This is a genomic window from Amycolatopsis sp. NPDC041971 (genome assembly GCF_055588925.1).
Genome location: NZ_JBVJCE010000013.1, coordinates 88,876 through 133,016, shown reverse-complemented (window position 1 = coordinate 133,016; position 44,141 = coordinate 88,876). Strand labels below are relative to the sequence as shown.

At 68.7% G+C, this 44,141-nt stretch carries 46 protein-coding genes and 2 pseudogenes; 26 read left to right on the top strand and 22 right to left on the bottom strand.

Annotated elements, in window-relative coordinates:
- Window positions 1-501 precede the first annotated feature (501 nt).
- Window positions 502-1,176, bottom strand: a complete 675-nt coding sequence (locus tag ACZ6DT_RS25005; protein ID WP_465599410.1) for a lysophospholipid acyltransferase family protein — start codon at window positions 1,174-1,176, stop codon at window positions 502-504.
- 51 nt (window positions 1,177-1,227) lie between these two features.
- Here ACZ6DT_RS25005 and ACZ6DT_RS25000 point away from each other — a divergent pair, with 51 nt between their 5' ends.
- Window positions 1,228-2,166 (top strand): glucosyl-3-phosphoglycerate synthase, encoded by a 939-nt coding sequence (locus ACZ6DT_RS25000; protein WP_465599408.1) that lies wholly within the window; start codon window positions 1,228-1,230, stop codon window positions 2,164-2,166.
- On the opposite strand, the gene cydC is transcribed toward ACZ6DT_RS25000, so the two are convergent.
- Genes cydC through ACZ6DT_RS24980 form a run of 4 tightly spaced genes read right to left on the bottom strand, consistent with a single transcriptional unit; the run spans window position 2,145 to window position 7,466 of the window.
- Complete coding sequence (gene cydC / locus ACZ6DT_RS24995) at window positions 2,145-3,725, bottom strand: thiol reductant ABC exporter subunit CydC (RefSeq protein ID WP_465599406.1); 1,581 nt, start codon at window positions 3,723-3,725, stop codon at window positions 2,145-2,147. The genes ACZ6DT_RS25000 and cydC overlap by 22 nt on opposite strands.
- Entirely contained in the window at window positions 3,722-5,281 is a 1,560-nt protein-coding gene (gene cydD / locus ACZ6DT_RS24990; RefSeq protein WP_465599404.1) for a thiol reductant ABC exporter subunit CydD, read from the bottom strand. The genes cydC and cydD overlap by 4 nt, the downstream gene beginning before the upstream one ends.
- Before the next feature lie 10 nt (window positions 5,282-5,291).
- Window positions 5,292-6,284, bottom strand: coding sequence for a cytochrome d ubiquinol oxidase subunit II (locus ACZ6DT_RS24985; RefSeq protein ID WP_465599402.1), 993 nt, complete (start codon window positions 6,282-6,284; stop codon window positions 5,292-5,294).
- A gap of 3 nt (window positions 6,285-6,287) precedes the next feature.
- Window positions 6,288-7,466 carry a cytochrome ubiquinol oxidase subunit I gene (locus ACZ6DT_RS24980; RefSeq protein ID WP_465599400.1) on the bottom strand — a complete coding sequence of 393 codons (1,179 nt, stop codon included), beginning with the start codon at window positions 7,464-7,466 and terminating at the stop codon, window positions 6,288-6,290.
- Window positions 7,467-7,606: 140 nt separating this feature from the next.
- Between ACZ6DT_RS24980 and ACZ6DT_RS24975 the strand changes: the two genes are divergently transcribed.
- From ACZ6DT_RS24975 to ACZ6DT_RS24950, 6 genes are read left to right on the top strand one after another with little or no spacing between them, the layout of a single operon-like run.
- Window positions 7,607-7,924: a helix-turn-helix transcriptional regulator gene (locus tag ACZ6DT_RS24975; protein WP_360095741.1), complete on the top strand. Its 318-nt coding sequence runs from the start codon at window positions 7,607-7,609 to the stop codon at window positions 7,922-7,924.
- Between the two features lie 43 nt (window positions 7,925-7,967).
- Entirely contained in the window at window positions 7,968-8,498 is a 531-nt protein-coding gene (locus tag ACZ6DT_RS24970; protein ID WP_465599398.1) for a permease prefix domain 1-containing protein, read from the top strand.
- A complete protein-coding gene (locus ACZ6DT_RS24965) occupies window positions 8,495-9,166 on the top strand; it encodes a permease prefix domain 1-containing protein (protein WP_465599396.1) in 672 nt (223 codons plus the stop codon). Before ACZ6DT_RS24970 ends, ACZ6DT_RS24965 begins: the two co-directional genes overlap by 4 nt.
- Window positions 9,163-9,465 (top strand): DivIVA domain-containing protein, encoded by a 303-nt coding sequence (locus ACZ6DT_RS24960; RefSeq protein WP_465599394.1) that lies wholly within the window; start codon window positions 9,163-9,165, stop codon window positions 9,463-9,465. Before ACZ6DT_RS24965 ends, ACZ6DT_RS24960 begins: the two co-directional genes overlap by 4 nt.
- Complete coding sequence (locus ACZ6DT_RS24955) at window positions 9,462-9,911, top strand: SRPBCC family protein (RefSeq protein WP_465599392.1); 450 nt, start codon at window positions 9,462-9,464, stop codon at window positions 9,909-9,911. Before ACZ6DT_RS24960 ends, ACZ6DT_RS24955 begins: the two co-directional genes overlap by 4 nt.
- Complete coding sequence (locus tag ACZ6DT_RS24950; RefSeq protein ID WP_465599390.1) at window positions 9,904-10,473, top strand: DNA-3-methyladenine glycosylase I; 570 nt, start codon at window positions 9,904-9,906, stop codon at window positions 10,471-10,473. The genes ACZ6DT_RS24955 and ACZ6DT_RS24950 overlap by 8 nt, the downstream gene beginning before the upstream one ends.
- 11 nt (window positions 10,474-10,484) lie before the next feature.
- Here the strand turns inward: ACZ6DT_RS24950 and ACZ6DT_RS24945 are convergent, their stop codons facing one another.
- Together ACZ6DT_RS24945 and ACZ6DT_RS24940 are read right to left on the bottom strand one after the other, a co-directional pair.
- A complete protein-coding gene (locus ACZ6DT_RS24945; RefSeq protein ID WP_465599388.1) occupies window positions 10,485-10,970 on the bottom strand; it encodes a hypothetical protein in 486 nt (161 codons plus the stop codon).
- 109 nt (window positions 10,971-11,079) lie between these two features.
- Window positions 11,080-11,874, bottom strand: a complete 795-nt coding sequence (locus tag ACZ6DT_RS24940) for an enoyl-CoA hydratase/isomerase family protein (protein ID WP_465599386.1) — start codon at window positions 11,872-11,874, stop codon at window positions 11,080-11,082.
- Window positions 11,875-12,069: 195 nt separating this feature from the next.
- Between ACZ6DT_RS24940 and ACZ6DT_RS24935 the strand changes: the two genes are divergently transcribed.
- Together ACZ6DT_RS24935 and ACZ6DT_RS24930 are read left to right on the top strand one after the other, a co-directional pair.
- Entirely contained in the window at window positions 12,070-12,237 is a 168-nt protein-coding gene (locus tag ACZ6DT_RS24935; protein WP_005155393.1) for a DUF3117 domain-containing protein, read from the top strand.
- A 90-nt stretch (window positions 12,238-12,327) separates the two neighbouring features.
- Window positions 12,328-13,803, top strand: a complete 1,476-nt coding sequence (locus ACZ6DT_RS24930; protein WP_465599384.1) for a leucyl aminopeptidase family protein — start codon at window positions 12,328-12,330, stop codon at window positions 13,801-13,803.
- Between the two features lie 7 nt (window positions 13,804-13,810).
- Here ACZ6DT_RS24930 and ACZ6DT_RS24925 read toward each other — a convergent pair whose 3' ends face one another.
- Window positions 13,811-14,422, bottom strand: a complete 612-nt coding sequence (locus ACZ6DT_RS24925) for a phosphatase PAP2 family protein (RefSeq protein WP_465599382.1) — start codon at window positions 14,420-14,422, stop codon at window positions 13,811-13,813.
- 69 nt (window positions 14,423-14,491) lie between these two features.
- On the bottom strand, window positions 14,492-15,376 hold the full coding sequence (locus tag ACZ6DT_RS24920; RefSeq protein ID WP_465599654.1) for a LysR family transcriptional regulator: 885 nt from the start codon (window positions 15,374-15,376) through the stop codon (window positions 14,492-14,494).
- 104 nt (window positions 15,377-15,480) lie between these two features.
- Here ACZ6DT_RS24920 and ACZ6DT_RS24915 point away from each other — a divergent pair, with 104 nt between their 5' ends.
- A complete protein-coding gene (locus ACZ6DT_RS24915; protein WP_465599652.1) occupies window positions 15,481-16,686 on the top strand; it encodes an MFS transporter in 1,206 nt (401 codons plus the stop codon).
- Window positions 16,687-16,699: 13 nt separating this feature from the next.
- On the opposite strand, the gene ACZ6DT_RS24910 is transcribed toward ACZ6DT_RS24915, so the two are convergent.
- On the bottom strand, window positions 16,700-17,350 hold the full coding sequence (locus tag ACZ6DT_RS24910; protein ID WP_465599380.1) for an O-methyltransferase: 651 nt from the start codon (window positions 17,348-17,350) through the stop codon (window positions 16,700-16,702).
- 200 nt (window positions 17,351-17,550) lie between these two features.
- On the opposite strand from ACZ6DT_RS24910, the gene sigE reads away from it, so the two are divergent.
- Both sigE and ACZ6DT_RS24900 read left to right on the top strand, forming a co-directional pair.
- Window positions 17,551-18,150, top strand: a complete 600-nt coding sequence (gene sigE, locus ACZ6DT_RS24905; RefSeq protein ID WP_465599378.1) for an RNA polymerase sigma factor SigE — start codon at window positions 17,551-17,553, stop codon at window positions 18,148-18,150.
- Entirely contained in the window at window positions 18,147-18,824 is a 678-nt protein-coding gene (locus tag ACZ6DT_RS24900) for an anti-sigma factor family protein (RefSeq protein WP_465599376.1), read from the top strand. Before sigE ends, ACZ6DT_RS24900 begins: the two co-directional genes overlap by 4 nt.
- 10 nt (window positions 18,825-18,834) lie before the next feature.
- On the opposite strand, the gene ACZ6DT_RS24895 is transcribed toward ACZ6DT_RS24900, so the two are convergent.
- Entirely contained in the window at window positions 18,835-19,488 is a 654-nt protein-coding gene (locus ACZ6DT_RS24895; RefSeq protein ID WP_465599374.1) for an LppU/SCO3897 family protein, read from the bottom strand.
- A 161-nt stretch (window positions 19,489-19,649) separates the two neighbouring features.
- Here ACZ6DT_RS24895 and ACZ6DT_RS24890 point away from each other — a divergent pair, with 161 nt between their 5' ends.
- Together ACZ6DT_RS24890 and tatB are read left to right on the top strand one after the other, a co-directional pair.
- Entirely contained in the window at window positions 19,650-21,191 is a 1,542-nt protein-coding gene (locus ACZ6DT_RS24890) for a S1C family serine protease (protein WP_465599372.1), read from the top strand.
- Window positions 21,192-21,247: 56 nt separating this feature from the next.
- On the top strand, window positions 21,248-21,667 hold the full coding sequence (gene tatB, locus ACZ6DT_RS24885; RefSeq protein WP_465599370.1) for a Sec-independent protein translocase protein TatB: 420 nt from the start codon (window positions 21,248-21,250) through the stop codon (window positions 21,665-21,667).
- Window positions 21,668-21,739: 72 nt separating this feature from the next.
- On the opposite strand, the gene ACZ6DT_RS24880 is transcribed toward tatB, so the two are convergent.
- The 4 genes and pseudogenes from ACZ6DT_RS24880 to ACZ6DT_RS24865 form a co-directional block, all read right to left on the bottom strand.
- The gene (locus ACZ6DT_RS24880; RefSeq protein WP_465599368.1) at window positions 21,740-22,885 is read right to left on the bottom strand and encodes an Mrp/NBP35 family ATP-binding protein; all 1,146 of its coding nucleotides are present in this window, start codon (window positions 22,883-22,885) and stop codon (window positions 21,740-21,742) included.
- Window positions 22,886-22,894: 9 nt separating this feature from the next.
- Window positions 22,895-23,404 carry a DUF1003 domain-containing protein gene (locus ACZ6DT_RS24875; protein WP_465599366.1) on the bottom strand — a complete coding sequence of 170 codons (510 nt, stop codon included), beginning with the start codon at window positions 23,402-23,404 and terminating at the stop codon, window positions 22,895-22,897.
- Window positions 23,397-24,704: a magnesium transporter MgtE N-terminal domain-containing protein gene (locus ACZ6DT_RS24870; protein WP_465599364.1), complete on the bottom strand. Its 1,308-nt coding sequence runs from the start codon at window positions 24,702-24,704 to the stop codon at window positions 23,397-23,399. The genes ACZ6DT_RS24875 and ACZ6DT_RS24870 overlap by 8 nt, the downstream gene beginning before the upstream one ends.
- Window positions 24,705-24,748: 44 nt before the next feature.
- Window positions 24,749-25,659 (bottom strand): annotated as a pseudogene (locus ACZ6DT_RS24865) (aminoglycoside phosphotransferase family protein).
- Window positions 25,660-25,747: 88 nt separating this feature from the next.
- On the opposite strand from ACZ6DT_RS24865, the gene ACZ6DT_RS24860 reads away from it, so the two are divergent.
- Entirely contained in the window at window positions 25,748-26,608 is an 861-nt protein-coding gene (locus ACZ6DT_RS24860) for a slipin family protein (protein ID WP_465599362.1), read from the top strand.
- 123 nt (window positions 26,609-26,731) lie between these two features.
- On the opposite strand, the gene ACZ6DT_RS24855 is transcribed toward ACZ6DT_RS24860, so the two are convergent.
- Both ACZ6DT_RS24855 and ACZ6DT_RS24850 read right to left on the bottom strand, forming a co-directional pair.
- Window positions 26,732-27,382, bottom strand: coding sequence for a DUF4190 domain-containing protein (locus ACZ6DT_RS24855; RefSeq protein ID WP_465599360.1), 651 nt, complete (start codon window positions 27,380-27,382; stop codon window positions 26,732-26,734).
- A gap of 49 nt (window positions 27,383-27,431) precedes the next feature.
- Window positions 27,432-27,557, bottom strand: a complete 126-nt coding sequence (locus ACZ6DT_RS24850; RefSeq protein WP_465599358.1) for a hypothetical protein — start codon at window positions 27,555-27,557, stop codon at window positions 27,432-27,434.
- A gap of 438 nt (window positions 27,558-27,995) precedes the next feature.
- On the opposite strand from ACZ6DT_RS24850, the gene ACZ6DT_RS24845 reads away from it, so the two are divergent.
- From ACZ6DT_RS24845 to ACZ6DT_RS24815, 7 genes and pseudogenes are all read left to right on the top strand, one after another.
- Window positions 27,996-29,192 (top strand): acyl-CoA dehydrogenase family protein, encoded by a 1,197-nt coding sequence (locus ACZ6DT_RS24845; protein ID WP_465599356.1) that lies wholly within the window; start codon window positions 27,996-27,998, stop codon window positions 29,190-29,192.
- A 60-nt stretch (window positions 29,193-29,252) separates the two neighbouring features.
- Window positions 29,253-29,768, top strand: coding sequence for a YflT domain-containing protein (locus ACZ6DT_RS24840; protein WP_465599354.1), 516 nt, complete (start codon window positions 29,253-29,255; stop codon window positions 29,766-29,768).
- Window positions 29,769-30,010: 242 nt separating this feature from the next.
- Window positions 30,011-31,333 carry an ABC transporter substrate-binding protein gene (locus ACZ6DT_RS24835; protein ID WP_465599352.1) on the top strand — a complete coding sequence of 441 codons (1,323 nt, stop codon included), beginning with the start codon at window positions 30,011-30,013 and terminating at the stop codon, window positions 31,331-31,333.
- Window positions 31,330-32,280 carry a carbohydrate ABC transporter permease gene (locus ACZ6DT_RS24830; RefSeq protein WP_465599350.1) on the top strand — a complete coding sequence of 317 codons (951 nt, stop codon included), beginning with the start codon at window positions 31,330-31,332 and terminating at the stop codon, window positions 32,278-32,280. The genes ACZ6DT_RS24835 and ACZ6DT_RS24830 overlap by 4 nt, the downstream gene beginning before the upstream one ends.
- Complete coding sequence (locus ACZ6DT_RS24825) at window positions 32,280-33,122, top strand: carbohydrate ABC transporter permease (RefSeq protein WP_465599348.1); 843 nt, start codon at window positions 32,280-32,282, stop codon at window positions 33,120-33,122. Before ACZ6DT_RS24830 ends, ACZ6DT_RS24825 begins: the two co-directional genes overlap by 1 nt.
- Before the next feature lie 3 nt (window positions 33,123-33,125).
- Entirely contained in the window at window positions 33,126-34,304 is a 1,179-nt protein-coding gene (locus ACZ6DT_RS24820; protein ID WP_465599346.1) for an ABC transporter ATP-binding protein, read from the top strand.
- A gap of 375 nt (window positions 34,305-34,679) precedes the next feature.
- Window positions 34,680-35,440: pseudogene (locus ACZ6DT_RS24815) on the top strand (NPP1 family protein).
- 7 nt (window positions 35,441-35,447) lie between these two features.
- On the opposite strand, the gene ACZ6DT_RS24810 reads toward ACZ6DT_RS24815, so the two are convergent.
- Complete coding sequence (locus ACZ6DT_RS24810) at window positions 35,448-35,687, bottom strand: PspC domain-containing protein (protein ID WP_465599344.1); 240 nt, start codon at window positions 35,685-35,687, stop codon at window positions 35,448-35,450.
- Window positions 35,688-35,847: 160 nt separating this feature from the next.
- Between ACZ6DT_RS24810 and ACZ6DT_RS24805 the strand changes: the two genes are divergently transcribed.
- On the top strand, window positions 35,848-36,771 hold the full coding sequence (locus tag ACZ6DT_RS24805) for a hypothetical protein (RefSeq protein ID WP_465599342.1): 924 nt from the start codon (window positions 35,848-35,850) through the stop codon (window positions 36,769-36,771).
- Window positions 36,772-36,837: 66 nt separating this feature from the next.
- Here ACZ6DT_RS24805 and ACZ6DT_RS24800 read toward each other — a convergent pair whose 3' ends face one another.
- On the bottom strand, window positions 36,838-37,515 hold the full coding sequence (locus ACZ6DT_RS24800) for a TetR/AcrR family transcriptional regulator (protein WP_465599340.1): 678 nt from the start codon (window positions 37,513-37,515) through the stop codon (window positions 36,838-36,840).
- A 121-nt stretch (window positions 37,516-37,636) separates the two neighbouring features.
- On the opposite strand from ACZ6DT_RS24800, the gene ACZ6DT_RS24795 reads away from it, so the two are divergent.
- Window positions 37,637-39,160, top strand: a complete 1,524-nt coding sequence (locus ACZ6DT_RS24795; RefSeq protein WP_465599338.1) for an MFS transporter — start codon at window positions 37,637-37,639, stop codon at window positions 39,158-39,160.
- 76 nt (window positions 39,161-39,236) lie between these two features.
- Here ACZ6DT_RS24795 and ACZ6DT_RS24790 read toward each other — a convergent pair whose 3' ends face one another.
- From ACZ6DT_RS24790 to corA, 3 genes are all read right to left on the bottom strand, one after another.
- A complete protein-coding gene (locus ACZ6DT_RS24790; protein ID WP_465599336.1) occupies window positions 39,237-40,076 on the bottom strand; it encodes a chromosome partitioning protein ParB in 840 nt (279 codons plus the stop codon).
- Complete coding sequence (locus ACZ6DT_RS24785; RefSeq protein WP_465599334.1) at window positions 40,073-40,735, bottom strand: metallophosphoesterase family protein; 663 nt, start codon at window positions 40,733-40,735, stop codon at window positions 40,073-40,075. Before ACZ6DT_RS24785 ends, ACZ6DT_RS24790 begins: the two co-directional genes overlap by 4 nt.
- Window positions 40,736-40,913: 178 nt before the next feature.
- Window positions 40,914-42,002: a magnesium/cobalt transporter CorA gene (gene corA / locus ACZ6DT_RS24780; protein WP_034313298.1), complete on the bottom strand. Its 1,089-nt coding sequence runs from the start codon at window positions 42,000-42,002 to the stop codon at window positions 40,914-40,916.
- A gap of 250 nt (window positions 42,003-42,252) precedes the next feature.
- On the opposite strand from corA, the gene ACZ6DT_RS24775 reads away from it, so the two are divergent.
- Window positions 42,253-42,831 (top strand): MaoC family dehydratase, encoded by a 579-nt coding sequence (locus ACZ6DT_RS24775; protein ID WP_465599332.1) that lies wholly within the window; start codon window positions 42,253-42,255, stop codon window positions 42,829-42,831.
- 33 nt (window positions 42,832-42,864) lie between these two features.
- Entirely contained in the window at window positions 42,865-43,968 is a 1,104-nt protein-coding gene (locus ACZ6DT_RS24770; protein WP_465599330.1) for a DUF2332 domain-containing protein, read from the top strand.
- Window positions 43,969-44,141 lie beyond the last annotated feature (173 nt).

The following is a 44,141-nucleotide window of genomic DNA, read 5'->3' as shown; positions in this document are numbered from 1 at the left end:
GGTGGTGTGGGGGTGGTGTGGGGGGTGGGTGTTTTTTCTCCCCCCCCCCCCCCCCCCCCCCCCCCCCCCCCCCCCCCCCCCCCCCCCCCCCCCCCGGGGGCTCCTGCTGGCGTTGCTTCGGTACATGAAGGCCCCCTTACACTGCGCCTAGTGCCGTGAAGGGGGCCTTCATGTACTTGGGCTGGCGCGAAGGGCGCGTTCCCGCGCGCTGCTTGTGACGGGTGGGGTCACTGGTGTGCCTGGGGTTTCTGGGGTGACCGGCAGGTCCGTGAAGGGCCCCCTGAGGGACCCAGAGTCCGTGAAGGCCTCCTTCACTACCTTGAGTGGTAGCGAAGGAGGTCTTCCCGGCACTTCACCGATTCAGCTACTGCCCGGAATGCGCTAGAAGGCCCGTTGGTCGCCAATGTCCAACTTGCAGCGGCGGGTCGGCGAGGCGGCAAGTCGGCGAGTCAGGGGGCGCGAGCAGCGGGAGAGCAAGGGACCTTTGCTATCGCCGAACCGTCAGGCAGCGCTCTGATCAGGGCGTTTGTGATACGAGTCGACGTACTCCTGCCCCGAAAGCTCCAGGATCGCGTACATGATCTCGTCGGTCACCGAGCGCCGGATCGCCGGCGACGAGTCCTGTCCCTCGTACCGCGAGAAGTCCAGAGGCGAGCCGTAGGTGACGGTGATCTTCGCCCGCCGCGGGATGCGTTTCCCGGTGGGCTGCAGGTCTTCGGTGCCGGAAAGGGCGACGGGCACGACCTTCGCGCCGGTCGCCAGCGCCAGTGCGGCGACACCGGTGTGGCCGCGGTGCAGCCGTCCGTCCAGCGAGCGGGTGCCCTCGGGGTAGATCGCGAACGCGCCGCCCGCGTCGAGCACCTTCCGCGCCGCTTCCAGCGCGGCGAGACCGGCCTGCGCGTTGCCGCGTTCGACCGGGACGTAGCCGAGGCCGCCCAGGAAACCTGCCATCAGTTTGCCCCTGAGCCCGCGGCCGGTGAAGTACTCCGCCTTGCCGAGGAACTTGACCTGCCGCATCGCCGTGAAAGTGATCACGCCGGTGTCCAAGGCCGCCCGGTGGTTGGGTGCCAGCAGCACCGGCCCGGTCGCGGGAATGTTCTCCACGCCGCGGATGTCGGGGCGATACAGCGCCCTGACCAGCGGGCCCAGCACGAATCGGACGAGTAGCGGTAGCAAGGTTCCTCCATCGACAGGGTGTCGGACTCCAGCATGGCACGATCACTACTCATGAGTTGGTTCGAGCGGCGCACGTGGCAGAACCCCGAGTGGACGCTCGACGACATCGTCGCCGCGAAGGGTGACCGGACGGTTTCGGTCGTGCTACCGGCGCTCGACGAAGAGGACACCGTCGCCGAAGTCGTCGGCACGGTCCGGCCGTTGCTGGGCACGGTCGTCGACGACCTGGTGGTGATGGACTCCGGGTCCACCGACGCCACGGCCGAGCTCGCCGCCCGCGCCGGCGCGCGGGTGGTGCACCGCGAGGACGTGCTCCCCGACCTGCCGCCGGTGCCGGGCAAGGGCGAGGTGCTGTGGCGGTCGCTCGCCGCGACGACCGGTGACGTCGTCGTGTTCCTCGACTCCGACCTCGTCGACCCGGATCCGGCGTTCGTGCCCACGCTGCTCGGGCCGCTGCTCTGCGAGGACGGCGTCCACCTGGTCAAGGGGTTCTACCGGCGGCCGCTGCGACTGGAGAGCAGCGGTGGCGGCCGGGTCACCGAACTGCTGGCGCGACCGGTCCTCTCGGCGCTGCGCCCTTCGCTCTCGGGGCTCATCCAGCCCTTGGGCGGCGAGTACGCCGCGACGCGCGACTTCCTCGAGTCCGTGCCCTTCGCCGCCGGGTACGGCGTCGAGATCGGGCTCATCCTCGACGCCGAAGCGCGTTACGGCCTTGAAGGGCTGGCGCAGGTCAACCTCGGCGTACGCAAGCATCGCAACCGCTCGCTGCTTCAGCTGGGTGTGATGGCGCGCCAGATCCTCGGGACGGCGCTCGCGCGCTGCGGCATCAAGTCCGACGACCCGGCCCACCTCACCCAGTTCGTGCCTTCAGCCGACGAATGGCTGCCGGAGGTCGCCGAGGTGTCGGTGAGTGACCGGCCGCCGATGCGGGACGTGCGCGGCTTGGCCCAGACCTCGCCCCACCGCCCTCAAGGGACAGGCTGCGCCTGACTGATCGCATTCAGGTGTAGGACCTCGTCGAACCCGGCCACCTGCGACTCACGATGGGTCACCAGGACGACGGTGCCGCGTGCGGCCGCGAGCACGTCCGCCAGGACGGCGTCGCCATGCTCCGGATCCAGCCCCTCGACAGGCTCGTCCAGCACGAGCACCGGGGGCGCGGCCAGCACCGCCCGCGCGAGCACGAGCCGCTGACGTTGCCCGCCTGACAGCGCGTCGCCGTCGGAGCCGACCTCGCGGTCCAGCGGCAGATCGAACCCCGCCGTCGCGCACGCCGAGAGCAGCTGCGAGTCAGGAGCGCCGGGCTTCGCGAGCAGCAGGTTCTCCCGGGCGGTCGTGTGGAAGACGTGCGCGTCCGCGAGCGCGCCGGAGATCACCGACGGCAGCAACGCCGGGTCGTACTCCTCAAGCGGCTTGCCGTTCAGCAGTGCGCGCCCGGAAGTCGGCGCCACGGAACCCAGCAGCACGTTCAGCAACGTCGTCTTCCCGGCCCCGCTCGGTCCGAGGATTGCGACCCGTTTGCCCGGCGGCAGATCGAGGTCGACGCCGTCCAGCGCCGGGGCCCTGCCGTCAAAGCGAACGCCGACCCCTTCGAGCCGCAGGTGTCCCGGCTCGGGCACCGCGGTTCCGCGCTCGGACGGCGGTTCGGTCAGCAGCGTGCGCACCCGCTCGGCCGACGCGCGGACCTCGACCCAGCGCTGGGCGGCCGCGGTCAGCGGGAGGACCAGCTCGAACACGGCCAGCGCGCCCAGGGCCAGTGCCGCCGTCTGCGGCCGGGAAACCCCGGCGGTCAACGCGATCGTGACGCAGGTCAGCAGCTGGACAAGGATCCCGGTCGCGGTCAGCAGGCTCGTGCGGTCGGCCGTCGCCCGATCCCTCGAAGCGAGGGCGTCGACAGCGGCGTGCGCGGCGTCCACAGTGGATTCGTGGACACCGTAGGCGATCAGCTCCCATCGCCCGGTGATCAGCTCGACCGACCGTTCGGCGAGGTCCGCGCGGGCCGGAGCGCTTTTCTCCGCCTCCGCGCGGGTGATCCGCACGCACAGCCACGGCAACCCGATCCCGGCGACGGCGAGCCCGAGCGCCAGGACGAGTCCGGCCGCCGGGCTGATGATCAGCGCGACCCCGGTCGACACCGAGCCCACGAACGCGGCCACCCCGGCGGGCAGCAGGCAGCGCAGGATCGCGTCCTGCACGGCGTCCACATCGGACACCAGACGCGTGACGAGGTCACCGCCGGAATGCCGGGAGACCCGGTGCGGCAGCAAAGACGTGTACACACGGGTCCGCAGGGCGCCGAGATAACGCAAGACGACCTCGTGCCCGGCGAGCCGTTCCGCGTAACGCAATCCGCCACGCACCAAGGCCAGCGTCCGGACGGCCACGATCGCCACCGTGAGCGATGCCAGCGGTGGCTGTTCGGCCGCCTTCAGCAGCAGCCACGCGGCGGTCGCCATCAACGCCGGCCCGGCCAGCTCCGCCCCGGCCCCGATCAGCCCGGCACGGACCAGTCGGACGACGTCCTTTGTGGACACACCCCAGACGTTCACACCAGTTCCCGTTCTGTTATGGCGCCATCGCGGACTTCGAGGACGCGGGTGGCCAGCGCGGCCATGGCGGGCCGATGGGCGACGAGTACCGCGGTCCGGCCGGTGAGCAGTTCGCGGGTCGCGCCGAGCACGGCCGCCTCGGTTTCCACGTCGAGCCTGGCGGTCGGTTCGTCGAGCAACGCGAGCCCTGCCTCCGTGCGGGCCAGCGCCCTGGCGAGGCCGAGCCGCTGCCGCTGCCCGGCCGAAAGCGGCGCGCCGAGCTCGCCGATCCGCGTCCGGTAATCATCGGGCAGGCCGCGCGCGACCTCGTCGAACGCCGCCGCGCGAGCCGCCGCCTGGACGTCCGGCACCCGGCCCATGGCGATGTTCTCCTCGACGGTGCCGGTGAACAGCGTCGGCCGTTGCGGCACCCACGCCGTCCCGGCCCGCCACCGCGCCGGATCCAGTTCGCGCAGGTCGACGCCGTCGACGAGGACCCTGCCGGACGTCGGCGTCACGAACCCCAGCAGGACCGCCAGCAACGTGCTCTTCCCGGAACCGCTGGGGCCGACGAGCGCGACGTGCTCACCCGGCTCGATCGTCATGTCCACTTCGGACAGCACGTTCTCTTCGCAGTACGCGACGCTCACCTTCTCCAGCACGATCCGCGGCGCACCGCGGCCGGCCACCCGCGAACCGTGGACGACCTCCTCCGTGGGGACTGCCAGCGCTTCCCGCAGCGTGGCGAGCCCTTCCGCGCTGGCGTGGAACTTCGCCCCGGCCGCCCGCAGCGGCAGGTAGGCCTCCGGTGCGAGCAGCAGCACCAGCACGGCGGTGTGCACGATCATGCCGCCTTCGAGCAGCCGGAAGCCGATCGGCACCGCGACCAGCGCCACCGAAAGTGTCGCCACCAGTTCCAGTACCAGCGCGGACAGGAACGCGACCCGCAAGGTGCGCATCGTCGCGTCCGTATGCGCGTCCGCCATCGCCCGCACCGTCTTCGCCTGCGCCTCGGCGCGGCCGAACACCTTGAGCGTGCCGAGTCCGCGCACGACGTCGAGGAAATGCCCGCCCAGCTTGGAAAGCAGAGACCACTGCTTGGCGGTCTTCGCCTTGGTGTGCTGCCCGACCAGGATCGCGAACACCGGGATCAGCGGCAGTGTCGCGAGGATGATCAGCGCCGACGACAGATCCGCGGCGAACAGCCGGACGAGCACCGCGACCGGCACGATCGCCGACAGCACCAGCGTCGGCAGATAGCCGGTCAGGTAGGCGTCGCCGGCGTCGATTCCCTTGGTCACCAGGGTCGCGACCTCGCCAGGATTCTCCGCCTCCGCACCGAGAAGCCGTTTGCGCGACCCGGCCTTGACCGTCGCCGCGAACCGGCCGCCGAGCGAACCTTGGACGCCCGCGAGCAACACCCGTACCGCGATGGCGGCCACGAGCGTCCAGGTCACCCCGCCGCCGGTGAGCAACGTCGCGAGGCCGTCCGCCTGGACGAGGATCGCCGCGGCGGTCAGCGTTCCGAGGACGGCCAGCACGCCGAAATGGCGTCGCAATCCGGGAAGGGGAGGCATCTCAAGGCTCCTAGAAGTGCAGCAGGGAACGCTGGTCGACGCGGTCGTCGTTCCGGCGCCAGGTCACCCATTGCACGGCGGCGATCGCGACCAGCGCGGGAGGCAGGACGACGGTGAGCAGGCCGAGCATCTCGGTGCTGCCGGCCGCTTCCGTGAGGCTCAGCGAGAATCCGCCGTCCACAGAGGACACCAGGGCGTCCGGCAGGCGCAGGGTTCCGACGGCCAGCACCGGCGACGCGGACAGGGTCATCGTGGCGACCAGCGCCGTCTTGTGCCGCCCCGCGCGCAAAGCCGTGTACGCGAGGCCCAAGGCGCCGAACGCCAGCACGATCGCGGGCAGCACGGTCCACGACGCGGTGGTCTCGAAGGCGCCCCAGCCGACCGCCACGACCAGGAACGCGAGCGCCGGCGCGAACAGCGCCCTGGCGATCCGGTTCGCGCGGACGGTGAACTCGGCGGGTGCCCGCACGGCGAGGAAAGCCGCTCCCTGCAAGGCGAACAGCGCGACGAACCCGGCACCCCAGAGCAGCGCGTACGGATCGAACGAAGCGAGGGTGCCGCCGGTCGGTTTCCCGGCCGCGTCGAGTGGCAGCCCGAGGACGAGATTGCCGAGGAACACACCCCACGACGCCGCCGTCACCCAGGCGCCGACGGTGATCGCCAGCGTCCAGGCGCCGCGGCCGGCGTCCGGCCGCCTGCCGCGCAACTGCACCGCCGCGGTGAACGTGACGAGTCCGAGCAGCAGGATGACGACCGGGAGGTAGGCGCCGGAGAAGACTTTTCCCTCCAGATGCGGGAAAGCGCCGAACAGGACGCCGACCGCGGCCACCAGCCAGACCTCGTTGGCCAGGAAGAACGGGCCGAAGGCGCCGAGCACGCGCCGCCGCCCGGCCTCGTCGCGGCCGATCCTGCCGAGCAGCATCCCGACGCCGTAGTCGTAGCCTGCCAGCGCGAAATAGCCCGCGGTCAGGAAACCGAGCACACACCACCAGAGGATCACCATCGGTCAGACTCCGCTCAGGACGGGAAGCTCGGTGCGCGGCGCGGCCGCCTCTTCGACGGGTTCCGGGCCGCGTTTCGCGACCCGTGACATCAGCACCCAGTCGGCGATCGCCAGCATCAGGAACAACAGCGTGAAAGCGATGAAGGAGAACAGGACCTGTCCCGCCGGAATGGACGCGACGGCGTCGGCGGTGGTCAGCTGCCCGCGGATCAGCCACGGCTGACGGCCGATCTCGCGCACCAGCCAGCCGAGGATCCCCGCGACGAACGGCAGCGGAATGGCCAGCACCATCACGTACAACAGCGGGCGCACCTTGGTGATCCAGTTCCGGAACAGCAGCAGGGTGCCGAGGATCGAGGCGAGGAAGGCGATGAACCCGATCTGGATCATGAAGCCCAGCGAGGCGCCGACGACGGGATCCGTTCCTTCCAGTTTGTCGGGGTGGTACTCCCCGAGCGGACCGAACTGGGCGAAGCCGAAGCCGATCACCAGCGTGCTGCCGACCAGTGAGGTGAGCACGCCGATCCGCAGGGAACGCCGGAAGAATTCGATCTCCGTGGTGCGCTTGATGAAGTGGTACGCGCTGACGCCGACCACGAAGAAGCCGCCGGTCATCAGCGCCGCGCTCAGCACGTGCGGCAGCGACATCGTCAGCGCCGGGTTGGTGAACAGCGCGCCGAAGTCGTCGAGTTTCAGCACGCCGTTCTCGGCGTGCGTGCCGACCGGGTTCTGCAGGAACGAGTTGGCCACCATGATGAACAGCGCCGAGGCGTACGCGGTCAGCGTGACCAGCCAGATCAGTGTCAGGTGGACCCATTTGTTCAGCCGCCCCCAGCCGAAGATCCACAGCCCCAGGAAGGTCGATTCGGCGAAGAACGCCACCAGCGTCTCGATGGCCAGCGGTGCGCCGAAGACGTCACCCGCGACCGCGGACAGGCCCGTCCAGGTGAGTCCGAACTGGAATTCCATCACGATTCCGGTGACGATTCCCAGCGCGTAATTGATCACGTAAAGCTTGCCCCAGAAACGGGTCATCCGCGCGAGTTCCGGCTTGCCACCGAACGCGGAGCGTGTCTGCATCACCGCGACGAGTGTCACGAGCCCCAGTGTGAGCAGCACGAACAGGAAGTGGAACGAGGTCGTCGTCGCGAACTGGAGTCTCGCGATCGGGAGTGCGTCCATGTCGGAGCACTGTATACGTAGGCTGGCTACATGTAGCCACTAAATCTATGAAATCGGGGTGATCTCCGGGACATTCCCTGAGGCCGGTCCGGGAAAGTCACGGCTACCCTGGTAGGCGGCGATGTGTAGACTGTCTATCTATGAAGGCCGACAGTCTGCGCGGGCACCTCGACGCGTTGCTCCTCGCCGTCCTCGACGGCCGGAAGCTCCACGGGTACGCCATCATCGAGGCGCTCCAGCTCCGCAGCGACGGTGCGCTCGACCTGCCGACGGGCACCGTCTACCCGGCGCTTCGCCGGTTGGAGCGCGCCGGATTCCTCGCCAGCGAATGGGACGTCGTCTCCGGTCGCAAACGTCGTACGTACAAGCTCACCCGCTCCGGGCAGAAGGCGCTGGCGGCGGAACGGGCGGAGTGGCAGGAGTTCACGAGTGTGATCGGCGGTGTACTGCTCCAATGAGCCCTCGGCGGGAAAGAGAACCTCGAGCTTGGGGGAGCACGGCATGAGCGCGATCGACTGCTACCTCGGCGATCTGGACAGCCGGTTGAACGGGTCGGCGAGGGCGAAGGCCGATCCGCTCACCGAGGCCAAGGACGGTCTGATCGACGCCGCGGCGGCGTATCGCGAGGGTGGCGCCGAGGAAGCTGAAGCCGAACACCGTGCCGTCGCCGACTTCGGCCCGGCCGACCTGATCGCGCGCGACTATCAGGCCGAACTGGCGTTGCGTGGCGTCATCGGCACCCTGTGGAAGGTCATCGTCGGTGTCCCGCCGCTGATCCTCGGCTGGGATCTCGTGCGGGTGCCGAGCTTCGGCGAATGGTCGAAACCCGGCGCCCCGCGGTCCTGGTATCACCGCGCGATCAGCACGGCCGACACGCTGGCGGCCCTGTCCCCGGCCGTCGCGGTCGCCAGGCTGCTGGAACCGGCCCGCCTGTTCGTCAGTGTGCCGTGCGCGGTCCTGTCCGGGGCGGGGATCCTGTTCAGCACGCGGCTCACGGTCGCCGCGCGGAGTTTCGGGGGAACCACGGCATGACGGTGATCGAGGCTTATCTCGGTGAGCTGCGCACCCGGCTGGACGGCCCGGCGTCGGCGAAGCGGGATTTGCTGCGCGAGGCGAGGGACGGTCTCAACGACGCCGCCGACGCGTACCGCGACGGTGGCTGGAGCGAGCACGAGGCACAACGGCGCGCGGTCGACGAGTTCGGGCCGGTGCATCTGATCGCCAGGGACTATCAGGCCGAACTGGGGATGCACAGTGGCACCCGCACCCTCTGGAAGCTGATCATCGGCGTGCCGATGATGCAGCTCGCCTGGGAGTTCGCCCGCAAATGGACCTTCGGGGACTGGTCGCAGCTCGCACCGACGCCGGCTTGGTACAAATACATCGCCCAGTTCACCCACGGTTCGGTGTTCATCGTGCCGGTGCTGGGGGTGATCGCCCTCGTCTGCATGCGCTGGCTCTCCCGGCGGATGGACGGTACCCGCCTGGTCAAGACCGTCGGGGTGCTGATCGGCGAGGCCGTCGGGTTGAACCTGCTTTCGGTGGCGCTGCTGGTGATCGCGACCGGCGTCATCGACGCGTCGAGGCTGTTCCTGTCCGTGCCGTGCGGGATCCTGATGGTGTTCTGGGTGGTGATCAGCGTGCGACTCGCGTTGCTGGCGCGACGATCTTGGCGTTCGTGTGCCACGATCGTGGCGTGACGACCGCCCTGATCTACCTCGTAGTCATGCTGCTGGTGGCCGCCGTGGTGTTCCTGCTGGCCGCCGCGGTGTTCGGCCGGGGTGAGGAGCTGGCCCCGCTGCCGCCCGGCAGCTCGCCGACCAGGCTGCCCGCCGAGGACATCACCGCCGAGGACGTCCACGCCGTCCGCTATCAGATGGTGCTGCGCGGCTACAAGATGTCCGAAGTGGACTGGGTGATGCGGCGGCTCGGCGTCGAGATCGAGGAGCTGCGGGCCAAGGTCGCGGAACTGCAGGCCGAGCGCGAGGGTGCCAGGTGACCGAGGTCGTCGTCTCCGTCGACGTCGCGGTACCGGCCGGGACGGCTTGGCTCGCGCTGACCGACTGGGAACGCCAGGGCGAATGGATGCTCGGCACCGAGGTCAAGGTCATCGAGGGCAACGGGCGCAGTGTGGGTTCGAAGCTGTCGGCCTTCACCGGCGTCGCCGGCATCGGGTTCACCGACACCATGGAGATCACCGGCTGGGAGCCGCCGCTGCGCTGCGTCGTGCGGCATCTCGGCAAGATCGTGCAGGGCACCGGGGTCTTCCAGGTGATCGAGAAGGGGCCGCATTCGTCGACGTTCGTCTGGGCGGAGCAGCTGCGACCGCCGTTCGGCGTCGTCGGACGGCTCGGCTGGCCGGTCGCGAAACCGGGTTTCGAACTGGGACTGCGGCTGTGCCTGCGGAAATTCGTGAAGTACGCGGAGGGGTACCGGGTTGGCTGAGGCGGGTCTACTGGGCGCGGACGGGATCAAGCGGTGCTCGTGGGGCAATTCGGCCCCGGATTACGCGACCTACCACGACACCGAATGGGGCGTCCCGCTCCATGGCGACGAGGAGCTGTACGAGCGCCTGTGCCTGGAGTCGTTCCAGTCCGGGCTCTCGTGGATCACGATCCTGCGGAAGCGGGAGTCGTTCCGGAAGGCGTTCGTCGGATTCGTGCCGGAGAAGGTCGCCGTCTTCACCGACGACGACGTCTCCCGTCTCATGGAGGACGCTTCGATCGTGCGGAACCGGGCCAAGATCCTGGCGGCGATCAACAACGCCAGGGCGATCGAGGAACTCGACGGTTCGCTGGACGACCTGCTGTGGTCGTTCGCGCCCGACGCGCGTGTCCGGCCCCGCACGATGGCCGACGTCCCGGCGATCACCGACGAGTCGAAGGCGATGGCGAAAGAACTCAAGAAGCGCGGCTTCGTGTTCCTGGGGCCGACGACGTGTTACGCGCTGATGCAGGCGACGGGGATGGTCGACGACCACGTGCAGGACTGCTTCCGGGCCGCCTAGCCGTGTCCGGCCTAGACGGCGCGGGCGTAGAGGTCTTCGGCCAGTCTTCGCAGCGTGCGGTAGCTGCCGTTGAGTTCGATCTGGTGGAAATTCCGCAGTTCGATCACGCAGTGCGTGGCGTACGCGACGGGAATCAGGCCCATCCAGAGGGAGTGGGTGTTGTAGGTGACCGAGCGGACTTCGGGCCAGGTGATCGCGTACCGGACCTTGCGCCCGTGGACGTCGGCGAAACCGCCGTCGAAGACGTAGAGGCCGCCGTCGAGGCGTCTTCGGGTGGAGAGGCACCACCAAAGGAACAGCGGCGTCCACACGAACACCGCTATGGCCAGCGCTCCGGTCGTGTCGCCTTCGCGGATCCCGATGGCCAGAGCGCCCGCTAGTGGAGCGAAGGCGAAGAAGGTGCCGGCGACGCCCGGCCTGCGGCGGTAGCGATGGAGGCAGTCGCCGAGGTCGTGCTCCGCGGCTGTCGCCTGGAGGTGGCGCGGGGTCGGGATCACTCCCGGACGCTAGTCGCGGCGGTCCGGTACCGGTCCCGGGCGCGCTATGAACGGTCCGTTCCTTGCAAATTTCGCAAGGAACGGACCGTTCCTCTCACGCCGCGAGGGGTTACTTGCCCTGAAAGTCCGGCTTCCGCTTGCCGACGAACGCCTCGACGGCCTCGGTGTGGTCGGCCGTCGCGCCGAGCGCGGTCTGGGCCGCGTCCTCGGCCGCCAGCGCGGTTTCGAGGGACGACTCGGCGGCGACGGACAGCACGTTCTTGATCTTCGCGTACGCGACCGTCGGACCGGCCGCGAGTTTCGCGGCGACCTTCTGCGCGCGGGCGGCCAGTTCCTCGTCCGGAACAACTTCGCTGACCAGGCCCAGCGTCAGCGCTTCGGCGGCGTCGACGGTGCGCGCCAGCAGCATCAGCTCGGCCGCGCGGCCGAGACCGATCAGCCGTTGTAGCGTCCACGACGCGCCCGAGTCCGGGCCGAGGCCGACGTTCGCGAACGCCATCAGGAAGTTCGCCGACGTCGCGGCGATCCGGAGGTCGCTCGCGTAGGCGAAGGCCGCGCCCGCGCCGGCGGCGGGGCCGTTCACCGCGGCGATGACCGGCTTCGGCATCCCGACGATGGTCTTGACGATCGGGTTGTAGTGCTCCTTGACCGTGTGTAGCGGCGCCGGGTCACCCGCCTGCAGCAGCCCGACGTGCTCCTTCAGGTCCTGCCCGGCGCAGAACGCCTTGCCCGAACCGGTCAGCACGACCGCACGGACACTGTCGTCGGCCGCGGCCTCGGTCAGGCCCGCCAGCAGCAGTTCCTTGAGTTCGACGGTCAGCGAGTTGTACGCCTGCGGCCGGTTCAGCGTGAAGGTGCGCACGCCATCGGCGTCGGCGGTCAGCAGAACGTCGGATGTGGTCACGGGATCTCCTAGTCGGCGAAACTGCGGTCTGAGAGGAGTCTTTCAGCCTCGCGAGCCGCATACCAGCACCGATACGGCGGCAAAAGATCGGTCCGCGTTCGCGCTCGGCCGCTGATGAGGGACAATGGACAGTAGACCCGGCTGGCTTTGACGAGCGCGACCCGGGCGCGCCGGTTGAGACGGAGGGAGCACGCTATGGCGGCCATGAAGCCCCGGACCGGAGATGGTCCCCTCGAAGTGACTAAGGAGGGGCGGGGCCTCGTGATGCGCGTACCACTCGAAGGTGGTGGGCGCCTCGTCGTCGAACTCTCCGCGGAAGAAGCGAAGGATCTCGGCGCGGCCTTGCAGGAGGTCACCGGCTGAGCCGGACCGCACCAACGTTCAACCACCCGCACCCCGGTCTCCCTTCGGAGGCCGGGGTCGCGGTTCATCTGCGCCCGGAGGTCGCTCACTGTGCGTAACCCGCTACCCCCCGTTCCGGGGAAGCTGCTCGAAATCGAGGTCTCGGACGATTTTCGGCGCGGTACGCCGCTGGCCACGCTGATCGCCGGTCCGTCCGAAGAGGACGGTGACGCCGGGCTCGCGGAGATCGGCGGCGTGCGGCCCACCGGCAAGGCCGGGGACGTGCAGACCGTGCCGACCGGCGGCGTCCGCTGGCTGGCGGGTGTCGGCGACGGTGAGCCGCGGCAGTACCGCAAGGCCGGTGCCGCGCTGGTCCGCGCCGTCACATCCGCGCTGGAGGACGACGTCAAGGCGGGCCAGAAGGCGTTCCGTGCCTTCGCCGTCGAACTGCCAGAGGACGCGGGCGCCGAGCACATCGAGGAACTCGCGTTCGGGCTGCTGCTCGGCGGCTACCGGTTCACCGTGACGGCCGACGAGCCGAAGCCGAGCCCGCGGACCGTGCGCTTGATCACCCGTCACGAGCGTGCCGTGCCCGCGTACGCGAAGGCACTGGAACGGATCCGCGAACTCGCCGCGGCCGCCGCGTTCGCGCGCGACCTGGCGAACACGCCCTCGAATATCAAGACCCCCGCCTGGCTCGCCGACACGGCGGCACGCGTTTCCGGTGGTATTCCCGACCTGACCGTGATGGCCAGGGACGAGAAGTGGCTGGCGGAGCAGGGCTTCGGCGGCGTCCTCGCCGTCGGCGGCGGATCGGCCGCGCCGCCGCGGCTGATCGAGCTGGAGTACCGGCCGCGCGGGGCGACGACGCATCTGCTGCTGGTCGGCAAGGGCATCACCTTCGACACCGGCGGTCTTTCGATCAAACCGGCCGACGGCATGCACCTCATGCGCACCGACATGGCGGGCGGCGCGGCCGTCATCGCCGCGGTCCGCGCGATCGCCGCGCTGCGGCTGCCGGTCAAGGTGACCGGGCTGGTGCCCGCTGCCGAGAACCACGTTTCCGGTTCGTCGTACCGGCCCGGCGACATCGTCCGGCACTACGGCGGCAAGACGACCGAGGTGGGCAACACCGACGCCGAGGGCCGCATGGTCCTGGCCGACGCGCTCGTCTACGGCATCAAGAAGCACAAGCCGGACGCGGTGATCGACGCGGCGACGCTGACCGGCGCCATGAAGGTCTCGCTCGGCGTCCGCACCGGTGGCGTCTTCGCCACCGACGACGCGCTCGCGGAGCGGCTCACGAAGGCGGGCGAGCGGGTCGGCGAGGCGTGGTGGCGGATGCCGCTGCTGGAGGACCTCGCCGAGTCCGTCCAGGGTTCGCTCGGTGACGTCCGGCAGGCGCCCGGCGGTCCCGGCGGCATCGTCGCGGCGCTGTTCCTGCGGGAGTTCGTCGGTGACGTGCCGTGGGCGCATCTCGACATCGCCGGACCCGCGCGGGCCGACAAGACCTACGCCGACGTCGTGCCCGGAGCCACCGGTTTCGCGGCGCGGACGCTGGTCGAACTGGTCGCGTCCTACGCCTGACCTGCGGTTACCTGCGGGGCGGTAGCAAGGGACCTTTGCTGTCGCCCCGTGGGCGCATCCGGGGCATGGGCTGGGTCGGCGCGTCTCCGGCATGGGCGGTGAGACGGCGAGCGATCCCGGTCGCCGGGCCTTTCAGGGACCGGAACACGAGCCACGCCGTGACGGAGCCGAGGACGAGTCCGGCGAGAACGTCGTGCGGATAATGCGCGCCGACGAAGACGCGCGAGAAGCCCATCAGCAGGGCGCCCGGGAGCACCCACGGCGCGAGTCGTCGCCAGGCGAGCGCCAGTCCGACGGCGGCCGCCGCGGCGATCGTGGCGTGGTTGCTCGGGAAGGACCAGTCGCCGGTCGGCGGGCATTCGACGAGGGTGACGAGGTGCCGGCACGGCCGGTCCTCGCGGACCACGCTCTTCGCCGCCTCGCTGACCAGGTACGCGATCGCGGTCGCCGCGGGCACCAGCAGCGACACCGCGAGCCGGGCGGGAGAGGTACGCGCCCGCCAGAAGACCCAGACCATCAAGGCGGCGAAGATCAGCAGTCCCGCGTCGGTGAACAGGACGCCTGATGCCTGAAGCCAGCTCGGGCTCTCACCCGCCAACTCCACGATGTCGTCGTACATTCAGCCGAAGTTAGTGAAAACGCACCCCTGCCGGAGTGGACTAACGGCAGGGATCGACCCTGACGATCGTCACCAGGGCTGCGCGCGAACCCGCTCCCGGAACCGCAGCACGGCGGGCGGCAGCACCACGTCGCGCCGCCAGGCCAGCCCGATGGTCCGCCCGACCGGCGGCACCAGCGGCACTTCGGCGACGCCCGCCGGGCTGCCGGGTTCGAACCGGGGGAGCAGCGCCACTCCGAGCCCGGCCGCGACCAGCCCGCGGACGGTGTCGGACTCCTGGCCCTCGAAGGCGATCTTCGGTGCGAAGCCGGCCGCTGCGCACAAGTCGTCGGTGATGGTGCGGAGGCCGTAACCGGTCTCGAGAAGGACGAATTCCTCGTCCTCGAGGTCTTCGATGGCGGCGCTGGGCCGGTCGGCGAGGCGGTGCGACGTCGGAACGGAGAGGAAGATCTCCTGCTCGGCGAGCACGGCGGTGTCGAGCAGCGGGTCGTCGACCGGCGCGGGCGCGAGCAGCGCGAGGTCGAGTTCGCCGCTGGTCAGCCTGTCGACCACGTCCTGACGTGAGCCCTGGACCAGCGTGAACCGGACTTCCGGATGGTCCGCGCGGTAGCCGCGGAGCAAGGTGGGCACCAGCGACCTGCCGAGCAGGTGCAGGAAGCCGAGGACGACGTGCCCGGATTCGGGGTCGACCTCTTCGCGGGCTTGGCGCACTCCGGCGTCGACGGCGGCGAGTGCCCGTTCGGCGGCTTCGGCCAGCAACTCGGCGGCGCGGGTGAGCCGGATGCCGCGGCCGTCGGGAACCGTCAGTGGCGCGCCGAGAGCCTCGCCGAGCGCCGAGATCCGGCGGCTTACCGTGGGCTGCGGGACACCGAGCAGTTCGGCCGCGCGTGTGACGTTCGTCGTGCGGCGCAGCGCGGTGAGCAACGCGAGCTGAGGGGCTAGCTGGGCGATCATCCTTTCATTCAGCACGGTATCGATTGTGGCAGATGATCGTATTGGACGTATCGTTTAGCCAGGCTTAGCTTCGGGCCGTGCCCGCCACCGGATCCACCCGCCGCGTGACGATCGCCGTCGCCGCGGCCGGGATCTCCTCCTTCGCGTTGCTCTATGCGCCGCAGCCGGTGCTCCCGCAGCTGGCCGAGCAGTACCACCTCGATCCCGGTGGCGCTTCGCTCGCGGTGAGCGTCGCGACCGGCGCCCTCGCGATCGCCGTACTGCCGATCGCGGCGCTCTCCGAGGTCGTGGGACGGCGTCCGGTGATCATCGCTTCGGTGGTCGCGTCGGTCGTGTTGGGATTCCTGCTGCCGCTGGCGCCCGGCTACCCGGTGCTGCTCGTGCTGCGGGCGCTGCAAGGGGTCGCCATCGCGGGCTTCCCCGGCGTGGCCGCGGCCTACCTCGCGGAACGGCTCGGCAAGGCCGGGCTCGCGGCCGCGGTGGGCGCGATGATCGCCGGGAACACCGTCGGCGGCATGATCGGCAGGCTCGCGGCCGGATTCACCGCCGGACCGTTCGGCTACCACGGCGCGCTGGTCGTCGTCGCGGGCATCGGCCTGGTCTGCGCAGTGGTCACGGTGCTGGCCCTGCCGCCAGGAGAGCAAGGGACCTTTGCTCTCACTTCGGCGGATCGTCGCAGGTCAGAGCGGCTCCGTGAGCAGGGACGGGCGGTGCTGGCCGGGCTCGGCGCCGCGGTCCGGAAGCCGGTCCTGCTGGTCCAGTACGCGGTCGCGCTGCTGGCGATGGGCTCGTTCGTCGCGCTGTACAACGCCGCCGGGTTCCGCCTGACCGGTGAGCCGCTGAACCTCTCGCCCGCGATCGCGTCGCTGGTCTTCCTCGCCTACGCCATGGGCGCGGTCTCGTCGGGGACCGCGGGCAAACTCGTCGGCCGGTTCGGCCGCCGCCGGGCACTCGCCGGTGCCCTGCTGCTCACGATCGCGGGCGCCGCGCTGACGCTGTCCGACTCGCTGCCGCTGGTCATCGCCGGTTTCGTGGTGCTGACCGGCGCGTTCTTCGCCGCGCACGCCGTCGCCAACGGCTGGGCCGCGGCGGAGGCGCCCGAGAACGCCCGGGGCCAGGTCGGCGGGCTCTACACGCTTTCGTACTACCTCGGGAGCAGCGTCGGAGGCAACGTCGGCGCGACCGTCTACGGCCATTCGGGCTGGACTTGGCTGATCGTGCTCACCGCCGCTTGGCTCGCCATCGCCGCGATGGCCGTGGTCGCGGTGGTCCCCAAGTCCGCCTTCACGGAACGAGTGCTGAGGCGATAGCAAAGGTCCCTTGCTACGCGATCGCGGCGACCAGCAGCCCGCCGCCCACCGGCAACAGCGCCGGGACCAGCCGTTCGTCCTCCCGGAAGGCCCGCGCGACCTCACGCAGCGCCAGGGTGTCCGGATCGCGCCGTGAGGGATCGGTCACCCTCGTGCCCGAGACGTTGTGGAACGCCAGTATCCCGCCGGGCCGCAGCAACGAGACGGCCCGCTCGTAGCAACTCGGGTACTCGATCGGCGCCGAATCGACGAACACCAGGTCGTAACCGCCCGGCGTGAGCCGGGGGAGGACCTCGAGCGCGCGCCCCAGGATCAGCCGGGTCCGCCCCGGCGGGTAGCCGGCCTCGCGGAACGCCGCCCTCGCCGCCCGGTGGTACTCGGGCTCGATGTCGATCGAAGTGAGGATCCCGTCGTCGACCATGCCGCGGAGCAGGCACAACCCGCTCACCCCGGCCCCGGTCCCGACCTCCACGACGGCCTTCGCCCGCAGCGTCGTGGCGAGAAAACGCAGAGTCGCACCCGCGCCCGCGCTCAGCGGACCGCATCCCAGCTCGACCGACCGCGCCCGCACGGTGGCCAGAACCTCGTCGTCGGGGACGTACCCGTCGACGAGGTCGGCGTCGGCGGCCTCGGCAGACGAGCCCGCATGCGTCCCGGAATTCACACGCGGAGGTTAGCGCTGCCTATCGCCAAAAGAGCGAAGACTCCCTGCTACCGAACTTCTCAGCCTCCTCTCAGTCCAGTCTCACTAGAAACATAAGCAGGCCGGACAGACTGGTCCTCGACAACGGGAACACCGTGCACATCGCCCGCGTTGGGTGGAGTAGTTGGGAGAAGACGCTGATGGAGGTGCCTACTTCCCCGATGCAGGAAACGATGCAGGACCAGCACGCGGACCAGGTCACGCCGGTGACGGTGGACGAGGCCGCATGGACGCCGCCCTCGTGGGACGAGGTCGTGCGTGAGCACGCCGACCGCGTGTACCGATTGGCGTACCGCCTGACCGGTAACGCCCACGACGCCGAAGACCTGACGCAGGAGACCTTCATCCGGGTCTTCCGATCGCTCGCGTCCTACAAGCCCGGCACGTTCGAGGGCTGGCTGCACCGCATCACCACGAACCTCTTCCTCGACATGGCCCGCCGCCGCTCGCGCGTGCGGATGGAAGGCCTCCCCGAGGACACCGACCGCATCGTCGGCGACGACCCGAGCCCGGAGCAGGTCTACTCGGACACGCATCTCGACCCGGACCTGCAGGCCGCGCTCGACGAGTTGCCGCCCGAATTCCGCGCCGCGGTCGTGCTGTGCGACGTCGAAGGCCTCTCGTACGAGGAGATCGGCGCCACCCTCGGTGTCAAGCTCGGCACCGTGCGCAGCCGGATCCACCGCGGCCGCCAGGCGCTTCGCGCTTCTTTGGAGCGCCGTCGCGCCGAGGCGCAGGAGTCTGCGAAGGTGGGGGTATGACCGCACCGCGAGGTTGGGGGCTCCCCGAGTCGCATCTGCTTCCGGACGCCATCGTCGCCTTCGTGGACGGCGAGCTGTCCCTCGGCGCCCAGGACAGGGCTTCGGCGCATCTCGCCCGCTGCCAGGCGTGCGCGGCCGAAGTCTCCGCGCAGCGCCAGGCCGTCAACGCCGTGAAGCAGGCGGGAGCTCCGTCGATGTCGGCGGGTTTCCTGGCCAGCCTGTGCTCCATCCCGCAGAACACCGAACTTCCCGGCACGCCGGACAACCTGGCGATGACGGCGGACGGCCAGTTGGTGGCCATCCAGCGGCCCGACAGGGTCGCCGGCCTTCGTGACACCGGAGTGCTGGGCGGGACCACCCCGCTGGGATCATCGGCACCGCTGGGCCAGTCGCCGAACGTCCTCGGCGGCGGACGGTTCGGCGTCACCCGGCGGAAGTACGCGCAGGGCGCCGGGGTCGTCGTTTCGGGTCTGGTGCTGAGCGCCCTCGCCCTCGTCGCGACCTCGGGTGACGGCGGCGAAGAACAGCCGAACACCGGCTTCACGCCCCCGCAGGGGGTCAACGCCGGTCTGCTGCCCGCGCAGCTGGGCGGCGGCACCCGACCGGAACCGCCGCGCAGCCCCACGCCGAGCCCGAGCACGTCGAGCGCGCCCGTGCCCGTCTCGGCCCGCTGAGCCTGCTTCGTCAGGGTTTGACGAAGCAGATCGTCGCGCTCTTGAACTGCGAAGTCCCGTAGCTGGCGTAGGAGATGACCTCCGCGGTGCCTTCCGCGCACGGACTGTTCACCACGCTCATCTGCGGGAAGACCTCACTGATCTTCAGCCGCGCCGAGCCGCAGTCCTTCAGCGGCGGCGGCGTCTTGGTCTCGATGTCGTCGAAACACAACCCGACCTTGGCGTTGATCGCCAGGCACAGGGCGACGCCGTCCCCGCGCGCCGGCCTGGGGACCGCGTACTCGTAAAAGCCGTCCTTGCAGTTCCAATCGCCCTTGTCGATGCCAGTGAGGCTCACCGCGTAGGGCGCCTGCGGTGAATCACACGGAGTCTTGACCGCGTCGGCCTCCTTGCCGGCCCCGGTCAGTACGACGCAATCACCCTCGGTGAGCGCTTTGGCCTGCTTCTCCGGCCCGGCGGCCGCCTTCAGGACGAAGATGAAGCCGATCCCGCCACCGACCACGACGAGCGCGGCGACGAGCAGCAGCACTTTCACCTTGGTGGACAAGCCCTTCTTCTTGGGCGGCTGCTGCGGCCAGCCCTGCTGCTGCGGCCACTGCTGTTGCGGCCATTGCTGCTGAGGGACGTTCTGGGGCGGAAAAGGAGCCCCCGGGTTCTCCGACATGCCCGTTAGACTGCCAGACGTGAGACACGGTTGCCTCAAGTGTCACATTTCTTGGCCGATCCGGGGAATCAACGCGCACTTCACCGTGGTCACGGCAGAATCCAGGGCAAGGCTTGGCGTACTCTCGCGTCCGGCCAACCTGATCTCAGCCCCGGGGAATGATGACCGAGCAGCCGAACGCGAATCCGCAGCAGCCTGGCGAGCCGGCGGGGGATCGGCTGGCGCCGCGCCCGCTGGCCAGGCCCGCCGTCGATCCGGCGCAAGCGGCCACGTTCGGCAGGCCGCGCGGTGTCGACGGCGCCTTCGACAAGCTGTACCAGCCCGGCACGAACGGGCAGGCCACGCCGGGATTGAACCTGGCGCCCCCGACGCCGGAATCGCTCGCCGAGGCCTTCCGCCGCCCGCCGGGTGCCGAAGGTGTCGTGCTCGAGCGGCCGCACGGGACCAACGGCTCCGAAGCGTCCGCGAACAGTTCGGAAGGCCCGCTCTGGACCACGACCTCGGATCCGTGGCGCGACCCCGGCTCCGGTGCGGTGCTCGCCGGACCCGCCGTCCAGCAGGACTCGGACGAGGAAAAGGACGTGAAACGCCCGCAAGGTGCGTTGCTGAGCCTTCCGGAGGTTCTCTTCGGGCGCCGTGTGCAGACGAAGGCACTCGCGATACTCGCCGCCGTCGCGCTGGTCATCGGTGCCGCCGGCGGGCTGATCGGCTGGTGGTTCGCCGACACCGGCAGCGAACTGACCGGCCAGGCCAGCATCTCCGAGGCCGACGCGGCCAAGGAACGTCCGGCGGGCTCGATCGCGGACATCGCCCACCGGGTGGCGCCCGCCGTGGTCTCGCTCGAGGTGTTCAAGCCCGGCGCCGACGCCGGTCAGCAGGGCTCCGGCGTCGTCATCGACACCCAGGGCTACGTGCTTACGAACGAGCACGTGATCTCCGCCGCGACGGCCGATTCGGCCACCAAGGTCACCGCCGTGTTCTTCGACGGCAGGCGCGTCGAGGCGAAGGTCGTCGGCGCAGACGCCAAAACCGATCTGGCCGTGGTCAAGGTCGACGTCGTCAACCTGACCGCGTTGCAGATCGGGAAGTCTTCCGATCTCGCCGTCGGCGACTCGGTGATCGCCGTCGGCTCGCCGCTGGCGCTGCAGAACTCGGTCACCGCCGGCATCGTGAGCGCGCTCAATCGCCCGGTCACCGCGGGCGGTGACGGCGGAAGCGCGCCGGTGATCTACGAGGCCATCCAGACCGACGCCGCGATCAACCACGGCAACTCGGGCGGCGCGCTCGTCGACGCGACCGGCGCGCTGGTCGGGATCAACTCCGCGATCCGCTCGTCCAGCGCCGAAGGCGGCAGCATCGGCATCGGATTCGCCATCCCGAGCGACTACGCGGTGAAGATCGCGAAAACACTGATCAAGGACGGCAAGGTCGTCCACCCCGACATCGGCATCAACGCTTCGTCCACCGTCGCGGGCTCCAGCACCATGGGCGCGCAGGTCCGCAACGTGGCCCCCGGCGGCCCCGCCGCCTCGGCCGGGATCAAGGAAGGCGACGTCATCACCGAAGTCGGCGGACGGCTCGTACGCGACTCGGCGGAGCTGCTCGTCGCGGTCCGCGCGCGTGAAGTCGGCGAGGTGGTTCCTGTCCGCCTTGTCCGGGATGGGTCTTCGCTTGTCGTGGACGTGAAACTGGCCTCGGACTAGCGAGTTCGGCCGGGGTACCCTGAACGGGGAAGACGCCGAGGCGGAGGTTCACACGGGTGTTCGAGAGTGTCGGCTGGGGCGAGATCCTCATCATCATCGTCGCGGGTCTTTTCATCCTCGGTCCGGAACGGCTGCCCGAAGCGGCGGCCTGGATGGCGAAGAGTGTCCGCAAGGTCCGTGATTTCGCGACCGGGGCCAAGACGCAACTGCGCGAAGAGATGGGCCCGGAGTTCGATCAGCTGCGCAAGCCGCTGGAGGACCTGCGGGGCCTGCGGAACTTCGACCCGAAGCGGGTCGTCACCCAGCACCTGTTCGACGGTGACACGGATCCGCTGGGGCTCAACAACGTCAACGGGACCAATGGTGGCAGCGGGACCAACGGCGCTTCGAAGCCCAACGGCTACCCGGCGACGGCTTCGCAGCCGGAGCCGCTGAAGCCGGGGGAGCGCCCGCCGGTCGACCCCGACGCCACCTGACCCCTCATGCATTTAGTCCTCTGAATGCGATCCTTGCGTGTGCAAGTACCGCATTCAGAGGACTAAATGCGGTCAGCGACCCGCGGGGGTCACGTTCAGCATCATCCCGGCCAGTCCGCGCGCGCGGACGGTCAGCTTCTTCGCCGCCTCCTTGAGCACGAGCGACGCCGGCGCGTCCGGCTCCGCCAGCACGATCGGCGTGCCCGCGTCGCCGAGGGTGACCACGCGCGGGTCCATCGGGATCTGCCCGAGCAGCGGCACGGTCGACCCGACCGACTTCGACAGCGAGTCGGCGACGGACTGCCCACCCCCGGCCCCGAAGATCTCCATCCGCTGGCCGTCGGGCGTTTCGAGCCACGACATGTTCTCGATGACCCCGGCCACCCGCTGCCGCGTCTGCAACGCGATCGCGCCCGCGCGCTCGGCCACCTCGGCGGCCGCCTGCTGCGGGGTGGTGACGACCAGGATCTCCGCGTTCGGGATGAGCTGCGCCACCGAGATCGCGATGTCGCCGGTGCCCGGCGGCAGGTCCAGCAGCAGGATGTCGAGGTCGCCCCAGAACACGTCGGCGAGGAACTGCTGCAGCGCGCGGTGCAGCATCGGCCCGCGCCACACGACGGGGGTGTTGCCCGGGGTGAACATGCCGATCGAGATCACCTTCACGCCGTGCGCCTGCGGCGGCATGATCATGGTGTCGACCTTGGTCGGCTTCTCCCGCGTGCCGAGCATCCGCGGCACCGAATGCCCGTAGATGTCCGCGTCCACCACGCCGACGGAAAGCCCGCGTTCGGCCATAGCGGCCGCGAGGTTCACCGTCACCGAGGACTTGCCGACGCCGCCCTTGCCGGACGCGACGCAGTAGACACGTGTCAGCGAACCGGGCTGCGCGAACGGGATCACCGGTTCCGCGGCGTCGCCGCGCAGCGATTTTCGCAGCTCCGTGCGTTGTTCGTCACTCATCACGTCGAGCTCGACCCGGACGTCGCTGACGCCAGGGAGCTTCTTGACGGCTTCGGTGGTGTCGTTGGTCAGCGTCGCCTTCAGCGGGCAACCGGCGACCGTCAGGTAGATCCCGACGGTGACCACACCGTCCGAGCCGACCTCGACGCCCTTGACCATGCCGAGTTCGGTGATCGGTTTCTTGATCTCCGGGTCGTACACGGCCTTCAGCGCGGTGCGGACATCGTCGACGCTGGGGAGTTGCTGCGTACTGGTCACCCCACCATGTTACGTACCGGTAGCGGCGCGGTCGGGTTTGGCCTTGCGCGGCTTGGCATCGAGATCTTCACGGAGCCGGTCGAGCTCGCTCCGCAGGAAGTCCCGGGTGGCGACCTCGCCGAGCGCGATCCGCAGCGACGCCAGCTCCCGCGCGAGGTATTCGGTGTCCGCCTTGGTCTGCTCGGCCCGTTTCCGGTCTTCCTTCAGCGAGACGCTGTCGCGGTCGTCCTGGCGGTTCTGCGCCAGCAGGATGAGCGGCGCGGCGTAGGCGGCCTGGGTCGAGAACGCCAGGTTCAGCAGGATGAACGGATACGGGTCCCAGCGCAGTGAGACCGCCACCAGGTTCAGCACGATCCAGACGATGACGGTGAGTGTCTGCCAGAAGAGGTACTTGCCGGTGCCGAGGAACCGCGCGACCCGTTCGGTGAGCCTGCCGAAGGTGTCCGGATCCAGGTTCAACCTGAACCGGCCTTGGCCGCGGGGCTGGTCGAGCCGTCGACCGGACGTCAGTTCAGGCACGTTCGGCCTCCTCGCTCTCTTCGGTGGTCTCGCCGGTGCTGTCGTGCAGCCCGGTCTCGCGCCAGTCCTCCGGCAGCAGGTGGTCGAGCACGTCGTCGACGGTGACCGCGCCGAGCAGGTGGTGCTCGGCGTCCACCACCGGCCCGCAGGTGAGGTTGTAGGCGGCGAAGTATCGGGTGACCTCGGACAAGGTCGCGTTCGGCCGCAGCGCGGGCAACTGGGCGTCGACGGCGCTCGCCACCATCTCCGCGGGTGGTTCACGCAACAGCCGCTGGAAGTGGACGACACCGACGAAGCGGCCGGTCGGCGTCTCCGTCGGCGGACGGCTGACGAACACCATGCTCGCCAGCGCCACCGGCAGGTCGGCGTTGCGGATGTGTGCGAGTGCCTCCGCGACCGTGGCGTCCGGCGTCAGCACCACCGGTTCGGGGGTCATCAGCCCGCCCGCGGTGTCGGACGAGTACTTCAGCAGCCGTTTCACCGGCGCCGATTCCTCGGGTTCCATCAGTTCCAGGAACCGGTTCTGATCGGCGGGTGCCAGTTCGGCCAGCAGGTCGGCGGCGTCGTCGGGGTTCATCGCTTCGAGGATGTCGGCGGCCCGTTCCTCGGCGAGGTAGGACATCAGTTCCTTCTGGTCGTCCTCGGGAAGCTCCTCGATGACGTCGGCGAGGTGCTCGTCGTCCATCGCGTCGGCCACCTCGTGCCGCCGTTTCAGCGGCAGATCACGGACCGTGGCGGCGATGTCGGCCGCGCGCATGGTGTCGAACAGCATCAGCAGCTGAGCCGCGCCCTGGGTCTGGCCGGTCAGGTCGGTGAGCCCCAGTCCGGACACCTCCGACCACGGCAGCACCTGCATCGGCGTGCGCCGCTTGCCCAGGCTGAGCCTGCTCGACCGTTCGCGGATCGCGAGTTTCGCGAGCACCCAGTCCCGCGTTCGCGTCGGCTCCATGCCGGCGTCGACGACGGTGACGCGGGTGTCCGAGCCCGCGAGCGTCGCGTACGCGTCGAAAAGCTGCCCGACCACCAGTACCTCGTTGGGCCGCTGATGGAATCGCCGCATGTTCACCGAGCCGGTCGCGAGGGTGACCGCGCTGGGCTCGATCGAGGTCACGCGCAACATCGGCACGAACACCCGGCGTCTGGTCGTCAGTTCGACCACGATGCCCAGGATCCGCGGTGGCTGCTGGTCCAGGCGCAGGCCCGCCACCACGTCCCGCACCTTGCCGATAGATTCGCCATCGGGTCCGAAAACCGGCAAACCGGCGAGTTGAGCTGCGAATACCCTGTTCACGGCTGCCATGCCCGAAGGTTATCGGCTCCCGGGGCGGGAGACGATTCGTGTGATCATGGCAATGCCCAAGCCGCGATTCCGGGAACGGCGGCGTAGGCCGGGTCTTCGGCGATGGTCTCGGGTGACTCGCCCTCGGCGAGATCCTCGTGGAGCCAGATCCAGTTCTGCACCGCGCGGACGAGCGTCCACGCACGCGTGCGTTCGGCGTCCACCCCGGCCGCCGAGGCGTACCACGTGATCTTTCGTCCATTGTGGACTCGTTCGCCCGGTTCCAGAGGATCGAGATCGCACCGAATTCGAGGTCGCCCGAAAGCGGCTTCGGGTCGATCACCAGCCACGGTTCACGTTCCCCGGCGAGGACGTTCTCGAAGTGCAGATCCTCGTTCACCATCAGCCGACCGGCTTGGGGTCCGAGGTTCGCGCAGATTTCCACGGCCGCGTCGATGTACTCGCGGCCGAACGGTTCACCCAGTTCGCTCCAGGACTCCGGAAGTTCGGTGACCAGCTCCGCGGCTTCCTCGCGAAGAGACCGCCGCAGCGTTTCGGGAGCGGGGACGGCCAGCCGTCGCGCGATCGCGCCGACCGTCTCGACGGCCTGCCGGATCGGCTCCGTTTCCAGCGACCGGGTGGCGTCGAGCCGCTCCAGGAGCAGCACGCCGTCCTCGGGCACGTTGTCGTACATCAGGACCGCGCCCTGACCGGCCCAAGTGGACAGTGCGAGCGGTTCGTCGTCGGATTCCTCGTGCGGCCAGCCGAGTTTGAGGATCGCGGGGGAGCCGTCCGCGCGGCGCACGGGCTGCGCGACGCCGACGAAACCGTGCATGGCCTCGCCGTCGTAGTCGAGCTGCCACTTGGCGGTGTACTTCTCGGCGAGGAACGGCAGGGAATCGAGCCATTCGGCGGCTCCGGGGCCGAGTCCGGCGGCGCGGTCGAGGAATTTGGGCGGGATCTTGAAACCGGTCACGAACCCACCTTGACAGGCATGTCCACCGGGTTTCCTCCGTGCCCCGCCGGGCGTACCGTGAACGGTGAGAACAACCCCGGGAGCAGCCATGGTGGTGGAGATTCTCAGTGCGGTCGGCGTCGCTGGCGGTGTTTGGCTCGCGGCCGGCCTTCGTGTGGTGAAACAGTACGAACGCGGTCTCGTGTTCCGGTTCGGGCGGGTGCGCGCGACCATCCGGCAGCCCGGACTCGCGCTGCTGGTGCCGTTCGCGGACAGACTGCAGAAGGTCAACATGCAGATCGTCACGATGCCGATCCCCGCACAGGACGGCATCACCCGCGACAACGTCACCGTGCGGGTGGACGCGGTCGTGTACTTCAAGGTGATCGACCCGGTGCTGGCCGCGGTCAACGTGCAGGACTACCGCTCGGCCGTCGGCCAGGTCGCGCAGACCTCGCTGCGGTCCATCATCGGCAAGAGCGATCTGGACGACCTCCTGTCCAATCGCGAGCGGCTGAACGAGGGCCTGGAACTGATGATCGACAGCCCGGCGCTGGACTGGGGCATCCACATCGACCGGGTCGAGATCAAGGACGTCGCGCTGCCGGAGTCGATGAAACGCTCGATGTCACGCCAGGCCGAAGCCGAACGCGAACGGCGCGCGCGGGTCATCTCGGCCGACGGGGAACTCCAGGCGTCGTACAAGCTCTCGCAGGCGGCCGCGACCATGGCCGACACCCCGGCGGCGCTGCAGCTGCGGCTGCTGGAGACCGTCGTGCAGGTGTCGGCGGAGAAGAACTCGACGCTGGTCCTGCCGTTCCCGGTGGAGCTGCTGCGCTTCCTCGACGCGAACACGCCGAAGCGGGAGACTTCTGCTTCGGAGGCTTCAGGTGCTTCGGAGGCCAACGGTCAGGTGGCGCCTGTCCCGCGCGAACCGGACGACGCGGAACAGCGCCCGGGTGTCAGCTGAGCGAGTGTCCCCGATGTGGCATCAAGGACATCGGACCGGGCTTGATCGCCGAAACTCCCGGCTCAGCGGGCCAAGTGATAGCAAAGGTCCCTTGCTCCTGTCGCGAGCGAGCCCCGAGTCGCGTTAATCCAGCTCGCCCCGCATGCCGAGGATGATGAAGGTCCCGCCGAAACCGACGTACAGCGCGATGACGACGTAAGCGATGATCACCGCCGCGAGCGCGATGCCGCGTCCGCCCGCCTCGCCGCGGTTCGCCTTCGCCAGCCCGATGTGGCCGAGGATCAGGCCGACGATCACGGTCACGCACGAGCAGAGGCCGATGATCGAGCACACCAGTCCGGCGATCGCCATCCCGTTGTCCTGCGATCGCGGGGGTGCCGCCATCGCGTACGGGTTGTACGGCTGCGGGTACGCGACCGGCAGCGGCGCGGGCGCGTACACCGGGGGAATCGGCGGAGCCGCGAACGGGGACGGAACGGGCTCGGCGGTCAGCGGGTCGATGGCCTGCCCGTATGTCTCGGCCGGAACCGGAACGGAATCCGGCTCGGGAGCGGGAACAGGGCCCGGCACAACGGCCGAAGGCGGTTCGAACGGAGCGGGCGGCTCGAACGGAGCAGGCGGCGTGAAGGGCGCCGGCGGCTGGAACTGCTGCGGTTCCGCCGGGTTCGACACGGTCTCCGGAGATCCAGAAGACGCCGAAGTCGGGTCCGAGAAGGTGTTCGAGTCGGTGTAGGACGACGTCGACGGTGTGTCCTGAGAGTCGGAACTGCTCATCCGGTTGGCCCCCTGGTTCGTGCGGGACACCACCGTATCCGGGGACGGGTCACAAGACGCCCGCGGCACCGATCGCGAGCACGAACCACAGGACGAGGGGGACCGGCCACCGCCCGGTGACGACGTATCCGATGATCATCCCGGCCTGGGCCGTGCCCTGGTCCGGCGGCCGCACGTAGGCATAGGGCTGGACGTAGTACTGGTCCCCTCGTGCGTGCGGGACCGTATCGCTAACGGAAAGCCCCGTGTTTCGCGGCGATGTCCAGTGCGACCGGGATCGCGATCGCGTACAGGATGATGATCAGGTAGCCGACGACGAACGCGGCGAGCGCCATGCCCTTACCGCCCGCTTCGCCGCGCCGGGCCTTCGCGAAGGCGACGTGACCATGACGATTCCCGGGATCACGGACACCAGCCCGATCAGCCCGAAGAGTGAAAAGATCAGCGCGGCCATCGCCAGGCCGCCCCCTCGGACAGTGATCTGCTTGTCACGAGTGCCATGGTCACGGATGGCGTACGCGTGACTGCGCTCATAGCGAGGTCCCCGCTCAGGCGTCATACTCGCGGGTAACCCAGCGCCGGGAGCCCGGTGCGCGCGAATTTAGGAGCAGTGATGGCTCGCCTCGCCCAGACCGCCGGCTTGACCGACGTGCAGTCCGAGATCCTGGCCACGGTCCGCCAGTTCGTGGACAAGGAGGTCATCCCGCGCGCGCAGGAGCTCGAGCATTCCGACACCTATCCCACCGACATCGTCGAGGGGATGAAGGAGATGGGCCTGTTCGGGCTCACCATCCCGGAGGAGTACGGCGGCCTCGGCGAGTCACTCCTGACGTACGCGCTCGTGGTCGAGGAGATCGCGCGCGGCTGGATGAGCGTCTCCGGCGTGATCAACACGCACTTCATCGTGGCGCACATGATCAAGCAACACGGGACGCCGGAGCAGAAACAGCACTTCCTGCCGCGGATGGCGACCGGTGAGGTCCGTGGCTCGTTCTCGATGTCCGAGCCGGACCTCGGCTCCGACGTCGCCGCGATCAAGACCCGCGCCCGCAAGACCGACGACGGTTACGTCATCGACGGTTCGAAGATGTGGCTGACCAACGGCGGCAGCTCCAACCTGATCGCGCTGCTCGTCAAGACCGACGAGGGCGCCGAGAAGGCCCATCAGAACCTCACCACGTTCCTGGTCGAGAAGCCCGAGGGCTTCGGCGAGGTCGCCCCCGGTCTCACCATCCCCGGCAAGATCGACAAAATGGGTTACAAGGGCGTCGACACCACCGAAGCCGTGTTCGACGGCTACAAGATCGGCGCGGACAAGGTCCTCGGCGAAGCGCCGGGCAAGGGCTTCGCGTACATGATGGACGGTGTCGAGGTCGGCCGCGTGAACGTCGCCGCGCGCGCCTGCGGCATCGCGATCCGCGCGTTCGAACTCGCCGTCGAGTACGCCCAGCAGCGCAAGACCTTCGGCAAGGCGATCGCCGAGCACCAGGCGATCGCGTTCAAACTCGCCGAGATGGCCACCAAGGTCGAGGCCGCGCACCTGATGATGGTCAACGCCGCCCGTCTCAAGGACTCCGGCGAACGCAACGACGTCGAAGCGGGCATGGCCAAGCTCATCGCCAGCGAATACTGCGCCGAGGTCACCCAGGACTCGTTCCGCATCCACGGCGGCTACGGCTACTCCAAGGAATACGAGATCGAGCGCCTCATGCGCGAAGCGCCGTTCCTGCTCATCGGCGAAGGCACCAGCGAAATCCAGAAGACCATCATCAGCCGCGGCCTGCTCCGCGAGTACAAGTCCCGATCCTGAACGTTCGCGCCTTTCGCCCGTCCTTGAGAAGATGGACCGGGACGGGCGAGAGGTGATTACGTGAGTGCTCCCTTTGGCGGAGGCGGCCGGGCCGCGGGTGGGCTGCCCAGGCTGCCGACACCGCCTTCCGGCTGGCCGATCGGCTCCTACGCGACGTACGGCGAAGCCCAGCACGCCGTCGACTTTCTCGCGGAGAAGGAATTCGGGGTCACCGACGTGACCATCGTCGGGGTCGACCTGATGCTCGTCGAACGTGTCCTCGGCAGACTGAGCTGGGGCCGCGTGCTGGGCACCGGCGCGGTGTCGGGCGCGTGGTTCGGCCTGATCATCGGGCTGCTGCTGGGCATGTTCAACGAGCGGGGTTTCGCGTGGCAGCCCATGATCGGCGGGCTCGTGCTCGGCATCCTGGCGTGGACGGTCTTCGCGGCGATCGGGTACCGCATGTCCCGCCGCGACTTCTCCTCCGCGAGCCAGCTGGTCGCCGGCCGCTACGACGTGCTCTGCCAGCCGCGTTCGGCCGAACGCGGTCGCGAACTCCTCGCCCAGCTCGCGTTGGGCGGCCGCCCCATCGGGTGACACGGGGCCGGACCACTGACATTCGGCGGTACTGGTTCACCTGTTCGTCGTGCGGTCCGCTGAATCGTTACCGATACTGCTTGCGGGCGGTGATCGCCCGGAATAGGTTGCACAACACCAGTCGGGCGGTCGCGTACTCCAGCGTGTCCGCCTGAGCACTAGCACGTCGGGGTGCTGGCGCGCGGCGTCTTCAACGCGTCCTAGCGCCGCCGCTCCCGGGCGTGCGCGGGTGAGGAGGCCTCATGGGGAAGAGGATGAGCGCGAGCCGGAGGGGCCGCTCACCAGGCCGCGCCGGCTCGCTACTCGGCGCGACTGCGCTGACGGTCGGTCTACTGGCGGGCTGTGGTTCGGACACCGGACTCAAGATCAACGTTTACTACGCGCCGGAAGACAACTTCCAGTCCGTTGTGGACGATTGCACCAAGGCCTCTGGCGGACGCTACGAGGTCGTCTACAACAAACTCCCGCGGGGAGCCGACGGTCAGCGCGAGCAGATGGTCCGCCGCCTGGCCGCCGGGGACGACTCACTCGACGTACTGGGGCTGGATGTCACCTGGGTCGCCGAGTTCGCCGAGGCGGGCTGGGCCGACGAGTGGACGGGGGAGGCGAAGGCCGAGGCCACGGCGGGGGTCTTGCCGGGGCCGCTCGAAACCGCCACCTGGAACGGGAAGCTCTACGCGGCGACCAAGAACACCAACGTCCAGCTGCTCTGGTACGACGACAGGCTGACGCCGACGCCGCCGAAGACGTGGGACGAGATGATCCAGCAGGCCCAGGCGCTCAAGGCGCAGGGCAAGCCGGCGAACATCGTGTTCACCGGCGCTCAGTACGAAGGCCTCGTCGTCATCTACAACACCCTCGTCGAATCGGCGGGCGGCAAGATCCTCTCCGACGACGGCAAATCGGTCGTGATGGACGAAGGCGCGATCAAGGCGCTGGAAATGCTCAAGAAGGTCACCACCTCCGGGGTCACCGACCCGTCGCTGACCAACTCGAAGGAAGACGACGTCCGCCAGTCCTTCCAGCGTGGCAACGCCGCCTTCGAGCTGAACTGGCCGTTCGTCTACGCCTCCTACGCCAAGGAGAAGCCGGGCGAGCTGCGGCACTTCAAGTGGACCACCTATCCGCGGCTCGAGGCGGACACACCTGCCAAGACCACGATCGGTGGCTACAACCTGGCGGTCAGCTCGACTTCGAAGCACAAGGCCGAGGCCTACGAGGTCGCGCTGTGCCTGCGCAACGAGAAGAACCAGAAGTTCTCCGCGCTCAAGGACGGTGTCCCGCCGACGCTCGAATCGCTCTACACCGACACGGTCCCGCTCGACCCGACCGCGGCCGTCGGCGACGACAACCCGAGTATGGACACGAAGTACCCGATGCGGGAGACGATCCTGGACGCGCTCAAGGACGCCGCGGTGCGGCCGCTCACCCCCGCGTACCAGAACGCGTCGACCGTGATGGCGAAGATCCTTTCCCCGCCTTCTGAAATCGATCCGCGGACGACCGTGGAGAAGCTGCGGGAACAACTCGCCGACGCGCTCCAGTCGAAGGGAGTGATCCCGTGACCGTGCAGGAAACCGCCGGTTCGGCGACCAAAAGCGAATCGGGCGAGAAGAAGAAACCCGGGCTCAGTGAAGGAAAGAAGGCCGAGCGCAGACTCGGGCTCTGGCTGTGTGCCCCGGCGGCGTTCGTGATGATCGCCGTCACCGGCTACCCGATCATCTACTCGATCTGGCTTTCGCTGCAGCGCTACGACCTCAGGTTCCCGGCGCAGCAGGAGTTCGTCGGTCTCGACAACTATATTTCGGTGCTGTCCAACGGTTACTGGTGGACGGCGTTCGGGACGACGATGGGCTTGACCATCGTGTCGGTGGTGATCGAGTTCGTCCTCGGCATGGGCCTGGCGCTGATCATGCACCGGACCCTGGTCGGACGGGGCCTCGTGCGGACGGTCGCCCTGATCCCGTACGGCATCGTGACGGTGGTCGCGGCGTTCTCCTGGTACTACGCCTGGACGCCGGACACGGGTTACCTGGCCAACCTGTTCTTCCCGGACAGCGCGCCGCTGACCGAGTACTGGCCATCGCTGGCGATCATCGTGCTGGCCGAGGTGTGGAAGACGACGCCGTTCATGGCGCTGCTGCTGATGGCGGGGCTGGCGCTGGTGCCGGACGACCTGCTGAAGGCCGCGGCGATGGACGGCGCGACCGCGTGGCAGCGGTTCACCAAGGTGATGCTGCCGGTGATGAAGCCGGCGATCCTGGTGGCGTTGCTGTTCCGCACCCTGGACGCGTTCCGCATCTTCGACAACATCTTCGTGCTCACCAACGGCGCGCAGGATACGTCGTCGGTGTCGATGCAGACCTACAACAACCTGGTCAAGGGGTTGAACCTCGGGATCGGGTCGACGATGGCGGTGCTGATCTTCCTCACGGTGGCGATCATCGCGTTCATCTTCATCAAGGTGTTCGGCACGGCCGCGCCTGGTAGCGACAACGGGGGTAAGCGCTGATGGCCATCGGTGGAGCGGTCACTCCCGGCCGCAAAGTCAAGTGGGGCCTCATCGACATCCTGGTCCTGGTGTTCGCGTTGTTCCCGGTGCTCTGGGTGGTCTCGCTTTCGTTCAAGACCAAGGAGACCCTGGACGACGGGAAATTCATCCCGTCGGAATGGACGTGGCAGAACTACGCGGACATCTTCGAGACCACGGAGTTCATCCGGGCACTGGTGAACTCGATCGGGATCGCGATCATCGCGACGGTGATCGCGGTCGTCCTCGGCACGATGGCGGCGTACGCGATCGCGCGGCTGGATTTCCCCGGCAAGCAGGTGCTCGTCGGGATGTCCCTGCTGATCGCGATGTTCCCGCAGGTGTCGCTGGTGACGCCGCTGTTCAACATCGAACGTGAGCTGGGGTTGTTCGACACCTGGCCGGGGCTGATCCTGCCGTACATCACGTTCGCGCTGCCGCTGTCGATCTACACGCTTTCCGCGTTCTTCCGGGAAATCCCGTGGGAGCTGGAAAAGGCGGCGAAGATGGACGGCGCGACCCCGGCGCAGGCGTTCCGGAAGGTGATCGCGCCACTGGCGGCGCCGGGGGTGTTCACCACCGCGATCCTGGTGTTCATCTTCTGCTGGAACGACTTCCTGTTCGCGATCTCGCTGACCTCGACCGAGGCCTCGCGCACGGTCCCGGCGGCGCTGTCGTTCTTCACCGGGTCCTCGCAGTTCGAAGACCCGACCGGGACGATCTCCGCGGCCGCCGTGGTGATCACCGTCCCGATCATCCTGTTCGTGTTGTTGTTCCAGCGTCGCATCGTGGCGGGGCTGACGTCCGGTGCGGTGAAGGGCTGACCCATGGCTGAAATCGTTCTCGAAAAAGTGTCCAAGAAGTACCCCGACGGCGCCCTCGCGGTGTCCGAAGTGGACATCACGATCGCCGACGGTGAGTTCATCATCCTGGTGGGCCCGTCCGGCTGCGGTAAGTCCACGACCCTGAACATGGTCGCGGGCCTGGAGGACATCTCCTCCGGTGAACTGCGCATCGATGGCCGGCGCGTCAACGAGAAGGCGCCGAAGGACCGCGACATCGCGATGGTGTTCCAGTCCTACGCCCTGTACCCGCACATGAGCGTGCGGGAGAACATGGCGTTCCCGCTGCGCCTGGCCAAGGTCGACGACCGCACCGTGCGGGCCAAGGTCGAGGAGGCGGCACAGATCCTCGACCTGACCGGACATCTGGACCGCAAGCCGGCGAACCTCTCCGGCGGGCAGCGCCAGCGCGTCGCGATGGGGCGGGCGATCGTCCGTAACCCCAAGGCGTTCCTGATGGACGAGCCATTGTCCAACCTGGACGCGAAGCTCCGCGGCCAGATGCGGACCTCGGTGTCGAAGATCCAGAAACAGCTGGGTACGACGACGCTCTACGTCACGCACGACCAGACCGAGGCCATGACCCTCGGCGACCGGGTCGTCGTGCTGCGGGGTGGCCACGTGCAGCAGATCGGGTCGCCGCAGTTCCTCTACGACAACCCGCGGAACCTGTTCGTGGCCGGGTTCATCGGCAGCCCGTCGATGAACTTCGTGCCGGCGACGCTGGAGAACGGGATCGCCCGCAGCGCGCTGGGCGACATCCCGCTCACCGATCGGGTGCGGCAGCTGGTCGAGGCCGCCGACGCGCCGCGTGAGGTCATCGTCGGCATCCGGCCGGAGCACTTCGAGGACGCCGCGCTGGTGGACTCCGCCACCCGACAGGGCGCGACGTTCACCGCACACGTCGACGTCCTCGAGTCGATGGGTTCGGAGAAGTTCGCGCATTTCTCGGTCGAAGGTGAGGCCGCGGCGTCGTCCGACCTCGCGGATCTCGCCGCCGACAGCGGATCCTCGGACGTTCCCGGCGCCGAGTCGCAGATCGTGGCCCGCCTCGCGGCGGCGTCCTCGGCGGCGGAGAACCAGAACGTGGAACTGTGGTTCGACGCGGACAAGATCAAACTGTTCGACGGGTCCAACGGCAAGAACCTGACCTACACCGCTTAGGTCGCCTCTCCCGAAAGCGCATGAAGGCCCCCTTTCCTCGGCTCAGCCGAGAAAAGGGGGCCTTCATGCAACAGGTGCGCCCAGCCGGATCACGCGTGATTGAAGCCGGATCTCGCGTGTCTCCGGCCGGATCTCGCGTGTCTCGGGCCGTAACACGCCGTGCGATCCGGCCTCGGTCGAGTTCCGGCTTCAATCACGCGAGTTCGCCGTCCAATCACGCGAGTTCCGGCTTCGATCACGCGTGTGCGGCGATGGCGCCCTGAGGACCGGTTGTCCACTTCGGACACCGGGATCCCCCACCTTCGGCGGTTTACGCCGCACCGGACGATCGTGGATCCTCAGCCCCGCATCGGTATCGAGAGAAGGGCGCCTGTCTTGCCGAAGAAGCTGCCACGCCGTCTCCTGCAGGGCCTCGTCGGAGCGGTCCTCATCACCACGCTCGTCCCGGCCGTCGCTTGGGCCGAACCACCACAGGCCCTGCCGTCGAACGCGACCGACGCCGATCGCACCTGGCAGCCCGCGTTCGACTACGACACCGACGGCTGCTATCCGACGCCCGCGATCTCGCCGACCGGCGCGGTGGCCACCGGTCTCAAGAACTCCGGGGCCCTCAACGGTCAGTGCCGAGACCGGTCAGACCTCGACAACACCAACTCCTACGCGCGGTCGAAGTGCGACAACGGCTGGTGCGCCCACCTGTACGACCTCTACTTCGAAAAGGACCAGGCCGTCCCGGGTATCGACTGCTGCGGGCACCGGCACGACATCGAACACGTCGTCGTCTGGGTCAACGAGGGCCAAGCCGGTACGTCTCGACGTCCGCGCACGGCAACTACTCCACTTACGACCGCTCCGAGGTCTCTTGGGAGGGGACCCACCCGAAGATCGTCTATCACAAGGACGGCCTGAGCACCCACTGCTTCCGCATCGCGAGCGCGACCGAACCGCCGGAGAACCACTACAACGCCTGGCAGTACCCGGACCTCGTCAGCTGGGACAGGTTCCCGCCCGGCATCCGGGACACCCTCGTCCGCGCCGATTTCGGCAGCGCGAGCCTGGCGATCAAGGACGGCTCCTTCGAGCACAATCTGGGCAAGGCCAAACCGGCGGGCATCCCCTTCGATCCCAACGCCTGAGGCCTGCTCAGTACTCGCTCTCGGGCAGGGCGAGCCACAGCACGAGGTAGACGATGAACTGCGGGCCGGGCAGCAGGCAGGACAGCACGGCGAGCAGGCGGACCTTGCCCGGCGTGGTGCCGAAGCGTTTGGCGAGACCGGCGCAGACGCCGCCGATCATGCGGCCCTGGCGCGGTCGGGTCAGGCGGGCGGCTACGGGGTTCGTCACGATTCTTCCCTCTCGGTCGTCACTTGGTGTGAAACCCATTGTCGTCTCGTGACGGCCCCGCCGCATCCCACCGCGGGACGAAGCGCACCCCTAAGGGCGTGAAATCGCGGTGAGGCATTCACCTGGGAAAACGCGGCGGACCCTGTGTTCTTCGCCCGTAGGGGCTGGTGTTCCGCGATCTTTTGACGATACTGCTCCGGTGCCCTCGAAGAGTCTCAGCGCAGTACTCTGCGGCCTGTTCCTCGCCGCGGCCTGCTCCACCCCGGAACCGGCGGTAGCCCCGTCGACCACGGCGGGTGAGGAGGCCCTGACCGCTTCCGAGGCGCTCGGGGATTACTCGTCGCTCGATTACTGCAGCCTCGTCGACCAGCGGAAAGTGATCGGCGGCGGAAACGCGGTCAAGCCCCCGTTGACCTCTTTCGAGTTCTGCCGCCTCGAATTCGTCGAGGGCGCCAATCGCTACACCGTGACCACCGGTCCGATCACTTCCGGGCAGGATCCGAACAATCAGCCCTACGAATACGGCGGGTCGTTGCCGGAAGGCGTCAGCGTCCAGCAGTCGACGTTCAACGAGGACACCGCCTGCACACGGCTGCTGACCTTCGCCGACGGGATCCGGCTGTCCATCGCCGTCACCTCCGACAACACGGCCCCGGCCGACCGGACCGCCCGCTGCCGGATCGCCGACGCGACGGTCGGCAGCGCGGCGGGGGTGATCAGCGCGCGCCGGGTCGGGCGGCTGGACCTCGACCAGCGCTCGTGGGGCCGGGTCGCCCCGTGCGCGCCGCTCGACCAGCACGAACTCGACGCCGCCGCCGGCGCGGAGACCAAACCGGCCCCGGCGCTGTCCGGGCACAGCTGCATCCGCGGCAAGGTCAGCTTCTCGCTGTCGGTCGGGGCGGACACCACACCGGGCGCGACGGAGGCGCTGGGCGGGCGGCAGGTCCAGGTCACCACGGCGGGCGCGTTCTGCCAGGTGACCACGCACCGGCCGATTCCGGGCACCCCGGAACGGGTCGAACAGGCGACGCTATCGGTGGTCGGCGTCGACGGTGCGCCGGAGGACGCCACCTGCGCGGCGGCGCGGGAGGTCGCCGTCGCGGTGTTCCCGAAGCTCCCGTAGGCATTCAGAGGACTGAACGCGGTAGTTGCGCGTGCAAGGAGCGCATTCAGAGGACTGAATGCGGGGCTAGCGCAGCTTGGGCAGCCGGAAGGAGCACATCGCCTCGTCCAGTGCTTCGACATCCAGCGGCGGATGCGGCAGCGGTGTGGCGCGGCCGGGTTCGGCGCGCAGGCCGTCCAGCAGCATGGCGAGGCACCGGCGCCACAGATCCGGCTGGATACCGTGGGTGAACTCGATGACCGAGCCGATCATCTGATGCAGCAGTGGCACGTCCGTCGTCATGAAATCGGCGCGGAGAGCGCCGACGGCCTGAGCCCGCTCGACGAGCTGTGTGATCAACGGCACCATGCGCGTTTTCGCCTCGGCGACGCGTTCCTGGCCGAAGACGTTCGACAGCATGACTTCGCGTAACCCGCGGTCACCGGCGTGCAATTCGGCCGCGCGCCAGGTGAAGGTGGTGAAGCCTTCCCAGGGGTCTTCGGCGCGAAGAGCCTCTTCGGCGAACTGGCGGATCGTCTCGAACTGGTCGACGAACATCGCTTCGACCAGGTGTTCCTTACTCGGGAAACGGCGATAGACGGTGCCGACGCCGACACCGGCGTGATGCGCCACGTCGTCGAGCGTCGCTTCGAGTCCGCGTTCGCCGAAGACATCGCGTGCCGCCGCGATGATGCGCTGCCGATTGAGTTCAGCGTCGCGCCGCAACGGCCGCGCCGGTACGGCGGGAGCGAGGTCCCGAGCCATTCGTCCAGCTTAACAAACGAAGTAGAGGACACTTCTCCACTTCTTGTGTACCTTGGCGACGAAAGGGGAGATACCTACTCCACATAGCTTCTTCGTCACTATCCGTGAGGAAATTGCCCGTATGCCTGATTCATCCGCCGCTGTCGCCACGCCGCAGGGGGACGCGGCCGCGCAGCACACCAATCCGCACCACGCCAGGAGATGGCTGATCCTGGTGATGATCGGCCTCGCCCAGCTGATGGTGGTGCTCGACGCCACCGTCGTGAACATCGCGCTCCCGTCGGCGCAGCAAGACCTCGACTTCTCGAACGACGCCCGCCAGTGGGTCGTCACCGCCTACGCGCTCGCGTTCGGCAGCCTGCTCTTGCTGGGCGGGCGGCTCGCGGACCTCTTCGGCCGCAAGCGCGCGTTTCTCGTCGGGCTCGCCGGTTTCGCCATCGTGTCGGCGATCGGCGGTGCCGCCACCAGCATCGAAATGCTGCTCGTCGCCCGTGCCGCCCAGGGTGTCTTCGGCGCTCTTCTCGCCCCGGCGGCCCTCTCGCTGCTGACCACGACCTTCACCGACCCGAAGGAGCGCGGTAAGGCCTTCGGCGTCTTCGGCGCGATCGGCGGTGGCGGCGCGGCGATCGGCCTGCTGCTCGGCGGCGTGCTGACCGAGTACCTCGACTGGCGCTGGTCGATGTACGTCAACATCGTCTTCGCGGTGATCGCGTTCGCCGGTTCGGCCGTGCTGCTGAAGAACTTCGAGACCGAGGGCCCGCGCCCGAAGCTCGACATCCCGGGCACCATCACCGCCTCGGCCGGTCTGTTCGCGCTGGTCTACGGCTTCGCGAACGCCGAACGCGACTCGTGGTCCTCGATCACGGTCTGGGGATTCCTCGCCGCCGGTGTCGTACTGCTCGCCGCGTTCGTGGCGATCCAGCAGCGTGCCGAACATCCGCTCCTGCCGCTGCGCGTGCTGCTCGACCGCGACCGCGGTGGCTCGTATCTCGCGATGTTCCTGCTCGCCATCGGGATGTTCTCGATCTTCCTGTTCCTCACCTTCTACATCCAGCTGAACCTCCGGTTCACGCCGGTGCAGAGCGGGGTCGCGTTCCTGCCGATGGTGGCCACCCTGATGGTCAGCGCGACCTCGGCGACCGCGATCCTGTTGCCGAAGTTCGGCGCGAAACCGTTGGTGTCACTGGGAATGCTGATCGCCGGAGCGGGGCTGTTCTGGCTCGCGGCCATCGACACCACCAGCACTTATGCCGACGGAGTGCTGTTCCCCCTGATGATCATGGGCGTCGGCATCGGACTCGCGATGGCGCCCGCGATGAGCGTCGCGACCTTCGGCGTCGACACCCGCGACGCCGGTGTCGCGTCGGCCATGGTCAACACCGCGCAGCAGGTCGGCGGCTCGATCGGGACCGCGCTGCTGAGCACGCTGGCGGGGAATGCCGCGACGTCGTTCCTGGTCGGGAAGGCGCCTTCGCCGCAACTCGCGGCCGAAACGGCTGTGCACACTTACACGACCGCTTTCGTGTGGGGCGGGTGGATCTTCGTCATCGGTGCGGTGATCTGCGGGCTGCTGCTGCGGTCGGGTGCCCCGGCGAAGGCGCCCGAAGGCGCTTCGGAGGGTGCTCCGGTCGCCATGCACATGTAGGTCCCGAACGCCAGGAACGGACCGTTCCTTGCAAAATTTGCAAGGAACGGTCCGTTCCTAGCACGCGCGGACGGTGTCAGCGGGACTGTGACCGCACCGCTTCGAAGACTTCGTCGTCCCACCGATGTGTCCGGATCAGCCGGTACCGTTCGCAAGCCACCCACAGATACGCCTCGGCGTCGGTCCGGTCGCCGATCAGGTCCGCCTGCCGCAGCATCTCCACCACCGGCACGAACTCCTCGTCGAACCACCGCTGCGCGAGCGTCGCACGGTCCGAGTACGCGCCTTCGTCCTGCATCAGCCGGAAACCCCACGCCTCCACGTGCTCGCCGAGCCGCGCGTAGTCCCACGGATCGGTGAACACCACCGAGACCCGCGAGTGCCCGGACAGCGGGACGCGTTCCAGGAACAGCCGCCGGTAGTCCTTCACGATCAGGTCGCCGCGGTACCGGATCCCGCTCGGGTCCAGTTTGGTCCGCACCTCGGTGACCATCGCCTCTATTGTGGACAGTCGCATCGCGTGCGCCACCGAGACGCGGTGGTGCCCGTCGATGATGAAGTGCAGTTCACCGACGCGGTACACCTGGATCGGCGGAATCGACTCGCCGCGCCTGGTCGCGAGCGCCAGCCGTTCCCAGCGTTCGCGGACACGGCCGGACGTCGGGCGGAAGCGGCGGTCGAAGTCGCGGCCGCGGTCGACGCTGCCGACGATCGAATCGAGCCGGATCACCCGCGCCCCGATCGTCCGCTCGCCGAGGTAGCCGAGCGCGTCGACCACCTCGTGGAACGGCAGCATGATGTTGACGTCGTCGGGCTCGCGGCGCAGCCAGGTCGCCAGCCGGGAGAGGACCTGTCGCCGTCGCGCGCGGAGGAAGTCGTGCTCCGCGTCCGCCCGGGGAAAACCGGTGTCCTTCACAGTAACTCCATGATCCGGTGCCCGACCACGTTGCGTACCGTGGTCCCGCCGACCACCCGGTCCGGCACGGGTTCGCCGTGCGGGTGGATATGCCCGTGCAGCAACCATTTCGGTCGCAACAACTCGATCGTGCGATGGAGACAGTCGAAGCCGCGGTGCGGCGGATCCTCGCGGTCGCCGCAGTGCCGCGGCGGCGCGTGGGTGAGCAGGACATCAACGTCCCGGCCGTCCCGCCCTTCCCTCCAGCGGCGGAACCGGGCCCGGCGCACCAGCCGCCGCGCGCGCCGGGCCTGCTGGTGTTGCGTCCACTGGTTCGGGCCGTCGTTGTAGCGGACCGAACCGCCGAGCCCGGCGAAGCGGAGCCCGCCGACGTCGACGACCCGGCCGTCCGCGTTCACCCCGCCCGCCGGACCGGGCCACACCGCGGGGAAACCGTCCTTCAGGGACAGTCCGCCGTAACGCGTGTAACCGGAGAGGTCCGGGTCGTGGTTGCCCGGGACGAACACGCACGGCACGTCGAGCGCGCCCGCCAGGAACTCGAGGTAGTCGTACGGCAGGTCGCCGGCACCGACGACGAGGTCGAGGTCGGCCGGCAGGTGGTGGACGGCGGACGTCCACAACCGCTCTTCGACCTCGTCTGAGACGACCAGCGCTTTCACACGCTCCAGCGTAATGCCGGACGCGTTACTTCGGGCCGTGCGCGAACGCGGGGTCCTTGGCGATGATCGCGATCACGATGCCCAGCCAGACGACGCAGAAGGCCAGCGCCCAGAACTTGAGGTTGGTCAGGATCCTTGGCATGAGGGAACTCCAGAACTGCCGAACGCGGAAGAAGGGTCAGAGCCAGCGGTTCTTCCTGAATATTCGGTAGAGCAGGATGCAGACGCCGAAGATGACCGTCATCGCCACCGGGTAACCGAAGCGCCAATGCAGTTCCGGCATGTAGTCGAAGTTCATCCCGTAGATGCCGGCGAGCGCCGTCGGGACCGCGATGATCGCCGCCCACGCGGTGATCTTGCGCATGTCGGTGTTCTGCTGGAGGGTGATCTTCGCCAGGGTGGCGTCCACCAGGGTGGTCAGCAGCTCGTCGAAGTTCGCGACCCGCTCCGCCACGGTCGTCAAGTGGTCGGAGACGTCGCGGAAGTACGAGCGGACCTCGTCCGGGATCAGTCGCGTGTAGCCCTCGGCGAGGCGCTGCAGCGGCGTCCCCAAGGGCATGACGGCGCGGCGCAGTTCCAGCACCTCGCGCTTCATGAAGTAGATCTGCTCGGCGCTCACCTTGGAGCGCGGCGCGAAGACGTGCGTCTCCATCTCGTCGATGTCGGACTCGATCGCGGTGGTGACGTCGAGGTAGTGGTCGACGACGTGGTCCGCGATCGCGTGCAGCACTGCGGACGGCCCGAGGTCGAGCCGCTCGGGGTCCTGGTCGAGTTCGCGGCGCAGCCTGGCGAGCCCCGAGTGGTTCCCGTGCCGCACGGTGATCACGAAGTCGCGGCCGAGGAACGCCATCAGCTCGCCGGTCTCGACGATCTCGTTGGCCGTCGCCGGCGACTCGTGCTCGACGTAGCGGACCGTCTTCAGCACCATGAACAGCGTGTCGTCGTAGCGCTCCAGTTTGGGCCGCTGGTGTGCTTCCAGCGCGTCCTCGACGGCCAGCTCGTGCAGGCCGAAGGTGTCCGCGATGCCCTGGATCTGGACCGCGTCGGGCTCGTGCAGGCCGATCCAGACGAACCCCGCGTGCCGCTTGCGCACCTCTTTGATCGCCTCGGCGTGCGTCCAACGGCCGGGCAGGCGCTTGCCCTCCACATACACCGCGCAGTCGACGACGTACGCCGAAAGGGGGACGGGCAGGGGGCGTTCGGGGACGCTCTTGGCACGGCCGTTGCTCCGGCCGCGAAGGCCGCCGAGCGAGGGAATGGCAGGCATGGGATCTCCTGGGCAGACGTCGTGCGTTGGTGCGCGAAGACGACGGGCCAAGCGGTCGGGGGACCGCTCGGCTAGGCCAGCGTTCCCGGTTTCGTCAGCCCTGCCAGGTGGGGATCCGGCGAGGCGTGAAGGGGGGAACGCTGCGACTACTGGGAAGCGGACTATCGCCACTGGACATCGGGTTCCTCACCTCCTTCGGCTCGGCGGACGGTTGCGCAGTGGTGTGGGTCGCGTTGACGACCGGACACCGATGGCCGAGGGTACTCCTCAACACCAAAGCCTGTCGTCCCAGGCTCACGCCGCGTTACTCGTGCAGGAGGAATGGGTGCAGTTCGGTCGCTATTACGAAGAGTTCGAGGTCGGTGCGGTCTACAAGCACTGGCCGGGCAAAACGGTCACCGAGTACGACGATCACCTGTTCTGCCTCATCACCATGAACCACCATCCGCTGCACCTCGACGCGCACTACGCGCAGGAGTCCACCGACTTCGGCAAGAACGTCGTGGTCGGCAACTACGTCTACTCCCTGCTGCTGGGGATGTCGGTGCCGGACGTGTCCGGCAAGGCGATCGCGAACCTCGAGGTCGAATCGCTGAAGCACGTGAAGCCGACCTTCCACGGGGACACCATCTACGGCGAGACCGAGGTGCTGGACAAGACGCCATCGAAGTCGAAGGACGACCGCGGTGTCGTCTACGTTGAGACCCGCGGCTACAAGCAGGACGGCACCATCGTGTGTGTCTTCCGTCGCAAGGTGATGGTGCCGAAGCGGTCCTACGGTGACAGCAGGGGCGGTGAACAGCCCGGCCGCCCGGTCCCGCACGAATAATGGGTGTCACGAACGGGAAGAGGGAGCGCGTCGATGCCCATCGGGCTGGATGAGATCAAGAGTCGCCTGCGGAAGTTCGCGACGGTCGAGGCGGCCGGTGTTTCGCCGCTGTACGAGCACCTGGCGGCGAAGGCGTCCGAGGACGACGACGTGGCCGGTCTGCTGGCCGACGCCCGCGGCGGCGAAGCGCGCGGGACGCTGTTGTTGGCGACCGCGCACCGGCTCATTCAGGCCGACCCGATCCACCCGCTCTCGCGGTACTACCCGTCCGTCGGCGGTTTCGACGGCGTGGACTCGGAGACGTGGCCGCTGTTCCGCTCGTTCCTGCTGGAGCGGGCGGACAAGGCGCGGGCGATCATCTCCTCGCGGTACACGCAGACCAACGAGGTCCGCCGCGCCGCGCTGCTCTACCCCGCGATGACGACGGCGGCGAAGGAGGCGGGCGGCAAGATCGCGCTGCTCGAGGTCGGATGCAGCGCGGGGCTGCTGCTCGGCCTGGACAAGTACGCCTACCGCTACCAGTGCGGCGGCGGCGAACAGCTCACCGCCGGGCCCGCGAAGACCGCGGTCGGCCTGCACTGCGCGCTGGACCTCGCGCCCGGCGCTGTCACGCCGAAGGTGCCGAAGAAGCTGACGATCACCGCCCGCGCCGGCCTCGACCGCGCCCCGGTGGACCTCGCCGACGAAGACGAACTGGCCTGGCTCGAAGCCTGCGTCTGGGCCGACCAGCCGGACCGGATCCGGCTCCTGCGCACGGCAGCGGCGGCGCAGGGCAAGCAACGGCCGGACCTGATCGCCGGCGACGCCGTCGACGACCTCGCTTCGGCGGCCGCCACCCTGCCCGCCGACGCGCCCCTCGTCGTGCTGACCAGCCACGTGCTCGCTTACCTGGGGGAGCGGCGGGCGGACTTCATCGAAACGTTGCGGGAACTCGCCGCGGACCGGCCGCTGTGGTGGGTCAGCGAGGAGTTCTACGCCGCCGCGCTGGAGTTCCTGGTGCCCGGACGGGCCGATCTGGCCGAACCAGCGGACCAGGCCGTGCTCGGCCTCGTCCGCTGGGACGCCGGTGTCCCGGAAGTGCGGGCGCTGGCGAGGACGGCCCCGCACGGGCAGCGGATGACCTGGCTCCCGGCTTAGCCCCGCGGGTAGGCGTGCCGGTAGCGCATGGGTCGAGGTGGGGGGGGGGGGGGGGGGGGGGGGGGGGGGGGGGGGGGGGGAAGGGCGGGGGGGGGGGGGGGGGGGGGGTCAGAGAAAACCAAAAGGGAAAGAGTGGGAAGGGAACGGCCAGCACCCTTCATATCCCCAGAAGC

Bases quoted from the DNA above. Each gene is read 5' to 3' on its own strand.
- ACZ6DT_RS24770 (WP_465599330.1), top strand. From the start codon at position 42,865: ATGCCCATCGGGCTGGATGAGATCAAGAGTCGCCTGCGGAAGTTCGCG.
- ACZ6DT_RS24975 (WP_360095741.1), top strand. From the start codon at position 7,607: ATGAAGGCCGACAGTCTGCGCGGGCACCTCGACGCGTTGCTCCTCGCC.
- ACZ6DT_RS24985 (WP_465599402.1), bottom strand. From the start codon at position 6,284: ATGGTGATCCTCTGGTGGTGTGTGCTCGGTTTCCTGACCGCGGGCTAT.
- ACZ6DT_RS24810 (WP_465599344.1), bottom strand. From the start codon at position 35,687: ATGGGTTTCACACCAAGTGACGACCGAGAGGGAAGAATCGTGACGAAC.
- ACZ6DT_RS24825 (WP_465599348.1), top strand. From the start codon at position 32,280: ATGGCCATCGGTGGAGCGGTCACTCCCGGCCGCAAAGTCAAGTGGGGC.
- ACZ6DT_RS24900 (WP_465599376.1), top strand. From the start codon at position 18,147: ATGACCGCACCGCGAGGTTGGGGGCTCCCCGAGTCGCATCTGCTTCCG.
- ACZ6DT_RS24795 (WP_465599338.1), top strand. From the start codon at position 37,637: ATGCCTGATTCATCCGCCGCTGTCGCCACGCCGCAGGGGGACGCGGCC.
- sigE (WP_465599378.1), top strand. From the start codon at position 17,551: ATGCAGGAAACGATGCAGGACCAGCACGCGGACCAGGTCACGCCGGTG.
- ACZ6DT_RS24895 (WP_465599374.1), bottom strand. From the start codon at position 19,488: ATGTCGGAGAACCCGGGGGCTCCTTTTCCGCCCCAGAACGTCCCTCAG.
- ACZ6DT_RS24970 (WP_465599398.1), top strand. From the start codon at position 7,968: ATGAGCGCGATCGACTGCTACCTCGGCGATCTGGACAGCCGGTTGAAC.
- ACZ6DT_RS24800 (WP_465599340.1), bottom strand. From the start codon at position 37,515: ATGGCTCGGGACCTCGCTCCCGCCGTACCGGCGCGGCCGTTGCGGCGC.
- ACZ6DT_RS24845 (WP_465599356.1), top strand. From the start codon at position 27,996: ATGGCTCGCCTCGCCCAGACCGCCGGCTTGACCGACGTGCAGTCCGAG.
- ACZ6DT_RS24855 (WP_465599360.1), bottom strand. From the start codon at position 27,382: ATGAGCAGTTCCGACTCTCAGGACACACCGTCGACGTCGTCCTACACC.
- ACZ6DT_RS24835 (WP_465599352.1), top strand. From the start codon at position 30,011: ATGGGGAAGAGGATGAGCGCGAGCCGGAGGGGCCGCTCACCAGGCCGC.
- ACZ6DT_RS25000 (WP_465599408.1), top strand. From the start codon at position 1,228: ATGAGTTGGTTCGAGCGGCGCACGTGGCAGAACCCCGAGTGGACGCTC.
- ACZ6DT_RS24775 (WP_465599332.1), top strand. From the start codon at position 42,253: ATGGCCGAGGGTACTCCTCAACACCAAAGCCTGTCGTCCCAGGCTCAC.
- ACZ6DT_RS24935 (WP_005155393.1), top strand. From the start codon at position 12,070: ATGGCGGCCATGAAGCCCCGGACCGGAGATGGTCCCCTCGAAGTGACT.
- corA (WP_034313298.1), bottom strand. From the start codon at position 42,002: ATGCCTGCCATTCCCTCGCTCGGCGGCCTTCGCGGCCGGAGCAACGGC.
- ACZ6DT_RS24870 (WP_465599364.1), bottom strand. From the start codon at position 24,704: ATGGCAGCCGTGAACAGGGTATTCGCAGCTCAACTCGCCGGTTTGCCG.
- ACZ6DT_RS24925 (WP_465599382.1), bottom strand. From the start codon at position 14,422: ATGTACGACGACATCGTGGAGTTGGCGGGTGAGAGCCCGAGCTGGCTT.
- cydD (WP_465599404.1), bottom strand. From the start codon at position 5,281: ATGCCTCCCCTTCCCGGATTGCGACGCCATTTCGGCGTGCTGGCCGTC.
- ACZ6DT_RS24890 (WP_465599372.1), top strand. From the start codon at position 19,650: ATGACCGAGCAGCCGAACGCGAATCCGCAGCAGCCTGGCGAGCCGGCG.
- ACZ6DT_RS24860 (WP_465599362.1), top strand. From the start codon at position 25,748: ATGGTGGTGGAGATTCTCAGTGCGGTCGGCGTCGCTGGCGGTGTTTGG.
- ACZ6DT_RS24820 (WP_465599346.1), top strand. From the start codon at position 33,126: ATGGCTGAAATCGTTCTCGAAAAAGTGTCCAAGAAGTACCCCGACGGC.
- ACZ6DT_RS24920 (WP_465599654.1), bottom strand. From the start codon at position 15,376: ATGATCGCCCAGCTAGCCCCTCAGCTCGCGTTGCTCACCGCGCTGCGC.
- ACZ6DT_RS24980 (WP_465599400.1), bottom strand. From the start codon at position 7,466: ATGGACGCACTCCCGATCGCGAGACTCCAGTTCGCGACGACGACCTCG.
- ACZ6DT_RS24965 (WP_465599396.1), top strand. From the start codon at position 8,495: ATGACGGTGATCGAGGCTTATCTCGGTGAGCTGCGCACCCGGCTGGAC.